The sequence below is a fragment of the Nitrospirota bacterium genome (genome assembly GCA_016207905.1).
GTDB lineage: Bacteria > Nitrospirota > Thermodesulfovibrionia > Thermodesulfovibrionales > JdFR-86 > JACQZC01.
The window spans coordinates 1-47,161 of record JACQZC010000057.1 but is presented as its reverse complement, the minus strand read 5'-3'; the positions used below and the strand labels follow the sequence as shown (position 1 = coordinate 47,161).

The 47,161-nt window shown below is 43.3% G+C and carries 49 protein-coding genes; 19 read left to right on the top strand and 30 right to left on the bottom strand.

Translation table 11 applies throughout. From position 1 onward, the window contains the following. From HY805_07450 to HY805_07430, 5 genes are all read right to left on the bottom strand, one after another. Positions 1 to 114: helix-turn-helix domain-containing protein (locus tag HY805_07450; protein MBI4824046.1), on the bottom strand; the 114-nt coding region annotated here is incomplete at its 3' end. A gap of 67 nt (positions 115 to 181) precedes the next feature. After that, positions 182 to 637, bottom strand: coding sequence for a hypothetical protein (locus tag HY805_07445; protein MBI4824045.1), 456 nt, complete (start codon positions 635 to 637; stop codon positions 182 to 184). A gap of 81 nt (positions 638 to 718) precedes the next feature. Then, the gene (locus tag HY805_07440; protein ID MBI4824044.1) at positions 719 to 1,768 is read right to left on the bottom strand and encodes a 3-methyl-2-oxobutanoate dehydrogenase subunit VorB; all 1,050 of its coding nucleotides are present in this window, start codon (positions 1,766 to 1,768) and stop codon (positions 719 to 721) included. Then, a complete protein-coding gene (locus tag HY805_07435) occupies positions 1,765 to 2,757 on the bottom strand; it encodes a hypothetical protein (GenBank protein ID MBI4824043.1) in 993 nt (330 codons plus the stop codon). The genes HY805_07440 and HY805_07435 overlap by 4 nt, the downstream gene beginning before the upstream one ends. Positions 2,758 to 2,825: 68 nt before the next feature. After that, positions 2,826 to 3,845 carry an aspartate-semialdehyde dehydrogenase gene (locus HY805_07430; protein MBI4824042.1) on the bottom strand — a complete coding sequence of 340 codons (1,020 nt, stop codon included), beginning with the start codon at positions 3,843 to 3,845 and terminating at the stop codon, positions 2,826 to 2,828. Between the two features lie 298 nt (positions 3,846 to 4,143). On the opposite strand from HY805_07430, the gene HY805_07425 reads away from it, so the two are divergent. Continuing rightward, positions 4,144 to 5,355 (top strand): 4Fe-4S binding protein, encoded by a 1,212-nt coding sequence (locus HY805_07425; protein ID MBI4824041.1) that lies wholly within the window; start codon positions 4,144 to 4,146, stop codon positions 5,353 to 5,355. 1 nt (position 5,356) lies between these two features. On the opposite strand, the gene HY805_07420 is transcribed toward HY805_07425, so the two are convergent. From HY805_07420 to HY805_07400, 5 genes are all read right to left on the bottom strand, one after another. After that, positions 5,357 to 8,086, bottom strand: coding sequence for an MMPL family transporter (locus HY805_07420; GenBank protein MBI4824040.1), 2,730 nt, complete (start codon positions 8,084 to 8,086; stop codon positions 5,357 to 5,359). Between the two features lie 73 nt (positions 8,087 to 8,159). Further along, positions 8,160 to 8,963, bottom strand: a complete 804-nt coding sequence (locus tag HY805_07415) for an outer membrane lipoprotein-sorting protein (GenBank protein ID MBI4824039.1) — start codon at positions 8,961 to 8,963, stop codon at positions 8,160 to 8,162. 45 nt (positions 8,964 to 9,008) lie between these two features. Continuing rightward, positions 9,009 to 10,118: a hypothetical protein gene (locus tag HY805_07410; protein MBI4824038.1), complete on the bottom strand. Its 1,110-nt coding sequence runs from the start codon at positions 10,116 to 10,118 to the stop codon at positions 9,009 to 9,011. Positions 10,119 to 10,234: 116 nt separating this feature from the next. Beyond that, on the bottom strand, positions 10,235 to 11,011 hold the full coding sequence (locus HY805_07405) for a metallophosphoesterase (GenBank protein ID MBI4824037.1): 777 nt from the start codon (positions 11,009 to 11,011) through the stop codon (positions 10,235 to 10,237). 21 nt (positions 11,012 to 11,032) lie between these two features. Continuing rightward, positions 11,033 to 11,443 (bottom strand): cyclic nucleotide-binding domain-containing protein, encoded by a 411-nt coding sequence (locus HY805_07400; GenBank protein ID MBI4824036.1) that lies wholly within the window; start codon positions 11,441 to 11,443, stop codon positions 11,033 to 11,035. A gap of 210 nt (positions 11,444 to 11,653) precedes the next feature. On the opposite strand from HY805_07400, the gene hisI reads away from it, so the two are divergent. Further along, positions 11,654 to 11,977, top strand: coding sequence for a phosphoribosyl-AMP cyclohydrolase (hisI, locus tag HY805_07395; protein ID MBI4824035.1), 324 nt, complete (start codon positions 11,654 to 11,656; stop codon positions 11,975 to 11,977). Between the two features lie 3 nt (positions 11,978 to 11,980). Here the strand turns inward: hisI and HY805_07390 are convergent, their stop codons facing one another. Beyond that, a complete protein-coding gene (locus HY805_07390) occupies positions 11,981 to 12,475 on the bottom strand; it encodes a hypothetical protein (GenBank protein ID MBI4824034.1) in 495 nt (164 codons plus the stop codon). Between the two features lie 23 nt (positions 12,476 to 12,498). Here HY805_07390 and rlmN point away from each other — a divergent pair, with 23 nt between their 5' ends. Continuing rightward, positions 12,499 to 13,539: a 23S rRNA (adenine(2503)-C(2))-methyltransferase RlmN gene (gene rlmN, locus HY805_07385; protein ID MBI4824033.1), complete on the top strand. Its 1,041-nt coding sequence runs from the start codon at positions 12,499 to 12,501 to the stop codon at positions 13,537 to 13,539. On the opposite strand, the gene HY805_07380 is transcribed toward rlmN, so the two are convergent. The 9 genes from HY805_07380 to mutS form a co-directional block, all read right to left on the bottom strand. Further along, on the bottom strand, positions 13,540 to 15,714 hold the full coding sequence (locus HY805_07380; GenBank protein ID MBI4824032.1) for a hypothetical protein: 2,175 nt from the start codon (positions 15,712 to 15,714) through the stop codon (positions 13,540 to 13,542). Continuing rightward, entirely contained in the window at positions 15,704 to 16,030 is a 327-nt protein-coding gene (locus tag HY805_07375) for a septum formation initiator family protein (GenBank protein MBI4824031.1), read from the bottom strand. Before HY805_07375 ends, HY805_07380 begins: the two co-directional genes overlap by 11 nt. 2 nt (positions 16,031 to 16,032) lie before the next feature. Next, a complete protein-coding gene (eno, locus tag HY805_07370) occupies positions 16,033 to 17,301 on the bottom strand; it encodes a phosphopyruvate hydratase (protein MBI4824030.1) in 1,269 nt (422 codons plus the stop codon). Positions 17,302 to 17,801: 500 nt separating this feature from the next. Continuing rightward, positions 17,802 to 18,068 carry a DUF2442 domain-containing protein gene (locus tag HY805_07365; protein MBI4824029.1) on the bottom strand — a complete coding sequence of 89 codons (267 nt, stop codon included), beginning with the start codon at positions 18,066 to 18,068 and terminating at the stop codon, positions 17,802 to 17,804. Next, complete coding sequence (locus HY805_07360) at positions 18,049 to 18,285, bottom strand: DUF4160 domain-containing protein (GenBank protein MBI4824028.1); 237 nt, start codon at positions 18,283 to 18,285, stop codon at positions 18,049 to 18,051. The genes HY805_07365 and HY805_07360 overlap by 20 nt, the downstream gene beginning before the upstream one ends. A gap of 222 nt (positions 18,286 to 18,507) precedes the next feature. Further along, on the bottom strand, positions 18,508 to 19,884 hold the full coding sequence (locus HY805_07355; GenBank protein ID MBI4824027.1) for a hypothetical protein: 1,377 nt from the start codon (positions 19,882 to 19,884) through the stop codon (positions 18,508 to 18,510). 2 nt (positions 19,885 to 19,886) lie between these two features. After that, positions 19,887 to 21,272 carry a dihydrolipoyl dehydrogenase gene (gene lpdA / locus HY805_07350; protein ID MBI4824026.1) on the bottom strand — a complete coding sequence of 462 codons (1,386 nt, stop codon included), beginning with the start codon at positions 21,270 to 21,272 and terminating at the stop codon, positions 19,887 to 19,889. Then, on the bottom strand, positions 21,269 to 21,655 hold the full coding sequence (gene gcvH, locus HY805_07345) for a glycine cleavage system protein GcvH (protein MBI4824025.1): 387 nt from the start codon (positions 21,653 to 21,655) through the stop codon (positions 21,269 to 21,271). Before gcvH ends, lpdA begins: the two co-directional genes overlap by 4 nt. Before the next feature lie 98 nt (positions 21,656 to 21,753). After that, positions 21,754 to 24,333: a DNA mismatch repair protein MutS gene (mutS, locus tag HY805_07340; protein ID MBI4824024.1), complete on the bottom strand. Its 2,580-nt coding sequence runs from the start codon at positions 24,331 to 24,333 to the stop codon at positions 21,754 to 21,756. Positions 24,334 to 24,687: 354 nt separating this feature from the next. Here mutS and HY805_07335 point away from each other — a divergent pair, with 354 nt between their 5' ends. The 4 genes from HY805_07335 to HY805_07320 are packed head-to-tail and all read left to right on the top strand — an operon-like array spanning position 24,688 to position 28,810. Then, positions 24,688 to 25,725 carry an AAA family ATPase gene (locus HY805_07335; protein ID MBI4824023.1) on the top strand — a complete coding sequence of 346 codons (1,038 nt, stop codon included), beginning with the start codon at positions 24,688 to 24,690 and terminating at the stop codon, positions 25,723 to 25,725. After that, entirely contained in the window at positions 25,718 to 26,383 is a 666-nt protein-coding gene (locus HY805_07330) for a hypothetical protein (protein ID MBI4824022.1), read from the top strand. The genes HY805_07335 and HY805_07330 overlap by 8 nt, the downstream gene beginning before the upstream one ends. Positions 26,384 to 26,399: 16 nt before the next feature. Continuing rightward, on the top strand, positions 26,400 to 27,977 hold the full coding sequence (gene metG / locus HY805_07325; GenBank protein MBI4824021.1) for a methionine--tRNA ligase: 1,578 nt from the start codon (positions 26,400 to 26,402) through the stop codon (positions 27,975 to 27,977). Beyond that, complete coding sequence (locus HY805_07320; protein MBI4824020.1) at positions 27,974 to 28,810, top strand: site-2 protease family protein; 837 nt, start codon at positions 27,974 to 27,976, stop codon at positions 28,808 to 28,810. The genes metG and HY805_07320 overlap by 4 nt, the downstream gene beginning before the upstream one ends. A gap of 10 nt (positions 28,811 to 28,820) precedes the next feature. On the opposite strand, the gene gyrB is transcribed toward HY805_07320, so the two are convergent. From gyrB to prfB, 6 genes are all read right to left on the bottom strand, one after another. After that, positions 28,821 to 31,223 (bottom strand): DNA topoisomerase (ATP-hydrolyzing) subunit B, encoded by a 2,403-nt coding sequence (gene gyrB / locus HY805_07315; GenBank protein MBI4824019.1) that lies wholly within the window; start codon positions 31,221 to 31,223, stop codon positions 28,821 to 28,823. A gap of 75 nt (positions 31,224 to 31,298) precedes the next feature. Then, positions 31,299 to 31,556 (bottom strand): type II toxin-antitoxin system RelE/ParE family toxin, encoded by a 258-nt coding sequence (locus HY805_07310; GenBank protein ID MBI4824018.1) that lies wholly within the window; start codon positions 31,554 to 31,556, stop codon positions 31,299 to 31,301. Positions 31,557 to 31,559: 3 nt separating this feature from the next. Next, positions 31,560 to 31,775 (bottom strand): hypothetical protein, encoded by a 216-nt coding sequence (locus tag HY805_07305; GenBank protein ID MBI4824017.1) that lies wholly within the window; start codon positions 31,773 to 31,775, stop codon positions 31,560 to 31,562. 48 nt (positions 31,776 to 31,823) lie between these two features. Next, entirely contained in the window at positions 31,824 to 32,918 is a 1,095-nt protein-coding gene (gene dnaN, locus HY805_07300; GenBank protein MBI4824016.1) for a DNA polymerase III subunit beta, read from the bottom strand. Positions 32,919 to 32,926: 8 nt separating this feature from the next. Next, positions 32,927 to 34,258, bottom strand: coding sequence for a chromosomal replication initiator protein DnaA (gene dnaA, locus HY805_07295; protein ID MBI4824015.1), 1,332 nt, complete (start codon positions 34,256 to 34,258; stop codon positions 32,927 to 32,929). A gap of 257 nt (positions 34,259 to 34,515) precedes the next feature. Beyond that, positions 34,516 to 35,638, bottom strand: a protein-coding gene (gene prfB / locus HY805_07290) for a peptide chain release factor 2 (GenBank protein ID MBI4824014.1) whose coding sequence is annotated in 2 segments (ribosomal slippage) — positions 34,516 to 35,577 and positions 35,579 to 35,638 — 1,122 coding nt in all. Because the reading frame shifts where the segments join, the coding sequence is not laid out codon by codon here. 171 nt (positions 35,639 to 35,809) lie between these two features. Here prfB and HY805_07285 point away from each other — a divergent pair. The 3 genes from HY805_07285 to HY805_07275 are packed head-to-tail and all read left to right on the top strand — an operon-like array spanning position 35,810 to position 40,448. Further along, the gene (locus tag HY805_07285; GenBank protein ID MBI4824013.1) at positions 35,810 to 37,867 is read left to right on the top strand and encodes an SLBB domain-containing protein; all 2,058 of its coding nucleotides are present in this window, start codon (positions 35,810 to 35,812) and stop codon (positions 37,865 to 37,867) included. Then, positions 37,854 to 39,290: a capsule assembly Wzi family protein gene (locus tag HY805_07280; protein ID MBI4824012.1), complete on the top strand. Its 1,437-nt coding sequence runs from the start codon at positions 37,854 to 37,856 to the stop codon at positions 39,288 to 39,290. The genes HY805_07285 and HY805_07280 overlap by 14 nt, the downstream gene beginning before the upstream one ends. Positions 39,291 to 39,308: 18 nt before the next feature. Beyond that, on the top strand, positions 39,309 to 40,448 hold the full coding sequence (locus HY805_07275) for a hypothetical protein (GenBank protein MBI4824011.1): 1,140 nt from the start codon (positions 39,309 to 39,311) through the stop codon (positions 40,446 to 40,448). Here the strand turns inward: HY805_07275 and HY805_07270 are convergent. The 3 genes from HY805_07270 to HY805_07260 form a co-directional block, all read right to left on the bottom strand. After that, positions 40,430 to 40,903, bottom strand: a complete 474-nt coding sequence (locus HY805_07270) for a methylated-DNA--[protein]-cysteine S-methyltransferase (GenBank protein ID MBI4824010.1) — start codon at positions 40,901 to 40,903, stop codon at positions 40,430 to 40,432. The two genes, HY805_07275 and HY805_07270, sit on opposite strands and share 19 nt — an antisense overlap. A 5-nt stretch (positions 40,904 to 40,908) precedes the next feature. Further along, a complete protein-coding gene (locus HY805_07265; GenBank protein ID MBI4824009.1) occupies positions 40,909 to 41,079 on the bottom strand; it encodes a hypothetical protein in 171 nt (56 codons plus the stop codon). 95 nt (positions 41,080 to 41,174) lie between these two features. Continuing rightward, the gene (locus HY805_07260; protein MBI4824008.1) at positions 41,175 to 42,050 is read right to left on the bottom strand and encodes a 4-hydroxy-tetrahydrodipicolinate synthase; all 876 of its coding nucleotides are present in this window, start codon (positions 42,048 to 42,050) and stop codon (positions 41,175 to 41,177) included. Between the two features lie 268 nt (positions 42,051 to 42,318). Between HY805_07260 and rpsF the strand changes: the two genes are divergently transcribed. The 6 genes from rpsF to HY805_07230 all read left to right on the top strand — a co-directional run bounded on the left by rpsF (position 42,319) and on the right by HY805_07230 (position 44,311). Next, a complete protein-coding gene (gene rpsF, locus HY805_07255; protein MBI4824007.1) occupies positions 42,319 to 42,678 on the top strand; it encodes a 30S ribosomal protein S6 in 360 nt (119 codons plus the stop codon). Between the two features lie 5 nt (positions 42,679 to 42,683). Next, complete coding sequence (gene ssb / locus HY805_07250) at positions 42,684 to 43,073, top strand: single-stranded DNA-binding protein (GenBank protein MBI4824006.1); 390 nt, start codon at positions 42,684 to 42,686, stop codon at positions 43,071 to 43,073. A 9-nt stretch (positions 43,074 to 43,082) separates the two neighbouring features. Continuing rightward, positions 43,083 to 43,310: a 30S ribosomal protein S18 gene (locus tag HY805_07245; protein MBI4824005.1), complete on the top strand. Its 228-nt coding sequence runs from the start codon at positions 43,083 to 43,085 to the stop codon at positions 43,308 to 43,310. Beyond that, positions 43,311 to 43,592 (top strand): DUF507 family protein, encoded by a 282-nt coding sequence (locus HY805_07240; protein ID MBI4824004.1) that lies wholly within the window; start codon positions 43,311 to 43,313, stop codon positions 43,590 to 43,592. Beyond that, a complete protein-coding gene (locus HY805_07235) occupies positions 43,592 to 43,864 on the top strand; it encodes a DUF507 family protein (GenBank protein MBI4824003.1) in 273 nt (90 codons plus the stop codon). The genes HY805_07240 and HY805_07235 overlap by 1 nt, the downstream gene beginning before the upstream one ends. Before the next feature lie 69 nt (positions 43,865 to 43,933). Then, the gene (locus HY805_07230) at positions 43,934 to 44,311 is read left to right on the top strand and encodes a DUF5618 family protein (protein MBI4824002.1); all 378 of its coding nucleotides are present in this window, start codon (positions 43,934 to 43,936) and stop codon (positions 44,309 to 44,311) included. 135 nt (positions 44,312 to 44,446) lie between these two features. Here HY805_07230 and HY805_07225 read toward each other — a convergent pair whose 3' ends face one another. Next, a complete protein-coding gene (locus tag HY805_07225) occupies positions 44,447 to 45,097 on the bottom strand; it encodes a porin family protein (protein ID MBI4824001.1) in 651 nt (216 codons plus the stop codon). A gap of 255 nt (positions 45,098 to 45,352) precedes the next feature. Between HY805_07225 and HY805_07220 the strand changes: the two genes are divergently transcribed. From HY805_07220 to HY805_07210, 3 genes are all read left to right on the top strand, one after another. Continuing rightward, the gene (locus tag HY805_07220) at positions 45,353 to 45,706 is read left to right on the top strand and encodes a helix-turn-helix transcriptional regulator (GenBank protein MBI4824000.1); all 354 of its coding nucleotides are present in this window, start codon (positions 45,353 to 45,355) and stop codon (positions 45,704 to 45,706) included. Between the two features lie 117 nt (positions 45,707 to 45,823). After that, positions 45,824 to 46,129 (top strand): HNH endonuclease, encoded by a 306-nt coding sequence (locus tag HY805_07215; GenBank protein MBI4823999.1) that lies wholly within the window; start codon positions 45,824 to 45,826, stop codon positions 46,127 to 46,129. 51 nt (positions 46,130 to 46,180) lie between these two features. Then, positions 46,181 to 46,873 (top strand): response regulator, encoded by a 693-nt coding sequence (locus HY805_07210; protein ID MBI4823998.1) that lies wholly within the window; start codon positions 46,181 to 46,183, stop codon positions 46,871 to 46,873. The last annotated feature ends 288 nt before the right edge of the window (positions 46,874 to 47,161 follow it).

Sequence of the window (47,161 nt, the reverse complement as noted above, 5' to 3'; positions counted from 1 at the left end):
ATCAGTGTCATACCGGTTGATCCACTTATAGACCGTCTTGCGGCTGACACCGTAAGTAACCGAAAGCTCTGTGATTGTGAAACAACCTTTAAGCCAGTCCGAAATCAAACTCACTCTCTCGTCCATAGGTCTCACCTCTCTTCATGACATCGCAATACCTCCTTGCTCTGCCATTATACTGTTACCCATGTCCGTAGGTTAATCTGTTACCTATGTTAGCAGGTTGCACCCCCTCTTTTCCCCCTTTATTAAAGGGGGATGAAGGGGGATTACTTAGATAAGGAGTTCTGAAAGTCAATGCTACAAGAAAATACACAAGCATGGCATTAAGGATATGAATTGATATATTGAATACATGATAGCCAGTGACATCGAGTCCATGCAGTTTGTAATTTAGTGCAAATGTGAGGTAGCCAATGAATCTGCCTTTGAAGGCACCATAGTATTCAAATCCCTTTGCCTTTGATGGCTCAAGGAAATAGGAAAGGTCTTTAACGATAGGGTTTTTCGCTATAAAACTTTTCTCATCCCATTGAAAAGGTGAATTAAATGTATTTGAGTATGAAAGAATGCCAATGAGGGCTATGAGGCACAGGTGAATGATAGGCTTGCTAACCAAAACAGAAATCCTACTCATAGATTAATTTAACATTTTTGTATCACGGTTGAGAGGATTTCTATCGGCAATTTTAAACTGTTTTTATTTTTCCAAAGCGGTTTAAGAGGTTATTTCTTTTAGCTTCTCGTATACCTCTTCGGCAGTCACTATGGAGCCTCCAGGCCTTCCATAAAGCACTACCTCTGCCTTTCCACAAACATATTGCCTCACATCCTCAACCATCTGTCCTGCATTCAACTCTACTACTACGAACCTCTTGACCCTTTTTGCAAGACTGCTTATCTGTTTCTCTGGAAATGGGAAAAGCGTTATTGGTCTGAAAAGCCCAATTTTAATGCCCTCTTTTCTGAGTTTTCTTTGTGCAGGCAGGGCAAGTCTTGCAGACACTCCAAAGGCAACCACAATAATGTCCGCATCGTCTGTTTGCAGTTCCTCGAACAAGACCTCGTTTTCTTTTATTTTTTTATATTTAGCTTGCCTTGCCATGTTTTTTTCCTCAAGCTCTCCTTCTGCCATATAAAGGGTTTTTATGACATTTGGTGCCCTGCCTTTTGCACCCCTTAATGCCCATGTTTTTTCAGGTAGTGAAGGCTTCTCATAAGGGGTTTGAAACAGGGGCTCCATTGTCTGTCCCATGATTCCGTCTGAAAGGATTATGACGGGGTTTCTATAGAGGTCTGCCCTGTCAAAGGCAAGCATTGTAAGGTCCCAGAGTTCCTGAACGCTGTAAGGTGCATAAACGAGGCACTTGTAATCTCCATGCCCTCCGCCTTTTACAGCCTGAAAGTAATCTGCCTGACTGCCTGATATATTTCCAAGCCCTGGGCCGCCTCTTTGCATGTTCACGATGACCGCAGGTAGTTCGGCAGAAGCAAGAAAGGAGATTCCTTCTTGCTTGAGGCTTATACCCGGACTGCTTGAGGAGGTCATTGCCCTTTGCCCTGCCGATGATGCACCGTAAACCATGTTTATTGCCGAAATCTCGCTTTCTGCCTGAATAAATGTACCTCCTACATCCTGCATACGCCATGACATGTATTCTGGAATCTCGTTCTGGGGGGTTATTGGATAACCTGCGTAAAAACGACAGCCTGCCTGAATTGCCGACTCTGCCACTGCCTCGTTGCCCTTCATCAGAACCTTTTTCATTGAAGGTTCATGACATTGGGCCGAATGTCCTGTGCACCGTATATGTTGCTTTTTAAGTTCTCTGTTGCAGTTAGTATATCTATTGTGCCATCAGGCTTAAGCAGGCTAACTGCCAGATGGCCGTTTAATTCCTTTGGAGATATATCGGACAGTTCAGGAACCATATACAATGAATCTGTGCCGTATGTCTCCGAAAAATCCACATAAAAGTCCTCAAGGCACCTGCCTACATAGCCACCGCCTATAAGAACCTTTTTTGCATTGATTGCCGCAAGGAATTCTACCAGTTTGATAGTATCGTCTTCCTTCAGATAGCCTCTCGTTGAGGTCCTTGAATCCAGATAAAAGACGGACTCGGATTCATTAGTTACTTCGTTCAGGTAACGGGTATACTCATCAGGGCCGCTTTTATAGATATAACCCGAGTACTTCTGGTAGTTTCGGGGCAGAATAATGATAATCAGCTTTTCCTCTGTGGATTTATATTCAAGGAAATCCCTCATGCGTCTTTCCTGAGCCTGAAGCACAGAGAAGATTAGATTCTGGGCAGGGATTGAAAGGAGCCTCTCAACTACATTTCCCTTCGAGAACTCCCCATCCTCATCCGCAAACTTCTTATGCTGAAAGAATGGATAATAGGCAGGATGAACTATGATATAAACAGTGCCGTTATCTAGATATTTCTTATACTCGGAATACTCCTTTTCTGCAATAGTGCGAAGACTTCTAATATTGAGACCTGTATAGGAGTTTTTAATCCACGATGGGTCGTCCTCTATTGTCCTGTTTCTTTCCTCGATTGCCTTTAGTATGGATACGGATTTTTCATCCTCTGATACCTGTAAGGGATGCCTTATTACCTCGATGTCTTTCTGAATAACAACCGGGATTTTTGTGGCACAGGCACAAATAAAACAGAGTGCTATCACACACAATAGTGTCTTTCCGCGCAGAAAAAAAGCTACCTTCTTTCGGGTTAAAAGTCTCATAATACCTATGTTATATAACAATGTTATATATTAATATTATATAGAACCATTTATTTAAATAGCAAGAATTAAGCCAATTCAATGAGTTTTTCTGCGATCTGAACTGCATTAAGTGCAGCACCTTTTCTTAGGTTATCCGCAACTATCCACATGTTTATGCCATTAGGTATGGAGTCGTCCTGCCGAATTCTTCCTACATAGGTTTCGTCTTTACCTGCAACATCAACAGGAATGGGGTAAATATTTTTTTCGGGCGCATCATAAACCACAACACCAGATGCCCTTGAAAGAATTGCCCTCACCTCATCCGGGGTGAGCTTCTTTTGGGTCTCTATGTTTAAGCTCTCCGAATGACATCTAAACACAGGCACCCTTACAGTGGTTGCAGTCACCTTTATAGTTTCGTCGCCCATTATCTTTCTTGTCTCATTGACCATCTTCATCTCTTCTTTTGTATAGCCATTAGGAAGGAACTTGTCTATGTGAGGCAGGATGTTGAATGCAATCTGATGGGGATAGACATTGCACCTGACAGGCTTAAAGCCGAGGATGTCTTTTGTCTGCTCGAGGAGCTCATCCATTGCCTTTTTGCCAGTGCCCGAGACAGACTGAAATGTCGTGACCACAACCCTTTTTATCCTTCCTGCATCGTGTATGGGCTTAAGCACAACGACCATCTGTATGGTGGAGCAGTTGGGGTTTGCAATTATGCCCTTATGCCACTTGAGGTCATGGCTGTTGACCTCAGGGACAACAAGCGGAACATTTGGGTCCATCCTCCACTGGCTTGAATTGTCAATGACAACACAGCCTGAGTTAGCGGCGATAGGAGCCCAGAGCTTAGAGCGCTCCCCGCCTGCTGAAAAAAGCGCAATATCTATGCCCTTGAAAGAGTCCTCATTAATGGTCTCTACAGGGATTTCGTGCCCACGAAAATTAATCTTTAAGCCCTCTGAGCGCTCCGAGGCAAAAAGCAGAAGCCTTTCAATCGGAAATTTCCTGGACTCAAGACAAGTTATCATCTCGTTTCCAACTGCACCTGTTGCACCAACAACGGAAACTATATAACTTGCTTTGTGCTTGAGCATAAATCCTTCTCCTTAAGAAATTTTATTTTAATATAACATAAACCCTCTACATCCTGTAAATCAGCCCTTCTTACCTTTTAATCCTATATTCAGCCTCCTGTCATCTATGAAAAAGGGGGAATGACAAAGCTGTATAAACCATAGTTCTTTTTTCCTTGACAAAAGGGATTTAAGCGGAATAAAGAGGTAGTCAGAAACCACTAAATAACAAAATAGGACATTTGTATTTTGGCTTGACAAGCTGAATTTTGCCCTTGTCTGTAGAAATAGCAATCCAAAGGAGGTTATAATCTTCCCTATGAAAGGGAGAAGGCTCACGCTCCTTATAGTATTTCTCCTATCCCTCTTTTCTGGGTATGCGATTAAGAAAATCTCGCCCGAGCAGAAGGTGGATGAATCTCTTTACCTGAAAGAGGTTTCGCCTGATACAGAGTTCCTCAAAAAGGAAGATACTTATTATCCTTCAAGGGAAGGCATTATCGCATTCAACACATACGATGTCATGCCATCCATAAGAGGCTATGCAGGACCTATAAAGGTTCTCGTTTCACTTAGCCCCGAAGGGAAGATTTACGGCATAAAGCTCCTTGAGCATAAAGAGACCCCTAATTATGTGCATAGCATGGAGACACCTGAGTTCTTAGGGCAATTCTTAGGAAAGGACATAAACGACCCGTTTGAGGAAGACAAAGACATCATGGGCATAAGCAGGGCAACTGTAAGCGTCTCTGCCCTCCTTAGTGCTGTAAGGAAATCATCGAGGGCTATTGCCTCCTCTGTCATGGGCATAGAGGTCATAGAAGAGGTGAAGCCTAAGGGCACCAACATAAAATGGATTATATACCTTGTGCTTTTCCTCCTTTCCCTCGGCTCATATTTCATCACAAGACTCTCTAATAGGCTTCTTAGGCTGAGGGATTTAAGCCTTATCCTAAGCATTGTAGTCATAGGGATATATCTTTCGAGTCCCTTTTCTATCTTGCATGTATTTAACCTTCTCCTTTTAAGGACATCTACTGATACCCTCTGGTATGCAATAGTTATAAGCAGTCTGTTTTCTATATTGATTGCAGGCAGGTTTTATTGCGGATGGCTCTGCCCATTCGGTGCAATATCGGAGTTTATAGGCAGATTGCCTTTAAGAAAATGGGAAATACCTCCTAAGATAGATGACAGATGGAGGAATACCAAATATCTTCTTCTATGGCTTATTATTGTTTCGGTTTTTGTAACTGGCAGGCCTGAGTTTGGAAACTATGAGACATATGTCACGCTTTTTTCCTTTCATGGAAATATCCTTACATGGTCTCTGGTCGGAATAAGCCTTCTTCTAAGCCTTCGTGTAAAGAGGCTCTGGTGCAGGTATCTCTGCCCTGTCTCTGCACTTACAGGAGTTCTTTCAAGGAAAGATAAAGGCTACATAAGCACAAAGGACTGCCCTATGGCAAATAAGCCAAACCCCCTCATCTCGGAGTGTATAAGGTGTAACAGATGCTACAGATTGGATTAACCTAACCTGTCCCTAAAACATTCTGTGCCCTCAACCTGTCGCTAAGGATATGTGAGATGTTCATAAAGAGCTTTGCAGCTATCTTAGGGAATCTTTTTCTTACCCTTTCGAGGGACTTATAGTCAATCTTTAAAAGCTCTGTTTCGTCAAGCGAAATGATATTGGCAGAGCGTGTGCCACCACCTACGAATGCCATTTCTCCTACAATATCTCCTTCCTTGAGTGTTCCAAGCTCTTTGCCTTTGCCTTCGGCCTCGACAGTTGCCTTAACAGAGCCTGTTATAATCATATACATCTCTGTGCCTGCCTCTCCCTGACGGATAATGTATTCCCCATTGGATGCAGAGCGGATGCTTCCAAGAAGGATAACCTTTTTAGCCTCGGACTTACTTAGATTTACAAATATCGGGCTAATCTTTGTGATGTCTTTTTTAAGCTTCACGCGGAGGAAATCCCAGAGCGTTACAAGCTGGACCGACTCAAGAAGAAGCGGGGTAATGAGCATCTCCGATACATATCCGATAAGCATTACCACTGCTGAAAGAAGCCCGAACTGAATCGTTGGATTAAACTCCGAAAGCCCTAAGATTGCAAAGCCTGCTGCAAGTGCTATTGAGGACAAAAGAACAGGCTCTCCTTCGCCTCTTAAGGAATCAAGTATTGCCTGTTTCTGGTCATTCGTTTTTTTCAGCTCTCCGTAATACCGTGCCATGAAATGGGTTGTATCATCGACCGCAATGCCCAATGCAATTGCGGCTACCATGCATGTGCCTGTATTAAGGGGAATCCCGAACCAGCCCATAATTCCAAAATTAAGTATTATAGGCACCATATTGGGAATCATAGAGATTACCCCTGCCCTTATTGACATGAACAGGAATGCCATGATTGCAAAGATAGTTAAGAGCGAAGAGATGAGAGATGTCGCCTGACCTTTTGCCATATAGTCTGCCGCATTGTTAATCAAAACCCCTTCTCCTGTAAACCTCACCGACAGGTCCTTAGAGAAGTTCTTTGCAATGTACCCTTGAATCTCATCTATATACTTTGTAAGTTCCGCAGAGCTTGTGATATTGTGCCTGACAAGAATATTTGCAGTCGAATAATCCGAATCCACATAGCTTTTTGTATCTTCCTCTGCCATAAGGAGCAGGTACTGGGCAATAAGGTTTTTTGAATCAGGGATGACCTGCATCTCCTTTTTCCCGGCATTCATCTCCTTGTTCATCACCCTTATGTAGTCTGACAAAGAAATGCTTTTGTCGAATTTTCCCATGCCATCCATATACTCCTGAAGCCCGGCAATCTGCTTAAGGACAGATGGGTCTTTGACTGCATCTTCTTTTCCTGTCTCCACAACGATGTTAAAGCTCAATGCCCCTGAGAGGTCATTATGGATGCTATCAACCCGCTGTCTTATTAAAGAGCCCTCCTTAAAATAGCTGATAAAATCCGTATTAACCTTAAGCCTGAACCAGCCTGCTACGGCAACGGCAACTATTGCCAAAATCCCGACAACGATAAGGCGCCTGTGTTTCGTATTAAGCCTGATGAACCAGTCTGTAAATGCATCTATATACCTTCTTGATTTCTTAGGTTTTTCTTTCTTAAATACCTTGGGCACAGGCATAAACTGAAGAAAACTCGGGATCACAATAATGGAGATAATGAAGTTAATCGAAAGTCCAAACGAGGCAACGATTCCAAACTGCTTGAGAATCGTAATCTTGTTGAATGCCAGAGAGCTAAATCCTAAAACAGTCGTAGCAGAGGTAAGAAGTATTGGAAGCCCGCACTTCGTTGCCATGTATATGATTGCATCCTTTTTGTTTTTTCCTTCCCTTAAGCCTGTAAAGTACTCCGATATCATGTGAATGTCCTCTGTACAGCCTATTGCTATAAGGAGCGCTGGGACAATGGCAGTGATTACATTTATCGGATACCCTATGAGGGTCATAAACCCCAATGTGGCAAGGATGCTCAATCCGCCCGTAATGATTGGAAGCATTGCCGCAGTCGAGCTCCTGAGGGTTATAAGTAAAAGAAATATAAGGAATGCTACTGACCACGGGATGAGTGTCTGCTGGTCTTTCTGTATATTGGAGCTGAAAGAGACCTTTGTCATGGGGTTTCCTATCTGATAGACCCTGTAGTCTCCTTTGTGCTTGGAAATAAGCCTATCAAGCTCTGCAGAGAATCTCTCATTGAACTTTTTGTCATCAGGCTTTCTCTCGGTAAATATATTGATGCCTGTAATCTTTGAGTCTTTCGATATAAGGTTTTTAAGGAATACATCGTTTCTTTGGGCATCTTCCTTGATTTGACGGAGTCCCTCGGGGTCAGAGGGAATCTCTTCGATTAATTTATCTGTATTGAGGAAATCTCCTTCGCCTTTAATCTTATTGACTGTTGTCAGGCTCTGGATGTTCGTTACGCCGTCTATTTCTACTACCTTATCGGTAAGGGTTTCAACGAGGCTCAGGGTCTCTTGTTCAAAGACATCCTTGCCGTTTTTCCCTTCTACCACGATTACTGTAAGTGTGTCAGAGCCGAACTTTTCCTTAACGCTTTCGTAATAAAGTCTTTCTGGGTCTCCCTCTGCCATAAGGCCCTCTGCAGAGGAATCTATCTCGATAGTCAGAATCTTCACTGAAAGAACTGCAAGGACTATGAAAAGGACAACTACCGATATGATTGGATGCCTGACTACCCAGTTCATGAATTTTGTCATAAGGACTCCTCCTTAGAGGGGCATTGCCCCTGCATTCATTGTTGAGTTAAATAAAATCCGCTATAGCCTCTACCTATTGCGACATCAGTTGTCTTAGGCTGAAGAAGTCTTCCTTCAGTCCTTTGTTTACTTCCCTTGACTGGACAGCTAATGTAGTCTTGTGGTTTTCCTCATGGTCTTCCATTACTATCTCATCGCTTCTCCAGACAGAGCCACTGACATTCTTCGGGTTTTTGTTTTCCTGTGTCTTTATATGTTTTCCTTTTTTGTCATAATATTCTACCTTTACCGTAAAGAAGATGTCCTTTCTGATCCAGAACTTTCGCTTTGAGTATCCGCTTTCCTTTTCTTCCTTCCCTATTGGGATAGCCTCTATTACATAGCAGTCCTTTCCTTCGATTGTCTCGCTTGCAGTAAGGTTATACTCATGTGTCGAGAGGTTTTCGGGACGGAGGTCCTCGAAGGCAAAGTCAGTGCCCATAAACTTGTTCTTTTTACCTCCAGAGGCAATGCGTTTTTCCTTTCCAAGCTCTGGAAGGTAAAGCCACTGGTCATCATCTCTGCCTTTTTGCTCCCATGTAAGAAGCCCTGTGCCTTTGATGTCAGAGGGCTTGTTGAATATCATCATTATCTTGTTGACTGTAGAGGCAGTCTTCATGGAATATCTGACAACCTCTCTTTCCTTTACATTGCCTTTTTTGTCTATGAGCTTCATGGAAAGGACCTCTTTTTCGTCGTTTGCCTGCTGGATCTGTTTCTGCTTTTCCATAATCTCTTTTCCAGTCATTGCGGAAGAAACTGTAGGTGCTAAGACAATGGCTAAAGAAAAGGCAAATATCCATAAACCCATGAACAGACTTCCTGATGGCTTTTTCATACAAACCCCCTCATTGGAAATTCTAAAGATTATATATCAACAGTCTTAAAAATGCCATATAAGATGCGCAAAGAAGCGGTCGTTTTTCCTCCACTTGCCCCAGAATGTCTCCCTGTCGCCCCTGAGGATGTCAAAGCCAGCCTTCAACTTAAGCTTGTCTGAAAACTTGTAAGTTGCCTTTGGCTGTATGTAGTAGTCATCGTCGGAGATGTTATATGAGCCTCCGAGCTGAAACTCGGCATCCTCATTAAATTTAAAGACCAGACTTCCAAGCACAGAGTTTTTGAATGGCCTGCTGTAGGAGGATGAGCTATGCCGATTTGGATTTCTCTTTCCAAGTGTTATCCCTTCGCCTGCGTACTCGAAATAAAGGCTCAGTTTCTCGATAAGCTCTCCAAGCTCATCCCAGCTATAACTTCCACCTGCTATATAGGCAATGAAATCGTCGTCGTTTCCGTGAAGTGTGTCCCTGTGGGATACCTCTGCATGAAGCTCTAACTTGTCAAATGTCGTGGCAGTTGCAAAGCCGTACTCGTTTATGGGGTTGAATTTGGGGGTATAGTATGTTGTCCCTGCTATGACCTCTTCTTCTGCCGCAGGTATGCTGTCCATGCCATGGTAGATGCTCAATGCAAAGTCCCAGCCTGAAATGGTTGTCTTAAGCCTTCCTGCCATCTGAGTGTTTTCGAGGGTGTTGGCTGGAACCTCCCTTCCCCTCAAATCTGCCTGAGGAAGCTGGGACACTGTTGTGATGGTCACCTGGTCTTCTACATTGCCTGCCCACCTGTTGTTTTGCTCAGGCAGTCGTGACGGAGTGAAAAGAGGTATCAGCACAACCTCGACAGTGGACTCTCCAATGGCATATTCAACCGAGGCTGAGAAGACTCCAAGCTTTTCCCTGTCAAGAAAATCCATAAAGTCATAAGGGTTTATGTTGTCAGTGGGATTAAAGCCCTCTGCCTTGCCCCAGGAGTAAAGCCTTTTGCCTAAATAAAAATCTGCCTGCTCACCACGAAATGCTATATATGCCTCTTTGAAATTCACATAATATCTTCGCTCATCTGCTTCCTTTGCCGTGTCAACCACGCCCTGTGTAAAGTGCCTGTTGTCTCCTCTGAATAAAGGCTTTAAAACAATGCTTTTCCCCTTGCCCAAAGGGTATTTCAGGTCTAAATTGAGGAGCAACTCATGGAGATATTGTTTTTTGTCCTGTCTGACCTTATGGAATTGCCCAAAGAATTTGTATTCGGCAGTGCCTTTTATATTTTCCTTTAAGAAGTCTTTAATGCCTTTTTTCTGCGTGCCTTCTTGGGTATTTTCTCCTGATTGAGGTTGCTATCAATCTCTACATAATGGCCTATCTTGCCAATCCAGCTTCCTGTATTGAAGTACTTTCTATTTTGTCCTGAATCGTATATGCCAAACCTGTGGGTATGACCAAAGACAACCACATCAAAGCCTCTTTTGAGAATATCCTCTGCGGCCTCGATAGAGGAGCGCCTGTCAAACAAGCCAACATCCTGCTTTTTTGCTAAAATGGAGGAAAAGGCAAGAAGTGCCTTATCCCAGACACGGAAAAGCCCTGGTGCTGCCCTTAAAAGGAGTCCGAAAAACTTCGTCAGCTGTATGTAAATCTCTGGATGATAAAGAAAGAAGCGGTCATAGAGGTGTCCATGCTCTATATGGATGCGCCTTTTACCTGAGACAACATCGAGGAATGGCACTACATTAAAAATCCCGGAGTCCTCGAGAAATCCCTCGAGGTATATGTCGTGGTTTCCAACTATGTAGTAGATTTTGTTACTGCCTGAGTTTAAAAAGCCCCGTAGTGCCTCCAGAACATCAGGGAAAACGAGCATTAATTTCGGAAACGATATCTGAAGAAGGTCAAGCCCATCTCCGTTGATGCAGAGGTTTACATCCTTACCTGAGATGTGCTTGAGGAAAGAGCTAAATCCTCCTCCCTGAATAAAAGAGGGATTCCCTAAATGAAGGTCCGAGATGATATAAAGATGCTCTTCCTCTACTAAGGTATTAAATCTGCCCATCTGCACCCCGAAAATAATTTTTTATTTTAAATACTCTGCCATTTCCACTGTCTTTGCTGATTCGGCATCCTTCTGTGCTGAGAGTTTTTCATTGAGAACCCTGATTCTATTACTCATCCTCTGCATTAAGCTAAAGGCAAATGTTGGGTCTTTCCTTATCTTTACAAGGAAATTCCCTGCATTCAGCACCAGAAGGCTTGTTTCCTCTCGTGCTATGACAGTGGCAGACCTTCTGACATTCTCAAGTATGGACATCTCCCCAAAGAAATCACCCCTTTGAAGTGTGGCAAGATGAATTCTACCTTCCCCTTCTCCCTTAAAAACATCAACAGAGCCAGACTGGATTATGAACATCTCCCTACCTGGGTCGCCTTCCCCGATGATAGTGTCGCCTTTCTTAAAAGCCCTTACTATGTCCTTTTCCCGCCACATAGGAAATACTATATTCGTTTTCATGTAATTTTTCAACAGGAGGCTATCTTTTACTTGACAAAAGCTTTAAAGGATGGACTCGCAATGACAAGAAAAGGTGGAAAAGGAGATGGCAACGATTTTTTATACGATAGGACATTTCTACTTTGGCTTGATAGAGAAGATTCTAAAAAATGGATTAAAAGGGGTATTTTATGTAAAATAATTAAAATGCTGCCTGAGCTTAAATATGACGAAAAAGGTCTTATCCCTGCTGTAATACAGGAGGTAAATACAGGCGAGGTCCTGATGGTCGCCTATATGGACAGAACCGCCCTCGAGATGACTCTTAAAACAGGGTACACACACTTCTGGTCACGCTCAAGAAAGAAATACTGGAAAAAGGGCGAGACCTCAGGCAATTTGCAAGAGGTAAAAGAGGTCCTTTATGACTGTGATGAGGACACACTCCTCGTAAAGGTCATCCAGAATGGCTCAGGTGCATGTCATACAGGCAATAGGACCTGCTTTTTTAGAAAGATTGAGGATAAGTAATATCTATTGGACAGGATAGTAGATTATCTTTATATAGACACCTTCTTTTAATTTCTCAATCTGGCTTTTCAGTTTCTCGTTTACTTCCTTTTCCTCAAGATAAACCTCAATCTTTTCTCTAACATCCTTAAGTTTTAGCCCCTTAAATTCTGCCTTGTTTTTATTAAAAAAATCCTCTATCTCATTCTCGGATATGTTTACGAATGCCCTGACCTTGAGGTCGATATACTGCTCTATAACAGCCTCATCGCTTTCTGCCTCAAGCCTAAGCCTCCTTGCATCCATGAGAATCAGTGACCTGTTAATCAAGGTGTTTAAGACCTCCTCATAGCTTATATCGGGTTTTAGTTTTACTGTCTTTCGGTAAGCATCCTCGAGCTCGCTCAAGGTTATTGCCTCATCGTCTATAAATGCAGAGACCCTTTCGATGACCTCTGCCTGAAGAGGCAGAGTCACAAATAGCATTGCTAAAACTAAGATACCTTTTATCTTAAGCATCCTTTGAAAAGTTATAATAAAACATGGATAAAGTCAATCTAAGGGCATTAAGCTCAAACGAGATAAAGGAATTTGTAAGTGAGCTTGGACTGCCTGATTACAGGGCAGGTCAGATACTCAGGTGGATTTATGTAAAATCGGCAAGTAGGATTGATGAGATGACAGACCTTTCCAAAGACCTAAGGCTAAGGCTCGATGAGCTCTCATATCTAAGCAGTCTTGAGCTTATCGAAACAAGGGTATCTCGGGACGGCACAAAGAAATTTCTCTTTGGATTAGAAGATGGAAATAAGGTTGAAAGCGTTTTAATTCCCGATGAGGACCGCCTTACGCTCTGCATCTCATCACAGGTAGGCTGTGCCCTGGCATGCAGGTTCTGTCTGACAGGAAGGATGGGGCTAAAGAGAAATCTAAGGGCATTTGAAATAATAGAGCAGGTTATATCGGCAAGAAGGCTTTCTCCTGAAAGCCAAATAACCAATATTGTGCTTATGGGAATGGGAGAACCTCTTATGAACTTTACCGAGGTGATAGAGGCACTTTTCAGGCTAACCGAGCTTATGCATTTCCCTACAAGAAAGATAACCCTTTCAACCGCAGGCATAGTTCCAAAAATACTAAAACTCTCAGAGACGGCTCCTCATGTAAACCTTGCGGTGTCCCTTAATGCAACTACCGATAAGGTCAGGGATTTTATAATGCCTGTTAATAGAAAATACCCGATTAAAGCCTTGATTGGTGCATGCAGGAGCTATTCCCTTCAAAAAAGAAGAAGGATTACATTTGAATATGTTCTTTTAGATGGAATAAACAATAAAGAGGACGATGCAAAAAGGCTCGTAAGACTGATTAAGGGAATTCCATCGAAGGTCAATCTCATACCATTTAATGAGTACGATGGGTGCGAGTTTAAAAGACCATCAGATGAATCTACCCTCAAGTTTCAGGATATCCTGATTAGCTCAGGGCTTACAGCACTCATAAGAAAAAGCAAAGGCAAAGACATAATGGCAGCATGTGGCCAGCTAAGCGTAATAGGCTCCAAAAATTCAGGTATCATCTAATTAATACCACATTATAGCCTCAAAGTCAGCAGTAGGTGCAATCAGGCTTATATAGCCCCTCCATGGGCATCTTTCTATCTCATCTCCTTCCTTATTCACAGAGATAGAGAGGGCTACCTCATCTGAGGGCTTTACATCTAGAGATGAAAAGGGTATTCCTATCTCGAAAATCTCATCTATTGCTACATCCGCTATATCTATCTTTTTCTGCCATATCTCGCCTGATTTCTCAAAAAGCCCTGCTTCTAATTTATCCGTGAGTGTGACATCTACTTTAAACCCATCTGGTTTTAAGAAAAATATACTTAGGGTCGAGCCTTCGGGGAACTCCCTGAATGGAAGCTTTGGGTCTAATCTGAGGAAGAGGTTATCGAGGTTAAAGCCATAGTGTATCTCTGAAAGAAGGCTTTCTGCCTTATGCATGCTTCCGCCTGATTTTCCTACATCCATAGATGCAGACTGATACCATTCGAAATAGCTTGTAACTATTCCATCCATTTTAGGGCTGATAAAGCCCCTAATGGTCTTTTTTGGCAAAACAGCCCTATCTGCCTTGAGGATTGGTATATAGAGGTGTGAGGGTGGCTCTTTCCCGATTTCCCTATAAACCTTAATGAGGTTTGCCCTATAAAGCTCATCGAATTCCTTTTGGGTTTCAGAGAGATGCTCATCTCCATACCACCAGTTCCAGTCGCTTCCTTCTGCAATGTATATAGCTCTCCATGCCTTAGAGAGGTTTTCTGAGGGGTGCTGGCTTTGAAACTCAGAAAGGCTATCCCTTGTCTCCAATAGGTAATCCCACGAAAGGTTGTCCTCCTCATGTCCTATCCATGTCTTGAAGTTTGCATAAATCCATGAGCCAGAATGGAGTCTTTCGAGGGGCTCTGAATCCGGATGCTCCATGAGATACTCTGAGACAGTAACTGTCCTTAGCCTTTCTTCTTTCTCTATGCCTTCATATAGATAAAGAAGGAAGTCCCTTCCATCGTTTCTGTAGTATTCCCATGCGTTTTCTCCATCTAAGATTATTGGGACGATATACCTACTGCTTTCTCTAAGGGTTTTTTGGATGCCAATGAGATTTTTAATCAAGTCCTTTGCGGCATCCCTTGGGTTCCAACTCGAATACACAAACCCTATGAGGTCAGATAAGCCATGGTCCCTGAATATGATATTTACATCTGAAAATCTATATGCCTTATAAAGGATATTCGGCTCTGCTATATGCCCTGCCTTGTCCCTCATGGGCTTTGAAATAGATATTCCAAGCACCTCCTCGTCAGTTGCAGTCCAGTTGATGCCTTCATTCCTCATTGCCTTTAAGACGGACTCTGAGACAGAGCCTTCTGGGGGCCACATGCCAAAGGGCTTTTTGCCAAATACCCTTTGAAAGTAATCCATTGCATTTTTAATCTGCCATACTGCATCTTCTGGATGCATAAACCTTCTTTTCGGAAGTCTTATGTCAGGAGTTGATTTTTTTGCCTCGTCAGTGTCCTGAAGAAGAGGCAGTATGGGATGATAATATGCTGATGTCGAAAGCTCTATCTGTCCTGCATCCCATAGCTCCTTGTATCTGGGCAGTATCTTTCCGATTATCTCAAACTGCTTTCCAAGAACAACTGCCTTGTCATTGCCAGTGTAACCACTGCCTTTATCTACAATCTCAGATAGTTCCTTGTCCGTCTGCCTAAAAAGCGGGTCTATCCATGCAAGGTTAAACAGCACCTGAAGGTCGAGAAAGTCCTTTTTATCGAAATACCTGAGTGTGCTTTTCGCCTCTCCTTTTGAAAACCTGAGACCTCTCATCCTCAGAAGCTCATGGTATCTCGGAAATGGCTTTATCATTGTCTTCCAGTTTGCATAGAAAAAATTCTCTAACATGAATGCCTTGTCCTCATTGGTAAGGGAATCTGCCTCTTTTCCTGCTATATCGAGATATGTCTCCACAACATTACCCTCCGAGTAATCCTTAATCTGCTCGAGGAGGGAGGGAACGAGGTTGAATGTCTGCTTTATCGAGGGGAATCCGCTTAGGATTTCAACCATGTCCAGATAGTCTTTAACTGCATGAAGTCTTACCCAGGGAAGTATGTATGAACCTGTAAAAGGGTCTTTGTAGTAAGGCTGGTGCATGTGCCAGAGGAAGGCAACATTTAATGGGTCATTTGTCATAAACGAAAATGTATTCGTCGGGTTTTGAAAGGCTAAAGTCTTCTCTTGCGTGCTTTTCCATGTAAAAGTCGTTTTCCTTGTAGGAGTCGATAGATGCCTTTAGGTTTGCATTCTGCCTTTTAATATCCTCTACCTCTGTTTGAAGTGCAGTTTCCTTCTGCTTTAGATTCATGAATCTAAGGATGCCTGTTTCGCCAAAGATAAAGCTTACCGCTATATAGAGCAAAAACAGAAGTGCGGCTGTATAAAACACATATCTTCTTTTCCTGAGCTCCTGCCTTACCTGCCTTTTAAGAAGATTAGCCGAGTTCGTCATTTCTACATTATATTATAAAACGCAGACATTTTTTTATATATAGCCCTTTCTGACAGTTCTTCCTCTATTCTGAGAAGCCTGTTATATTTAGCCACCCTCTCGCCTCTGGCAAGAGAGCCTGTTTTTATAAAGCCTGTGTTACATGCAACCGAAAGGTCTGAAATCGTAGTGTCCTCTGTCTCGCCTGAGCGGTGGGATATGACTGCTGTGTAGGAGGCTGTCTTTGTCATCTCTATGGCATCCAATGTCTCTGTGAGTGTGCCTATCTGGTTAAGCTTTATGAGCACCGAGTTTGCAATCCCCTCCTTGATTGCCTTTGAGATAATGTTTGTGTTTGTGACAAAGACATCGTCGCCAACAATCTGTGTCTTTTTGCCTAATGCACTTCCAATGAGTCTCCATCCATCCCAGTCATCCTCTGACATACCATCTTCTATGGATAATATGGGGTATTTCTCGATGAGGCTCTGATAGTATGAGACTAATTCCCTGCTTGAGAGCTTTTTGCCTTCGAAACTGTATTTTCCGTTTTCGTAAAACTCCGATGCCGCAACATCCAGCGCCATGTAGATATCTTTTTCATATCCTGCTTCCGAGATTGCCTTAAGAATCAGGGATAATGCCTCTTCGTTGTTTTTTAAATCAGGAGAGAATCCGCCCTCATCTCCAACTGAGGTGGAATAGCCGTATTTTTCGAGAATCCTCTTAAGTGTATGAAAGACCTCTACTCCTGCCCTGAGTGCCTCGCTAAAGCTTTTGAAATTTACAGGCATTATCATGAATTCCTGAATGTCTAAGTTATTTGCCGCATGAACGCCTCCATTAAGGATATTCATCATAGGAACTGGAAGCACCCTCGCATTTACGCCTCCTATATATCTATAAAGCGGGAGTCCTGTCTCCATAGCAGATGCCCTGCACACTGCCATAGAGACCCCTAAGATTGCATTTGCTCCAAGCCTCTGCTTGTTTTCCGTGCCATCTAACTCTATGAGGAGATTGTCTATCAAAGGCTGGTCAGTGGATTCTCTTCCCCTTAATCTCGGCTCTATCTCATCGATAACATTTTTGACTGCAAGCCTTACGCCTTTCCCGTGGTATCTTTTGTCTTTGTCCCTAAGCTCAAGTGCTTCTTTTTTTCCTACTGAGGCACCTGATGGCACACCTGCTCGGGCTGTGGCTCCACTGTCCAGCATAACCTCTACCTCAACAGTCGGATTTCCCCTTGAGTCCAATATCTCTCTTGCATGTATTCCTATAATCTCTCCCATAACGCCTCCTCCTTTACCCGGGTCCCCAAAAAATCACAGATTTTTTGGGGTTCAAAATATAATCTCAAATCTTATTATCAAGCCAATTTAGAAATGTCCTATCAGACCTCCTTGCTTTAATTTAATAGGGGAGGGGTGGTGGTATGCTAAGTCCTTGATTTTTAATGATTCCTGCTTTAATTTTGCTTTAATAATTAACATTAATCCCCGTCATTCTGCACCCCTTCCATCATCCTGGCTTGTCCAGCTTGTCATTCTGGCTTGTCCAGAATCCTTCTTAAAGAACGATTCCCGACAAGCGGGAATGACCTGTCTTTCCCAGTTTCTTATAAACTATAGTCATATAGTATAGGATTTAACCCCTTTTGTCAAGTAAAAAATGAACTATGGTTTTAAATCCCGCTTCTGTGGGAGAGGGCAAGGGTTAAGACATTTGAGATTCCGAGACAAGCTTGGAATGACATAAGCGAAAAAAATCTTTTTCATAAAACCCTCCTCCTTTATGGTAATTGAAAATTACCAGTAACAATTCCTGGCACTGTAATATCCTCATCCAGAGACTCCCACCTTAATGCATAGCCGTTTAACCGTATCTTTACTTCTTTTAGCTGTTCATCGGTTGCGTTTTTAAGAATCTTGAATCGGTCAGCAGGAAAACCAATTATTCTGCCATCTGTAAGCTCTACAAAAACCATTCTGCCTTCTGCCCATGCCCTTATAGCAGTAGGTTCAACAATTGTTTCTTTTTCAGCGCTTATGGTAGTCATAATATTTCTCCTTTAAAAAAGTTTGATGTTCAAAGACTAATTTTTCAATCTCCCGAATTATACGAGGAGTAACACCTTTGTTTCTTGCAAGTCTAATAGGCTCTAACCAGAATTTGCATTCGCCCTCAGGGGTTTCTATATGAATGTGTGGAGGCTCTCTAAGCTCATCAGAATAGAAATGGAATCTGTAAGAACCTATCCTTAAAACAGTAGGCATACTTTTACCACTTGAGCCTTTTGAGAATTATACCACATCTTGAGCTATTACTAAAGAGAGATGTCTCACCTATTAAAATTAATGCAAATAGCCTTTTCATAAAACCCCTCCTAAAATTGTCATCATACACCATATCTGTCATGCTGAACTTGTTTCAGCATCTCAGTTTAGCATCTCTTAGACCCTGAAATAAATTCAGGGTGACAAAATCCAAAACCTTTCTTATACATACTGGCTTAACAGCATCCCTGACTTCTTTACATCCAATGGCTTTCCCAGAAGCTCTGCCCTGTTTTCTATATGCCTGAGGGTCGTCTCAAGAAATATCCTAAAGTGCCTGCATATCTCCAATGCTCGCTCAAACTCCTCGGCAGTTATAGTGTCAGACATGAATTTCTGTATCTCCTCGAAAAAAGATAAAAACTCTTCATAGTCGTCATGCCTGAGAAGTCTGAATGTAAAGCTCTCGAAATATGACATGAAGCTTCTGAGGGATTTAAGTATGGCAGTTCCTTTTTTAAGCTCCTGTTTTTCTTTTTCGAGCCTGCTCAGGATTTGGTCAAACACATATATATCTTCTCTTAACTTAAGGGATTGCTCTATTTTTGTGGTAAAGCTCGAAAATATCTCCTCGCCTTTTATCAGGGGACTGAAGACCTGTGCAATCTGGATGATAGCCTGCTCCGAGAGGTTTTTTAATATTCCGTGGCTGTTTTCAATCTTACCTCTAAGCTGTTTTGGGGCTTTCTTTTCGAATATATCCTTTAGCTCCTGAAGATAGACCCTTTTTGTCTCCATCGAGAACTGATAGGAAAGAGACTGAAGGGTTTCCTTCAGTCTTTCGTCTTCGAGCTTATTGCCAATCCTTTCTATGTAATTCCTGAATGCCTCGATCTCAAACCTAAGGAGGATTGTTATGAGTAGGGATGAGTGAAGTGCCGTATATCTTGGGGTAGTTATGTCCACATGTCCTAAGTGTCTAAGGAACCTGAAAAGCTGAACGAATATCAGGGACACTGCCTTTTTAACATTCCTGTCATTTATGTTTCTGACGATTTCGGAAATCCTATGGTTTTCTATTGTATCGAATTCGGGATTTATGTCTTTTATAAATGGGTTAAAGAATGCATTGTCCCTTATGCTCTTGACAATGACCTCGCCTATGTTTGTAAAGCCTACATATGTTATGTTTTCGTTTCTGAGGAGGTCGGTAATAATGCCCTTCAAGTTTATGAAGGAGTCATAAAGAAGGTAGAGGCCCTTTTCAGGGGTGTCCTGTTTGTATATCTCTACGGTGAAGAAATCCCTTTTCATGTCGTCAAAGAGTTTAGCCTCTGCGAACTTCTGAAACCCGTATGCATTTTTTTTGTTCTCTGGGATTACAACCTCCAATACACCTAATATTCTGAGTGTGGTGTCACGGGCTACGGTGAGCTCGTTGCGAAAGTTTTTACCTGCGGTTACATCCTTTGAAAACGACTTATTGGACTGCCTGAAGAATCTATCCAAAGCCCTTAGAAGCACATCCAATTCAGAGAACAGGTATCTGTAGGTTTGCCTTGAAACCGTAACCCAATTGGATTCTTTCTTTGCGATCACATTTATTTTTTCGGCAGATGAATTGCAGTTCCATGGACATCCTCTGCCGCCTCCATAACTCCTTCCGAGAGTGTTGGGTGTGCATGGATTGTGTCTGAAATGTCCTTAATCTTTAGCCCTGCCCTTATGGCAAGTGCTATTTCATGTATGAGGTCAGCGGCATGAGGGCCTATGATATGCCCTCCAAGAACCCTGTCTGAGGCTTCCTCTGCAATCAGCTTTATAAGCCCAGTAATCTCTCCCATTGCATGTGCCTTCCCTAATGCCCTGAACTGGAAGTGGCCTGTTACTGTCTTAATGCCTTTTTCTACTGCCTGAAATTCCCTGAGCCCTACGGATGCTATCTCTGGAGATGTGAATATAGCGGCAGGTATAACAGAGTAGTCCATGAATGCCTCCATCTCGCAGGCATTTATTGCAGAGACAATGCCTCCTTTGGATGCCACATGGGCAAGGAGCACCCTGCCTGTTACATCTCCGATTGCGTATATCCCGCTGATATTGGTCTCCATTTTTTCATTGACCGTTATCTCGCCTTTAGGTCCTTTCTTTATACCTACTGCCTCTATGCCGAGCCTTTCTGTGTTTAATGCCCTGCCTATGGAGACTAATATTTTTTCGGCAGAAACGGATGTGCCGTTTGAGAGCGTGGCATGGATACCGTCTTCCTTTCCTACGACATTCTCTACGCTGACATTAGTCATGAGCCTTATCTTTTTTTTCTTAAGTTCTCTTTCGAAAAGCTCTGAGATTTCTATGTCCTCTGTCGAGACGGCACGCGGAAGCATTTCTATCATTGTTACCTCTACGCCGAGTGCGCTGAATATACAGGCAAATTCGCATCCTATGGCACCTGCACCAACGATTATAAGGCTCTTTGGGAGGTCGGTCAGGTTCAGGGCATCGTCGCTTGAAAGGATTCTTTTTCCGTCAAATGGAAAAAGAGGAAGCTTTGCAGGTCTTGAGCCCGTAGCAATAATAATCTTATCTGCCTCTACTACGAGGGTTGAGCCGTCTTTCTTTTGGACATCTACCACATCAGGGCTTTTGAGCATCCCCTTACCCTCGATAAGGTTTATGCCATAGCTTTTAAAAAGTCCTCTTATGCCTTTTACCTGAGTGCTTACGACCTTGTTTTTTCTTTCTATTATTTTTTTTATGTCAGGCACAAGCTCGCCCTTAAGCTCTATGCCAAAGTCTTGTATACCCCTTGCCTTCTGATATGCCTCGGTAGAGGCAAGAAGTGCCTTTGTTGGAATGCACCCTCGGTTCAGACATGTTCCACCGACCTCTGTGTCCTCTATTATGGTAACACTTGCACCTAACTGTGCTGACTTAATAGCCGAGACATATCCGCCTGGGCCTGCTCCGATTATGACAAGCCTCACTTTGCCTCCTCTTCTATGAACTTCTCGTATTCTCCTGAATCCATAAGGTCATCCACCTCCGAGTCCGAGGACATCTCGATAACCGCAATCCAGCCTTTTCCATAAGGGTCCTCGTTTATTATCTCTGGGGACTCAGAGAGGTCCTCATTGACCTCTATGACCGTTCCTGATACAGGGGATATAACAGAGGATGTTGCCTTTGTGGATTCTATCTCAGAGACCTCTGTGTTTTGCTCGACTGTGGAGTCTGTCTCAGGCAGGTCTATATAGACTATATCGCCCAACGCCTCCTGAGCATAATTGGTTATGCCTATGGTCGCCTTTTTACCGGAGACCTTAACCCATGTGTGCTCTCTGTGGTACCTTAGATTCTCAGGGTTCATTTTTATCTCACCTCCTGTTAAATTTTATCCTGCTTTAGAGCAAGCATTAGTTATTTAGCTAAGCTGTTTGAATTTCATATCATAGGTTTTTATTTTTGTCAAGGAATAAGACCTGCCTTTTCCTTCAGCTCCTTGAGCTTTCGAACTGCATCCTCAGGGAGGATGCCTTCGATATCCATGTTTTTTAGGTCCAAGACGAGGACATCTTGTGCCCCAATGAAGAGGTTGAGCTGTCCTTGTGCCTTCCCTTTGCCCCTTTGAAGTCTTGGCATGCCTGTAGTTGCTAAGGTTTCTTGCTCGAGGCTCATCAGGACATCCTTTGCCCTGTGCACAATCTCCTCAGGCATGCCTGCGAGCCTTGCAACATGGATGCCATAGCTTTTATCAGCCGGGCCTTCTTCTATCTTTCTTAGAAATATAATCTCTTCGCCCCATTCCTTGACTGCGACATTGAGGTTTTTAACTGCATCCACTGAAAGGGGAAGCTCTGTAAGCTCGTTATAATGGGTCGCAAAAAGCGTTCTTGCCATTATATGCCTAACGATATATTCTGCAGTTGCCCATGCAATGCTTATGCCGTCAAATGTGCTTGTCCCTCTTCCTATCTCGTCAAGAAGGATAAGGCTTCGCTCGGTTGCATTGTTTAAGATGTTTGCGGTCTCTATCATCTCCACCATAAATGTGCTCTGTCCCTTTATAAGGAAATCCGATGCACCGATTCTCGTAAAGACTCTGTCCACAACTCCGATGTCTGCCTCATCCGCAGGAACAAAACTGCCTATTTGCGACATAAGGGCTATGAGTGCTATCTGCCTTATGTATGTGGATTTCCCTGCCATATTTGGCCCCGTTATTATGAGCAGTCTCTGGGTCTTACTGTCCAGATAAACGCTGTTCGATATAAACCTTTCTTTCGTTGGAAGCCTCTCTAAGACAGGATGCCTTCCCTCTAAAATCTTTATGCCTGTGCCTTCATCCACATGAGGCATTACATAGTTATGCCTTTTTGCAACTACAGCCAAAGAAAGAAGGAAATCCACTATAGAAAGACTTCTGGCAGAGCTTAAGATACGCTCCGAATGCTCCCTAATACTCTCGAGAATCTCTCCAAATACATGGTATTCGAGTGCCTTTAGTTTTTCCTCTGCTCCTATGACCTTTGATTCGAACTCCTTAACCTCCGGGGTGATGAACCTTTCTCCGCTAACGAGAGTCTGCTTTCTTATGTATCTTTCAGGCACCTGCTCGAGGTTTGCATTTGTGACTTCTATGTAGTAGCCAAATATCCTGTTATAGCCGACCTTGAGTGAGGATATGCCTGTTTTTTGCCTTTCTTCTGCCTCTAAAGAGGCAATATAGTTTTTTCCGCTTCTGGAGGCTGCCCTAAGCTCATCGACCTCTTTACTGAATCCGTCTTTTATAATTCCACCTTCTTTGAGACCAAGTGGCGGGTGCTCTACGATGCCTTTCTGGATGAGATCTATGACCTCTGGCAGTTCCGAGATACCCTCTGATAGCTCCCTTAGATAATCGTCTGCCGAAGATAAAGTGGCTTTTTTGATATGCGGAAGATGCGAAATGGAGGTTTTAAGGGCAATCAGGTCTCTGGGGTTTGCAGTTGACATAGAGACCTTTCTTTCGAGCCTTTCTATGTCCTGAACCTTTCTCAGGCTGTTTCTCAGTGTCTCGGCAAGCGAGTAGTCCTCCACAAGATGCCTGACTGCATTCAGCCTTTTCCTTATCAGCCTGACATCTGTAAGGGGGTTAAGTAAGGCGGCTCTTAGAAACCTTCCGCCCATTGGCGTAAGTGTCTCATCCAGTGCCCAGAGAAGACTGCCTTCTGCCTTCTCACCCTTCAGGTTCCTTAGGAGTTCGAGATTCCTCTGTGTGGAGGCATCGAGAAACATCGTGGAGCTTTCGCTTCTCAGGGAAATCCTCTTGAGGTTCGAACTGACCTTCTCTATCTCCTCTATGTAGCTTAAAAGTGCACCTGCCGATGAGATGCACCCTGTCATGCCCTCACACCCATATCCTTCCAACGATGCTACCTTGAAGTATCTGAGGAGACATCTATATGCCTCCTCGTAATCGAATCTCCAATCCTCTATGGGGGTGCTAAAGTGCTCTTTCAGGGTCTCCGAGTAATGGAGATTATCCTTCAGACTTTCAGGGTAAATTATCTCTTTTGGCTCAACCCTCGCAATCTCATCCTCGATGGGCTTAAGGGTTTCGTATATTATAAACTCTCCTGTTGAGACATCCACAAGGGCTATGCAGTGTTTTTTAGCCTCGGGCATGAAGCTCATGATATAGTTATTTTCTTTTGGGCTTTCAGGTGTATGTGTGCCTGGGGTTATGACCCTGACCACCTCTCTTTGAACTATGCCCTTTGCATCTTTAGGGTCTTCTACCTGCTCGCATACTGCAACCTTATGCCCTGCTTTTATGAGCTTTGTTATATAGGAGTCTGCGGCAAAATAAGGAACGCCACACATTGGCATAGGCTCCTCCTTACCCTTTTCCCTCGTTGTCAGGGCTATCTGGAGAACCTTTGAGGCAGTCCTTGCATCCTCTCCGAACATCTCATAGAAATCCCCAAGCCTGAAAAGTAAGATGGCATCGGCATATTTTTTCTTGATGTCCTGATATTGCTTCATTAAAGGGGTAAGTTCTGACATAAAAATACTAAAACATTATTGAGTGAGATTTTTCAAGCCTTCCTAAAAAGAGATTTAATATTAGGCTATGAATAAGTTCAGATACATATGAGACTGAATGCGTCAATTAAATCACCCTCCCCTAACCCCTCCCATCAAGGGAGGGGATAAACAGGGTCTGTCATTCTGAACTTGTTTCAGAATCTCAGTTTACCCCCCCTTCCCCTTTTTACCCACCCCTTTCCCAAATCTCCCCTTCTATTCCCTCTCCCCTTGCGGGAGAGGGTTAGGGTGAGGGGGATATAACTTGTCTCATATGTCCTGAACCCATACACCTACCTTGTAAAGAATCCTCCCTGATGGTTATAATTCAGTATGGCATTGAAGGATGTTAAAGGTCATGAAAGACAGATTGATATGCTCAGGCATGCATTGAAAACAGGCAGGGTCTCATCTTCATATCTTTTTGCAGGAGAAGAAGGCATCGGGAAAAAGCTCATAGCAGTGAACTTTGCAAAAGCACTTAATTGTAAGAATGCCTATCATGACTCATTGGATGCATGCGATAAGTGCTCCTCGTGTAGAAAGATAGATTCCAATATACATCCTGATTTCTCTATTATTGGCCCTGAGCAAGGTGAAACAGAAGACTGGGCAGGAGTGGAAAAAGAAGTGCAAGGCTCCTCTCAGAAGAGGTCATATGAGATAAAGGTTTCCGAGATAAGGCGAATCGAAGAAGAGGTTCTTTCTCTTAAATCGTTTGAGGCAAAAACAAAGGTTGTTATCGTTGACGATGCCCATGCAATGAATCTATCTGCCTCAAACGCATTCCTTAAGAGCCTTGAGGAGCCACCTCTTGATAGCGTTATCATACTGATTACATCGAGCCCCAATAGTCTTCTTGAGACCATAAGGTCACGGTGTATGCGCATAAATTTCAAGCCCCTTAGCCCTGAGAACTCAAGAGATGTCATAAGGACCGGAAGAAAGAGCCGTTCTTCGGAGGTGGTTGACCAACTGGTCAGGCTTTCTATGGGAAGACCCGGATTAGCTGTCTCGGATGACCTGATAAAAGGCAGAGACAGGTTTATGGAACTGTTAAAGGCAATCCTTACACCTCAAAGCAAGGCTCTCTGGAAAGACAGGGCAGATATCGAGCAGTGGCTTGACACTGCATTGACGGTTCTCAGGGATATGGCGGTATTTAAAATAACAGCCTCCGTAGATGCCCTCATAAACAGGGATATGGCAGAGGCTATAAAAAACCTGTGCAGTAAGACTGACACTGTGGTTATAATAGAGTGTTACAGGAAACTTCTTGGTGTAAGAGGCTATGTCAGATTCAACCTGAATAAGGCGATAACATGGAACTATGTGGGTTCGGTTTTAAGGGGGTCAAAGGTAAATGCCTGATGTTGTTAGTGTAAGATTTCATAAATGCGGTAAGACATACGATTTTGAAGCTAATGGGATTGAGCTCCAAAAGGCTGACCTCGTTGTCGTTGACTCAGACTTAGGGGTAAGCATCGGAAGGGTTGTCTATAAAGGGCATAAGGATGAGCCGATACAGAAACCCCTTAAGCCTGTAGTAAGAAAGGCAACAGAGGAGGACATGGCTCAGGAAAGAGAAAACGCCTCTCTAAAGGAGGAGGCAAGGCTTTTTTACCTCGAAAGGGTTATGGCAAGAGGGCTTCCTATGAAGCTTGTGTGCACTGATGTTACATTGGATAAAAAACGCATCATATTTTATTTTGTAGCAGACTCAAGAATAGACTTCAGGGAGCTCGTAAAAGACCTTGCCGCAAAGTTCAAGGCAAGGATAGAGCTAAGACAAATTGGCGTTAGAGATGAGGCAAGGCTCATAGGAAACTTAGGCATCTGTGGCAGAGAGCTTTGCTGTAGAAGCTTTCTTACCTCTTTTGAGCCAATCTCGATAAAGATGGCAAAACAGCAGGAGCTTGTCTTGAACACAGCCAAGCTCTCGGGTGCATGCGGAAGACTCATGTGCTGTCTTGGCTATGAGTTGGAAACCGGAGAGGGCAAGGCAGAACCTGCTCAAAAGACTTCCTGAAAGACTTCAAACACATATGAAATCCTTTATTACCACTCCGATTTACTATGTGAATGACCTGCCCCACATAGGACATGCCTATAGCACAATTGCAGGAGATATACTTGCCCGCTACCAAAGACTCAGAGGAAGAAAAGTCTTTTTCCTTACAGGTGTGGATGAGCACGGACAGAAGGTGGAGATTGCCGCAAAGGAAAAACAAAGAACCCCAAAAGGGCATGCAGACATTATGGTTGAAAATTTTAAAGTCCTCTGGAGAAGGTGTAACATATCGAATTCTGCTTTTATAAGGACGACCGACCCTGAGCATAAAAAGGTCGTTCGGGAGGTGCTCCAAAGGCTATATGATAAGGGTGAGATAGTTAAAAGGGCTTATTCGGGCTGGTATTGCACGCCTGATGAGAGGTTCTGGACAGACAAAGACCTAATTGACGGAAAATGCCCTGACTGCTTTCGGGCAGTCGAGCACATAGAAGAGGAAAACTATTTCTTCCTCATGTCTAAGTATCGGGAAAAACTGATAGAACATATAAAAGAAAACCCCTCATACATAATGCCTGAGACAAGAAGAAACGAGGTTCTGGGGTTTCTGAAAAGCCAGTCCCTTGGAGACCTCTGTATCTCAAGGCCAATCAGCAGGCTTTCGTGGGGAATACCTCTTCCATTCGATAAGAGCTATGTAACCTATGTCTGGTTCGATGCACTTCTTAATTATTATTCCGCAGGAACATACCTTCTGCCCAATGACCTAAAGGATGGAGATTTCTGGGAAGACTCAAACACCATACACATTATTGGAAAAGATATACTCACAACCCATGCTGTTTACTGGTCAACGATGCTCATGGCACTTGAGTTTTCCCTTCCAAAAACCATATTTAGCCATGGCTGGTGGACTGTTAAAGGTAGGAAAATGTCAAAATCCATTGGAAATGTCATAGACCCTAATGAGATGATAGATAAATATGGTGCTGACAGCCTTAGATATTTTCTATTTAGGGAGGTTCCGTTTGGCTTAGATGGAGACTTCTCTGAAGATGCACTCATAAAAAGAATAAACACTGACTTAGCAAATGACTTAGGAAACCTTTTAAGTAGAACACTTACTATGATTGAAAAATACAGGGAGGGTGTAATCCCTCCACCTACAAATAGTAAAGATAGACCCGACCTTGAAGGGTATCTTCAGCCGAGGTTTCGTGACCCTCATTCAACAGGGAGTCTTCATACCTTTGAATATAATAATGACCTGTTTTTTAAAGGGCTTGATTTCCATAATGCTCTTATATATCTTTGGACTTTTATCAACGATGTAAACAAATACATAGAGGACTCTTCGCCATGGAAGGAAAAAGACGAAGGAACCCTTTCTAACATACTTTATCACTTAGCCGAATCCTTAAGGCTTATAGCCATTTATCTTTATCCATTTATGCCTGAAACAGGAGATGAGATATGGAGACAGTTGGGAATCGAAGATGCCATTGAAAAGACCGTATCTGAAAACCCCAATGGAATCTTAAAGTGGGGAGCATTTCTACTGAGCAAAAAAAGGGTTCAGAAAGGCAGACATCTATTTCCGAGGATAATATGAAAAGGATTCCATATCTACATGTTTTGCTTTTCCTTCTGACATTTCTTACTACCACATTAGCAGGTGCTCTGCAAAAGGGTGTAAACCCCCTTAAAGAGCCGTGGAGGATTTCTGAGGGTATCCCGTTTTCATTTACCCTGATGGCAATACTTTTGAGCCATGAGCTAAGCCATTATTTTGCAGGAAGGATGCACCGCATAAAGGCAACCCTTCCTTATTTCATACCCTTTCCGTTTTCTCCGATAGGGACATTTGGGGCATTCATAAAGATGCGTTCCCCTATAGAAACAAGACAAGCACTTATAGATATAGGTGCATCGGGCCCAGTAGTAGGGTTTGTCGTGTCAGTGGTTGCAAGCATTATTGGACTTCATAGCTCGGAAGTGATTATGAGACCAATGGATGTCACATTAAGCCTTGGGGATTCAATGCTGTTTAAGGCACTGTCTAATGCAGTTGTTGGTGTGCCGGCTGAAGGGTATGAGATACTTTTACATCCAGTTGCCTTTGCAGGCTGGATTGGGCTTTTTGTAACTTCCTTAAACCTTATTCCAATTGGTCAGCTCGATGGGGGACATATTGCCTTTGCATTTCTTGGCAGGTTTCACAGGCATCTTTCAGTGAGCCTTGTGCTTGTCCTTGCAGTCTTAGGCTTCTTTTCTTGGGAAGGCTGGAGCATCTGGGCAGTCTTAATGGTCATATTGGGCTTAAGGCATCCTGCTGTAATGCATTGGGAGCAGAGGCTTGACCCTAAAAGGAGATTCCTTGGATGGCTTTCGCTTTTTATATTCGTCGTAACATTCATCCCTTCGCCTTTCAAGGTAACTATGTAGGGGATTTCTTTTAGACATCCAGATACCTTACCTCTAAGGCATGTTTTGTAATGAACTCTTTTCTTGGCTCGACCTGGTCTCCCATAAGAATTGTAAAGATATTGTCTGCCTGAACCGAGTCTTCTGTGGCAACCTGAAGGAGGGTTCTTTTTTCGGGGTCCATCGTGGTCTCCCAGAGCTGTTCTGGGTTCATCTCTCCAAGTCCTTTATATCTTGTGATGCTTAAGCCTTTCTTTGCAGCGGCAAGTATATGCTCAAAGAGGCTACTGGTCGTCTCAACCTCTATTAAGCCATTGTCCTTTGTTCTTATGGCGTAAGGAGGGCCCATCTCCCTTATGCCCTGATAGAGTTTTTCGAGCTCCCTGAATTCAGGCAAGGAGAGAAATTCGGCATCAAGGCTGACCTTATAGTTCTGCCTTTTAATCTCAACTGCATAGCTGGCGTGTTCCTCGTCAAAGGTTGTCTCGCTGATACGGCTGTCTGGAAGCAGTTCTTTGACATCCTCGAGAAACCCATGAAACCTCTCTTTGTCTTTAAGCACATCCTTATTTATGCCTTTTGAAAGCATCATGCGTAGTAAGTCGGGGTCCCTGCGCCTTCTCACAAACCACTCGTTGAGTCTGTCGAATTTCATAATCAGTCTGAGTGTTGGTATAAGAGCTTTGCCTTTTCTCAGCTGTCCTTTTACTGAAAGCTCTACCTCTTCCGAGGCAAGCTCAAAGAGCATATTTGTAAGCTCTGTGTCGTTCTGAATGTATTTTTCTACTCTTCCCTTTTTGACCTTATAGAGAGGTGGCTGTGCGATGTAGAGATAGCCCCTCTCTATGAGCTCTGGCATCTGTCTAAAGAAAAATGTCAGAAGCAGTGTTCTGATATGTGCACCATCTATGTCTGCATCGGTCATGAGTATGACTCTGTGGTATCTTGCCTTTGAGATGTCAAAGTCCTCTGTGCCGATGCCTGTGCCCAGGGCAGATATGAGGATTCTAATCTCCTCTGATGTAAGCATCTTGTCAAATCTTGCTTTTTCCACATTGAGAATCTTTCCCCTGAGAGGAAGGATTGCCTGTATGCGTCTGTCCCTGCCCATCTTGGCAGAGCCTCCTGCAGAGTCTCCTTCTACGATGAATATCTCGCTCAGGGCAGGGTCTTTTTCCGAGCAGTCAGCTAATTTTCCGGGAAGGTTTGTGCCCTCGAGTATGCCTTTTCTTCTTGTAAGCTCCCTTGCCTTTCTTGCGGCTTCTCTTGCCCTCGATGCCTGAATTGCCTTGTCAATAATCTTTCTTGCGATAGAGGGGTTTTCCTCGAAAAATGCACCGAGGGTATCGTTTACGATAGACTCTACGGTGCCCTTTACCTCTGTGTTTCCAAGCTTCATTTTTGTCTGACCCTCGAACTGCGGGCTCGGAAGCTTAACGCTTATCACTGCAGTCAAGCCTTCTCTTATGTCCTCGCCACTTAGTGTCTCCTTTACTGTCTTAAATGCAGTTGCGGATGTGGCATAGGCATTTGCAGTCCTTGTAAGGGCTGATTTAAAGCCTATGAGGTGGGTTCCGCCTTCTTTTGTGTTTATGTTATTTGCAAATGTGTAGATTATCTCTGTATAGCTATCGTTATACTGAAGTGCGACCTCTACGGAAATGCCTTCTTTTTCGCCTGATATATAAACAGGCTTTGGGTGCACAGGTGTTTTGTTTTTATTCAGGTGCTCGACAAAGGAGACGATTCCGCCCTTATAAAGGAACTCGTTCTTTTTATCAGCCCTTTCATCATGCAGGGAGATTCTAAGTCCCCTGTTAAGGAATGCAAGCTCACGGAGCCTTTGTGAAAGGATATCATAGCCGAACTCCTCGACTCCGAAAATCTCTGTGTCAGGCTTGAAGGTAATCTTTGTGCCTCTTTTTTTTGTCTTTCCGACAGTAGAAAGCTTTCCTACAGGCACACCTCTTTCGAATCGCTGTTGATAGACCTGTCCTTCCTGCTTTATCTCCATCTCAAGCCACTCTGAAAGGGCATTGACAACAGAGACTCCGACTCCATGAAGCCCGCCTGAGATTTTGTATGCCTTTGACTCGAACTTTCCGCCTGCATGTAGCTCTGTAAGGGCAATCTCAGCCGCAGACCTGCCTTCAGGGTCTCCTGGGTGTAGTCCTGTGGGTATGCCCCTTCCATCGTCTATGACAGTGCATGAGCCATCGTGATGGAGTATCACATTTATGTCAGTGCAGAACCCGGCAAGTGCCTCATCAACGGAGTTATCGACTACCTCGTAGACAAGATGATGAAGCCCCTCTGGACCTGTCGAGCCTATGTACATGGCAGGCCTTTTTCTAACGGCATCTAAGCCCTTCAGAATCTTTATATCCTCTGCCCCGTATGTCTCTATGCCGTTATTTACTGTTTTTTCTTCCATATAATTATTATAACTTAAATGACTACTTCTTTGTGGCAGGACTTTTCATTAGAAGGGCATTGTAGCTAAGAGACGCTATCTATAAATCTCTCTCCTATGCCCTGTTTTGTGAACTGTAATAACCTTTTCCTTATGGCTGATTTCATAGATGACCCGATAGTCGCCAATTTTGAGTTTATAAAAGCCGGAAAAAGTTCCTGCAAGCGGTAGGAGATTGATAGCCTCAATGTTTTCTTGAAGCCATGTAAGTTTATCTGAAACTCTCTGGGCTACGGCTTTGTCAAGTTTAGATAGGTCTTTTAGGGCAATAGGCAGGATGATTACACGATACATGAATCACTTAAGCCCTAATTGCTTTTTAACTTTCTCAAGGGGGATTCCCTCGCCCCGCTCTTTCTGCCTTATTGACTCCTTTAGTTCCTCAATGATTTCAGGTCTTAGCTCAAGCCCATAATCAGGGTCAAGTGTTTCAAGGACAGCATCTTTTATAAGTGCCTTAAGCTCTTTGACAGTCATATCGCTTACCTTTTTATCTTCTGTGACTGTAGGCATGATTTTGCCTCCTTTTATGGTTTCTTAAAAGAATTCTAGCACAGCTTCCTATAGCCTCATAGGCATGACAACGCACTTATATGCCTCGGAGCCCTCTTCCTTTAATAGGGTTGGGCTTAGCTGGTCATGAAGCTCAAAGACAGCCTTATCGGTCGAGATAGCAGACAAAGCATCGAGCAGGTATCTTGCATTAAACCCGATGGTCAAGTCCTCGCCCTTATAGTCAATATTGACCTCATCGGATGCCTCGCCTAAGTCTGGATTGGAGGTTGTAAGGGTCAGCATGCCTTTTGAGATGTCCGCCTTTACGGCAGAGCTTCTTTCCCTGCTCATTATTGCAACCCTTCTTAGTGCCTTTATAACAGCCTCTTTATCGATTAGGAGCTTCTTTTCGTTTTCAGTCGGGACGACCTTGGTATAGTTTGGATAAGTGCCCTCTATCAGGCGTGCAAGGAAGGTAATCTCTCCTACTTTAAAAAGGACATGGTTCTTCCCAATGGTGACTGACACAGCTCCGTCTTTGTCAAGGAACTTTCTTAGTTCACCTGCGGCTTTTCTGGGCACTATGGCATTTTTCTCCTCTTTAACCGGGGTTGTTTCTTTACTGAGCACAGCCATCCTGTGTCCATCCGTGCCTACAGCCGTAAATGTGCCTTCGTGGATGTGAAATAGGATGCCATTGAGGGTATATCGGGTGTCCGATTCGCCTGCCGCATATATGGTCTTTTCTATCATCTCGGAAAGCATCTTTGCCTCTATTTGAAGCTCCTCTCCTGATTCCATCTTTGGCCATTCGGGGAAATCCTCAGGAGGAAGGCATGCGAGACGGAAGTTTGAAGTTCCTGCCTTGACCCTTATCCAGTTGCCATCCTCTGACTCTATGGAGATGTCTCCGTCGACCTCCCTTACGATTTCAAAGAGCTTTCTTGCTGGTATAGAGAGCCTGCCTTCTTTTTCGACGCTTAGGGCAATTGGCTCTTTTATGGCAGTCTCTAAGTCGGTTGCCATGATATAAGAGCCTTTTGTCTTTTTTGCCTCTAAAAGAAAATGGCTCAGGATTGGCATTGTATTTCGCTTTTCCACTACATTCTGAATATCCGAGAGTTTTTCGAGAAGCTCTTGTTTTGGAACCGTTAGTTTCATATTCCCTCCTATGGCTTTAGTTTATTTATAAAGTTTTCGATCAGCCTGTTAAAGTTCTCATCCACAGTTTTTCTGCCTTCGATCTGCTTGCACGCATAAATAACGGTTGCATGGTCTTTTCCGCCAAAGCCCTTGCCTATCTCGCTTAGGGAGGCATCCGTGAGCTCTCTGCTCAGGTACATGGCTACCTGTCTTGGCGATGCAATGTCCTTTGTCCTTTTCTTCGCCTTCATATCGTTTGGCTTAAGACCGAAATACTCAGCCACTGTCTTAAGGACGGTCTCCACGGTGAGTGCCCTTTCATCCTCTGCAATGACATCCCTAAGGAGCGTCTTTGTAGTTGCCATGTCTATGGGTTTTCCTGTAAGTGCGGAGTGGGCGCCGAGCCTGATAAGGCATCCCTCTATGTCCCTGATGTTGGACTTTATCTTTGTGGCAAGGAAATGCGCAACATCCCCTGGCAGGGTCAGCTTGTCTGCCTCTGCTTTTTTGTGGATTATTGCAATCTTTGTCTCGAGCTCAGGGGGCTGGATGTCTGCAATAAGCCCCATGCCGAATCTTGAGCGCAGTCTGTCTGTCATGGATTTTATCTCCTTTGGAGGTCTGTCGCTTGAAAGCACAATCTGTTTCTGTCTTTCATAAAGCACATTCAGGGTGTGAAAAAGCTCTTCCTGCGTTGCGGTCTTATTCTCCATTAGCTGGACATCGTCCATTAGGAAAAGGTCAAGGCTTCTGTATTTACTCTTTAGGTCTTCTGTTTTTCCCACCCTGAAGGCAGAGACGACCTCGCTTATGAACTGGTCTGTGGAGACATAAAGGATATTGAAGTCCTGTTTTCTGTCTACAACGAAGTTTCCGATTGCACTCAAAAGATGGGTCTTTCCTTGACCAACGCCTCCATAAATAAAAAGCGGATTATACACTGTCCCGGGGGACTCAGAGACGGCCTTTGCAGCGGCTCCGGCAAACTGATTAGATGGTCCTACGACAAAGTTATCAAAGGTGTATTTAGGGTTTAAATAGATTCCCTTACTTGCAAGTCTTGTCCTTCTGCTTTCGAGCCTTGCATCGAGCCTCTTTATCTCGCTCACCTGTTTTTCGGCAACCTTGTATTTTACAGTCACCTGTTTGCCGAGAATCCCTGTCAGTGTCTCGGCTATTACCGAAGGATGATAGTCCTCTATCCACTCCTTAAAAAATCTGTTTGGAACCTCAACCGTGACCTGTCCTTCCTTGAGTTGTGTAAGTTTTGAGGATTTAAACCAGAGCTCAAATATGCTCCCGCCAACCTTACTTTCTATTTCCGAAAGACTTTTTTCCCAGAGCTTTTCGATTTCCATTTATAAAATTACCAACAATTTCCCAACAGATGTTGGGATTTCCCCTTATAGTAAATTTTTCCCTACTGCTTATTATAAGTAAATGCGGTTGTTTTTGTCAGTATCTTTTTAATATTCTACTTTTGGTCCTTCTATGTTCATTACTCGATTAAGAGTAAACACATTTACAAACATGGCAATACTGTATCTTTTATAGTAAATCTGCATTTTTTCACATTATCAACTATTACTACTACTTCTAACACTTTTTATATATATTAAAGAGTTAGTAGAGAGACTTTATCCTTACGAATTTTAAGTGCTTCATTTATAAATATATCAATTTTTCCATCTAACACGGCATCCACATTGCCTATTTCCATTCCTGTTTTATGGTCCTTAACGAGTCTATAAGGCTGGATCACATAGGAGCGAATCTGACTGCCCCATGCAATGCCTTTCTTATTACCCATTGTCTCATCAAGTTTTCTCTCCTTCTCCTTAAGTCCCATATCATAAAGTCTTGCCCTAAGAATTTTCAAGGCAACCTCTTTGTTTCTATGCTGTGAGCGCTCGTTCTGACAAGAGACGACTATACCTGTAGGGATGTGAGTGATTCTTACGGCAGAAGAGGTCTTATTTACATGTTGTCCTCCAGCACCAGATGCCCTGAATGTGTCAATCTTCAGGTCGTCTTCTTTTATACCAACCTGTATTTCGTCTTCGATTTCAGGGTAGATAAGAACTGCGGAAAAGGAAGTATGTCTTCTTTTATTTGCATCAAAAGGAGATATTCTGACTAATCTATGCACACCTTTTTCACCTTTCAGATATCCATAGGCATAGGTGCCTTTAACAGTCATGGTAACGCTTTTAATTCCTGCTTCCTCCCCAGGCAGGAGGTCAATGATAGTAGTCTCATAACCATGCATTTCTGCCCATCTGAGATACATGCGCATAAGCATTTGTGCCCAGTCCTGACTCTCGGTGCCACCTGCACCTGGGTGAATCGTGATAATGGCATTGTTTCTGTCAAACTCTCCTTGAAGCAGGTGACGGAGCTCAAGGTCCTCTACAGAGCGGCTGAGCCCTAAAACCCCCCTTTCTATTTCCTCGAGGAACACCTCGCCGCCTTCTTCCTCAAGCACATCTAAGGTAGAGGAAAGGTAGGAAAACCTCTCTGTCAGAGCGAAAAATGGCAGTAAAATGTCCTCTTTGGATGCCTTTTGTGTTTTAAGTCTGCGTAGCTTTTCAAGGCTTGACCAGGAGCTTTCTTTAGAAAGCTCTTTATCTATAGAGGCTATCTCCTCTTTGAGCTTCTCGACATCAAAGATAACCTCTCAGGGACCCTATCCTTTGTCCAAGCAAAAAGAGGGCTTCTTTTATTTCTCCTTTAAGCATCGTACCTCCGACTGAAAAGCAGTTAAAGATATTTATTATGATAACATAAAAACCAGTTATTTTCCAGTTGACACGCCTTCAAGTTGTGGTATAATCACTAACAAAACCAAAAGTTGCTATATGGGACGGACAACCTTCATAATTAGTCTTTTACTTCTAACAGGGTTATTTATGCCTGCTTTTTCAGAGGTCAAGACGATTTCCATTAGTTCGGGGCTACAAAACACAGTAATGCCAGAGGAGAAAACAACCTTAGAGCCTGAAAGTAAAGCCCTGAGGCAGGAAGAAGGTCCTGAGGTGGTAGAGTTAGAAGAAGAGCTATCTCAATTCGAGCAATATATCTCAGGCGTCAAGAACGCATCGACAATCTCAACTGACCTCAGACAATTTGGCTATAAGCTTTTTGCCAAGCCCCCTTCCTCGTTTGCACCAGTTGAGACCGTACCTGTTGGCCCTAATTATGTTTTAGGTATCGGGGACGAGATAAAGATAGCTGTTTGGGGTAATGTTGAGGGGCTATGGAGTGTCTTTGTGGACAGGGACGGCAATATTACCCTGCCAAGGATTGGCACATTCGGTGTTACTGGGCTTACATTTAATGAGCTAAAAGAGCTTATCTATAAGGAGTTTTCAAAATACTACACAGGGTTTCAAATGAATGTAAGCATGGGCTCTCTAAGGACCATAAGGGTCTATGTTATGGGCAATGCCCGAATGCCAGGGGCTTACACTGTTTCAGCCCTTTCAACCCTTGTGAATGCACTTTTTGAGGCAGGAGGCCCTTCAAAAACAGGCACTATGAGAAGGATAGAGCTTAAAAGAGGAGGAAAAACCATTTCTGAGTTTGACATGTATGAGTTTCTTCTAAATGGAGATAAGACAAAAGATGTAAGGCTCCTGCCAGAGGATGTAATCTTTATCCCTGTGGTCGGACAATTAGTTGCAGTCTCGGGAAATGTCAGAAACCCTGCGATATACGAGATAAAGACAGAGAGCAGACTTTCTGATGTGCTTGAGATGGCAGGAGGACTTATATGTGTTGCATTTAATGGAAGGGTGCAGGTTCAAAGGATCAAAGACCATCAATTCAAAACCATCCTCGAAGGAGACCTGATTGGGTTAGAAGCTCACCCTGAGAAAAACCTTATCCTTAAGGACGGGGATTTGATAAAGGTGTTTTCCGTTACAGAGGCAAAAGACACTGTCTTTGTCACAGGTGCAGTGGCAAATGAGGGAGAATATGGGATTATTCCGGGTGTAACGAGGTTAAGCAATGTAATCTCCCTAACAGGCGGACTGCTTTATTATGCCTCAGAGCAGGCAGAGCTTACAAGGCTCAATGTCACCCCTAATGGACCTCAAATAGAGGTGTTTGTCATTGACCTTCTAAGGGCACTTAAGGGCGACACGGAGCATGATCTATCCCTTGAGATGAACGACTATATTTTTATCCGAGCTGTCCCTGGATGGGGGCTTTATAAGACAGTAAGCATAGCAGGCGAGGTCAGGTTTCCGGGTGAATATACAATCAGGAAAGGCGAGAGGCTTTCTTCCATTATAAAGAGGGCAGGCGGATTTACCGAGAAGGCATATCTTAAAGGCACTGAGTTTATAAGGCAGAGCGTTAAGCAGTTTCAGCAAGAAAGGCTTAATGAGATAGCAGAAAGGCTCGAAAGGGAGCTTTTGTCTGTTGAGACCTCTCAGGTTGCAACCGCATTTTCTGCTGATGAGGCTAAAATACTACAGAGCGAGGCAGAGCAGAAAATGCGGTTTATCTCAGCCCTGAGGACAATAAAGGCAAAAGGCAGGATTGCCCTTAAAGTATCAGAGCCTGATGTGCTAATGCAAACCCCTTACGATATAGAGCTCGAAGAAGATGACTCCATCTATGTTCCAAGAGACCCGTTGACTGTTCAGGTTGTGGGCGCGGTTTATAACCAGAGCGCATTTATCTATGACAAAGGCAAAGACTACAGGTATTATATCAGCCTTGCAGGCGGGTATACAAAGAATGCAGAAAAAAGCAGTATATATATTCTAAAGGCAGATGGAACTGCCACAAGACCAGGCGGCGGGTTCTTTGGTATCTTCGAAGACATAGAGGCAGGAGATACGATAGTTATCCCGGAAAGACTCCAGAGGATTGCATGGATGAGAAATATAAGGGACATAACACAGATTCTTTATCAGATTGCAGTGTCAGCAGGAGTACTGATTGTCGTATTTTAGGCAAGGGCTGATTGTCATATCCTTATTGGGATTCATTACGGATGCATACGGAACTAATGTCTCTCAAGACGAGGATACATATGATTTGCTATTAATCTTAGAGGCAGAGGGGATTATTAAGAGCGGGCTTCTTACAACAAAGCCTATGACAAAAAAAGAGGTGGCAAGGCTTATAAAGGAGGCAGAGAAATCAGAGGCTAAGAAAAGCCCATTTATATCAGCCGTGATTAGCTCCCTTAAGAAGAAATTTAAGGCAGAGGTCGGGTCTCGGAAATATCTAAAGCCTATTGACACAGCATATGGAAGGCTCATTTACTCAGACAGAGATGCCCAAGAACTGAGCTATAACAACGATGGAGACTCTTATAGAAATGGCACGAATGTGAGGCTTGGGCTTTCGGGAATGGCAGAGTATGGTCGGCTTTCTGTGTTTGCCAACCCCGAGATAAGATATTCCTCGGAGAAGGCAGGCATTAAGCTTAGGAGGGGATATGTAACTTTCGGGTTCTTGGGGCTTGAACTTGAGATTGGAAAGGACTCTGAGTGGTGGGGGCCTGGATACCATGGAGCCTTACTCCTTTCTACGAATGCCGAGCCAGTGAAGATGCTCAAGCTTACAAACCCCAAACCAGCTCGTCTGCCATTCATACATGGACCATTCAGATTTACAGTGTTTGTATCGAGACTTGAAAAGGAAAGGGACTTTCCAGAGCCTTACTTATGGGGGCTCAGGTTTAATTTTAAGCCCATCCAGTATCTTGAGCTTGGGCTTCAAAGGACAGCCATTCTTGGAGGTGAAGGCAGGTCAGAGTCCCCTAAGACATGGCTTAATAGCTTTATAGGTAGGGGAGAAAACAATGCAGGCAGAGAGGCAGGCGACCAGAAGGCAGGTGGAGATGTAAAACTTATCTTACCATTTAGATGGCAACCTATGCAGATATATCTCGAGGCAGCTGGCGAGGATGAGGCAAACGGACTGCCCTCTAAATGGGCATACCTCGGGGGCATTTACTTACCAAGAATTCTCAGCATAGAAAATATAGATTTCAGGGCAGAATATGCCACTACCCATGTCAAGGGCTCTCCAAATGTCTGGTATAGCCACCATGTTTACACTTCAGGCTATACATATGAAGGAAGAACGATTGGTCATCACATGGGAGGAGACTCAGAAGATATATTCTTCGAGCTGAATTATCGTATGCCTGAGACAATGAGCAGGTTTTATGTCTCATATGACAGGGAAAGACACAATCTTTCAGACAGCCTCGATGCATCAAAGCATGAGGCATCGTTGGGAGTCAGGCTCATCGAGGGCAATATGGACATAGAGGCAGGACTGAGGACAGCATGGCTAAAAAGCACGAATGGAAACAAGGAAAACATAAGCATGGTTGTCTTAGGGATGAACTATCATTTTTAGGCATTTTTAGAGGGATATGTGCAGGCAGGAGACGAGATAAGCCTAATTGACTATCTAACAGTAGCTTTGAAGCAAAAAAAGCTTATTATCAGTATGACACTCATAGCCAGCCTACTTTCTGCCCTCATCAGCCTTCTCATGCCAAAGGTATATAAGGCAGAGGCAAAGCTCCTCCTGCCTTCGGGCCAGACAAGCCCTAATACTGCCTCGCAGGTTTTAAGTCAGTTAAGCAGTGTTCCGGGCATTGCCATTGGGGGCTTAAACATAAAGACAACAAATGACCTCTATACTGCCCTTCTTAAAAGCAGACCTGTCCTCGACAAAATAATAGAAAGGTTCGATCTCCATAGCAATAAGACAACGAGCCTTCAGTCCACAAGGGATTCCCTTCTTATGGCACTGAAGACTTATGACGATAAAAAAAGCGGAATATTGACTATTGGCGTAGAGCACAAAGACCCAAAGATGTCTGCCTCTCTTACGAATGCATTCGTAGAGGAGCTAAAAAGCCTAATACTTAATCTTGCTGTAACAGAGGCAGGCGAAAGAAGACTTTTCTTCGAGGAGCAGTTAAAGTCCGCAAAGGAAAGCCTTATAAAGGCAGAGGAGTCCCTCAGAGGGTTTCAGGAAAAAACAGGTGCAATCAGGATGGATGAGCAGGCAACCGCAGTGATAGGCAGTGTTTCGGAGCTTAGGGCACGGATTTCAGGAAAAGAAGTAGAGCTTAAGGTAATGAGAACTTATGCAACCCAGTATAATCCCGACATACAGATGATTGAAGAAGAGATAAGGGGTCTTAAGGCAGAATTAAACAAGCTTGAAACCAAAGGCAGTGGTCATAACCCGGAATCCCTCATGCCAGCAGGAAAGATACCTGCTATTGGCACAGAGTATATAAGAAGGCTGAGGGAATTTAAATACAGCGAGGCGATTTACGAGATTCTCCTCAAACAATACGAAGTCGCAAGGCTCGATGAGGCAAGAGACTCTGCAGTAATACAGGTGATAGAAGAGGCAATACCTCCTGAAAACAGGCTAAGGCCCAAAAGGACATCCATGGTTATAACAGGAACACTTATAGGCTTTATCCTTTCGGTCCTCACTGCATTTCTTATGCACTATATTCAGGGAAAAAAAGCTTATATATCCTCTGAATAGTAATACTCCAGTTCAAGCAATCTTCTTTTAATGTCAATGCCTGATGAGTAGCCTCCGATATGCCCGTCTGAGTCGATAATCCTGTGGCAGGGAAGCACTATGGATATTGGGTTTTTAGAAAGTGCCTGACCAACTGCCCTATGGGCTTTGGGCTTGCCTATTTTTTCCGAAAGCCACTTATATGTTCTCGTTTGTCCATAAGGCACATCCTTAAGCGTAAGCCAGACTTTTTTTTCGAAATCGGTTCCGCTAAGGAAAACCATCTCCTGATGAAACTCCCTTGACCTTCCTTCGAAATAAGCCATGAGTTCCTCTTTAAATGAGCCCGGGACTTCTCCAGCCTTTATGCCCTTTGGTTTTTCCAATGCGAGCTTAACTAAGTGTTTTCCAGAAAAAACTACATAGAGAAAACCGATTGGACTTGAAATCCGCTCAAATACTAACGAGCCTTTCATTGTCTTTAAAGGTTAAGCAGGTCTTTTCCTGCAAATATTAAGCCCATATATCGACAGCAAAGGGTGTTTTCAAGGTCGTTAAGAAAAGACCTTTCGATGCCGTCTTCAAATATGACCCTCACAATGCATGTGCCTCCATCGAGGCTTGAGTGCATCTCCTCTATTACCTCTCCCATGCCCCAGGTTTTATATCTCTTGTGCTTCACCCTGTCGCCAACTCTTAGGTATAACTGCATGAATTATTATGTCCAATTGCAGGTTGAAATGTAAACTAAATCAGTCCATAGTCCTTTAGAACTTTTTTAAGTTTTTCCTTGTTTGCATCCGAGATTTTGCAAAGCGGAAGCCTGAATTCCTCCCTGATTTTACCCATAAGAGAAAGCCCGGTCTTTACAGGTATGGGGTTTGTCTCTATGAACATCGAGGTGTTCAGGGGCTCCATCTTATAATGAAGCCTTCTTGCCTCAGAGATATCTCCTTTCTGCCATGCATCCCACATCAGAGCCGAATCCCGTGGGGCTATGTTTGCAGACACGGATATCGAGCCTTTTCCACCAAGTGCATACATCGGAAATGTAGTAAAGTCATCTCCTGATAGCACTGTGATTCTGCCCTGAGTGAGTCTCATTAGCTCGCTTACCTGTTTCATATCCCCTGTTGCCTCCTTTATGGCAACTATGTTTTTAATCTCTGCAAGCCTTGCCACTGTCTGTGGCAGTATATTTACAGCAGTTCTTCCAGGGACATTATAAAGGACAATAGGAAAGCCTTTTACCGAGTCCGCAACAGCCTTATAGTGCAGGTAGAGTCCCTCCTGAGTGGGCTTGTTATAGTAAGGAGACACAAGCAGTGCACCATCTGCCCCAAGGTTTCTTGCCTTCTTTGTTATGGTTATTGCCTCGTCAGTTGAGTTTGCTCCTGTGCCTGCAATAACAGGGATTCTTCCTGCCACTGTCTTAACCGTTATCTCTATGACCCTGTAGTGCTCGTCGTAATCCAATGTCGCAGACTCCCCTGTTGTACCACATGGTATTATGGCATCCGTGCCCTCCTTAATGTGCCATTCTATGAGTCTCTCTAATGCCTTCTCATCGAGTTTACCATTCTTAAAAGGCGTTACTATTGCAACCATAGAGCCCTGAAACATGTTTACCTCCTTTTCCCCTGAATCTGCCACCATTATAATAGTTTGAAACCAGGATGGTCAATATGCTGAACCCTAAAAGTGTCATTCTGAAGGACATTATCACTTTGGCAGGACAGTTTTAGAATCTTCTTGATTTTAACGATTCAAATGTGTTATAAAATCTAACTCCTTGCTCTCCTGTCTTGTCCCGAATTCGGGATAAGATAGAAGGGCTTTTCGCCAAATGGCAGGGTCCAAGAGACCCGGAGAAAATCCATGAGGAGGTTAGATGAATATCTACGAAAATATCATCATATTAGATGCATCCCTTACCGAGGAAGCCATCTCAGAGTCGGTCTCTAAAATAAAAGACCTTATAGAAGGCTCTGGTGGAGAGATACTAAAGACAGACCTCTTGGGAAGAAGAAAGCTCGCATACGAGGTAAACAAGCACAGCAAAGGCTTTTATGTCCTTGTTTTATTCAAGTCACCGCCATCTCTTATCAAGAAATTAGAGGACTACTACAAGGTCTTTGACCCAGTTATAAAGTTCATGGTTATAAGGCTGGAGAAAAAGCAGGCAGATGCCGCACTTTCAGGTCTTAAGGAAAAAGAAACAGCACCTGTGACACCAGAAGGAGGGCAATAACACCGGTGTATAATAGAATCATCCTTATAGGGAATCTCACAAAGGACCCTGAGCTGAGATACACGCCACAAGGCACGCCTGTTTCATCATTCAGAATAGCAGTAAACAGAAAATACAAACAGTCAGATACCATGAAGGACGAGACGCTTTTTATAGATGTAGTGGTGTTTGGCAAGCAGGCAGAGTCTGTAAGCCAATACCTCTCCAAGGGTAGTTCTGTGCTCGTGGAAGGAAGGCTTCAGGAGCGCAGATGGGAATCCGAAGGACAGCAAAAAAGCAAATTCGAGGTTGTTGCCCAGACAGTAAGATTTCTTTCAAAAAGGTCTTCAGCCGAGACAACAGCCCAGCCGGATATGACTCCTCCAGAGGAGATTACGGATATAGAGCCATTTTAGGAGGTATGATTGAGGCAAAGAAAATTTCTGCAAAAAAGAAGGTTTTGCAGGTTCTGCTCCGAAAAAGTAGAGTTTATCGACTACAAGGATATAAAAACCCTGAGAAGCTTTCTTACCGAAAGAGGTAAGATACTTCCCAGGCGAATGACAGGTGTGTGCGCAAAACATCAGCGTGCCCTTACAGAAGCAATTAAAAGGGCAAGAAGCGCAGTCTTACTGTCACCTGTAGAGAGGTAAATGAGAATCCCAAAGACATGGGTAAAAACCATGTCAAAAAAGATTGTCCTACACCTAATGGATGTTGACCTCATTGAGCCCCGTGCCTCGGAGGAAACCCTTATCTCAGAGACAGAGGCGATTATAATGAATGAGCTTATGGTAGAAGATAGGCTCAACGAAGAAGTTAGAGAGCTACTTAAAAAGCACGAGGCACAGATAGACAGGGGAAGGCTCGACTATAAAAGGCTCTTTGAGCTTACCAAGCAAAAGCTCGTTAAAGAAAGGGACATTGTGCTTTGATGCTCAAAGCCGAGAAAGTCACCCACCTCTCGCATGTCCTACTGAAAGGACTCCTCGATAAAAACCTTATAACCCTTAAAGACGAAGAAGGCAATGTAAGAAGGGCAATAAAGCATGTAATAGCCTCTGAGCTAAAAATAGGCGAGGATATGGATAAGTTAGTGAGGCGAAAACTTGAGTCCTTCTCTCGAAAGCTCCCTGAGGGCTCTCCTGAATGGGAGGTGCTTTATAAAAAATTCATGAGGGAAGAGGAGATAAAAAAGGGAAGGTAATGCAGAGAAATAATGCAGAGGCTCGTAGATTAGGTTTTAAAAATCCATGCAGATGAGGTAAAATAAAATATGAAAGAGGCCATGAGATATTTAAATAATGCAAGGGGGATCCTTAAATCAGCGAACATTGAGGATAATGCCTACACCGATGTCAAGTATGTGCAGGAAGCATGCGGGACCGCATATCTCGCTATATTGAAAGCAATTGATGAATATCTAATCAATAGAGGCGTAGACCAAAAGGACTTGCCACAATCGGTTGAGGGATACAGGGGGATGATAAAAAAATATTTAACTGTGCGTAATGGCAAGCTCGCAAAAGAATTTGAGAAACTATATAAGGAATTGCATATAGCAGGTTATTATAGAGGATTGCTGGAAGATGTAGACATGATAAAAGCTGCCCTCAAATCAGCAAGAGTCTTTATAGAGAAGATAGAAAAATAGACTTTCGTTCTACCTTACACCAATCCATAAATCACTGTGAAGTGGAGAGTTATTCTAAGCGGTGGGCGGGCATATGCCCGCCCACCTTCAGTCTTTCTTCACCAGTTGAAGGAGGGTTAGAAAGACATCCTCTTACTAAAACCTATACTTTAAGGCAAGATTTGTGATTACACCTCCACCTTCAACTTTTCCTATATCCAGAGAACTGCCGCCAGCGGATACTACTGTGCCATAATCAGGCTTTACTGAAAACCATTTTACCTCAAAGCCCAAGGCAATTGTTTTGGTAATATTGTAGTCAGCACCACCTACAACATGGTAGCCAAAAGCACCTTTACTCTTTGAGACACTATCATTGAAAACAGGGTTTGGGGGATAAACATATTCCGCTTCAACTTTAGTAAAGTAGTAGCCAAGTCCTGCACCTGCAAAAAGCTCAACCTTATCACCTGCTAATGGAAGTATGCCTTTTGCAGTTAGGGTGATGGGTATTGCAGAGGCAGTGTCTTCTTCCTTCTCACCTGTTGTTGGGTCATATATAAACTCGGCGGTTGTCCTAATGTAACCTATCCCTATCTCACCTGCAAGGTTTTTGTTAAACTTATAACCAAGGTCAGCCTCAATATTAGGTCCTATATCAAAGTCCTTTAAGCCATCCTCTTTCTGATTTGGGTAGAAGGCACCTAACTTTAAGTCAACATAACTCTTTGCATCTTGTGCATATACAGATGTAGCAACAAGCATCGCCATAAAAATCGTAATAACAGCCATAATAACCTTTTTCATCTTTCCCTCCTGATTTAGGATTTAAACGCATAATGTAAGTGTTTCCACGAAGTTATACCCCTTAAATCACTTAACCATCTACCTCCCCCTTTTCTCTCACCTCCCTCCTGGCTGTAATGTTGTTCAAATCTACAGAAGTATAAATAATCGAACCTATTAAGTCAAGAAAAATACAAAAATCGTATTGTCAGTTTCTCTTAATTAACCACCTCTACCTTCTATAATTCGGTATGACTAAGGTAATAGGAGGTGGGCATGGAAGGCCTCACCAATCAGTTAGGCAAAAGGGTAAAGCATATCAGGAAGGCGTTGAAACTTACGCAAGGAAAGATTGCTGAAAAGACAGGCTTAAGCGTGGAGTATATAAGCAGGATAGAGCGAGGCGTTGGACAGCCTTCTTTCAGAACCCTTGAGTCGCTGGCAAATGTTCTTCATGTAGATGTCAAAGATTTCTTTGATTTTAAGGCTCATATTATATTCAAGGATAAGAAACAAATCGCTAAACAGAAGAAAGAATATCTTGAGGCTATCTCATCCGAGCTGAGGAGTATGGAGATTCACGAATTGGCAGTAATTTATAATGTTATCAAGGGATTAGTAAGCAGATAGAGGCTTTTCACGGTTTTTTCGTATGAGGGGGGTGCATTTAAAAATGTCATGCTGAACTTATTCAGATTTGTATTCTTGGTTTCTACGTAGTATCATTTTCTGTTATCATAGGATTATATGAGAGGGTTCATCTCAGAAGTCAGCACTGAAGACATAAGGCGTGAAAAGGAGTCTGCCCGTCGGCTCAGGGCGTCTCAGTGGTGGAAGAGGAAACGCTCATCAGGTGTATGCTATTTCTGTAGGGTGACATTTAAGCCCACAGAGCTTACGATGGAGCACATTGTCCCACTCATCCGAGGTGGAAGGTCTATCAGGAGCAATATAGTGCCTGCATGCAAGGGGTGTAATAACAAAAAGAAATACATGCTCCCAATAGAGTGGCAAGAGTATATGGATAAACTATCACAGACTATCCCTGCCTAAATAATCTCCATTTTTTTGACAAAAGAACGGGTTTCTAATAAAATTGTCTATATGAAAAAGAAAATCCTCATAGTAGATGACCTAAGACCATTTATAGAGCAAGAGAAAAACATCCTCTCGAGGGCTGATTTTCAGCTCTTCACTGCAAGTAGTGGCAGGGAGGCATTAGAAATCCATAAAACCGAAAAGGTGGACATCATCATAGCTGACCTCGATATGCCTGAGGTGCCAGGGGATGAGCTTTCAAGGGCAATAAGAGAGGATAAGACACTTAAGAAGGTCTCAATCATAATTGTGTGCACCAAAAAAGCATCTGATATAGAAAGATGCGCAAGATGTGGTGCAAATACATATATCACAAGACCTCTCAAAGGAGAAGAGCTTCTCGAAAAGGTTCATAACCTTCTCGATGTCCCTTTAAGAAAAGACATAAGGGTGCTTATCAAGGTCGCAATCAAGGGAAGATTCGGAAGCGAGCCTTTTTTCTGCACATCTCAGGATATAAGTAAATCAGGTATCCTCATTGAGACAGACAAGACCCTCGCAAAAGGAGATATTGTCATATGCTCGTTCTTTATGCCTTATGAGGAGCGCATAGTGGCTGACTGCGAGGTAGTGAGGGTAATGAAAACAGGCAGTAGCTTATACTGTTATGGAGCAAGATTCATTAACTTAAATCCTGAATACGAATCTGTCATAGAAAGATATGTGAAAAAGCAGGGTAGTGTCAATCATTTTGTGTAAATTCCTTTAAGGGGTACTTCCCTTTGGGGCTTTGCCCCAAACCCCACTTCTTTTCTTTAGCCTCCTTCGCTTCACTGAAATTTTCTAAAGGGGTAAAGGGATTGAAAAATCTGAAGGTGTCATTCCCGCTTGTCGGGAATCGTTCTTTAAGAAGGATTCTGGACAAGCCAGAATGATACCATGAAAAAGAAAATGCACCTCCCATATTACAGAGCGATAGCTTAAGCTATCCTTCTACGGGTTTTAAACCCAGAGCCTTTTAAGGCTAAAGGAGGTGCACATATGAAG

Excerpts from the sequence above, each read along its gene's own strand:
- HY805_07445 (MBI4824045.1), bottom strand. The coding sequence starts at position 637 with ATGAGTAGGATTTCTGTTTTGGTTAGCAAGCCTATCATTCACCTGTGC.
- HY805_07440 (MBI4824044.1), bottom strand. The coding sequence starts at position 1,768 with ATGAAAAAGGTTCTGATGAAGGGCAACGAGGCAGTGGCAGAGTCGGCA.
- HY805_07435 (MBI4824043.1), bottom strand. The coding sequence starts at position 2,757 with ATGAGACTTTTAACCCGAAAGAAGGTAGCTTTTTTTCTGCGCGGAAAG.
- HY805_07430 (MBI4824042.1), bottom strand. The coding sequence starts at position 3,845 with ATGCTCAAGCACAAAGCAAGTTATATAGTTTCCGTTGTTGGTGCAACA.
- HY805_07425 (MBI4824041.1), top strand. The coding sequence starts at position 4,144 with ATGAAAGGGAGAAGGCTCACGCTCCTTATAGTATTTCTCCTATCCCTC.
- HY805_07420 (MBI4824040.1), bottom strand. The coding sequence starts at position 8,086 with ATGACAAAATTCATGAACTGGGTAGTCAGGCATCCAATCATATCGGTA.
- HY805_07415 (MBI4824039.1), bottom strand. The coding sequence starts at position 8,963 with ATGAAAAAGCCATCAGGAAGTCTGTTCATGGGTTTATGGATATTTGCC.
- HY805_07405 (MBI4824037.1), bottom strand. The coding sequence starts at position 11,011 with ATGGGCAGATTTAATACCTTAGTAGAGGAAGAGCATCTTTATATCATC.
- HY805_07400 (MBI4824036.1), bottom strand. The coding sequence starts at position 11,443 with ATGTGGCGGGAAAAGGACATAGTAAGGGCTTTTAAGAAAGGCGACACT.
- hisI (MBI4824035.1), top strand. The coding sequence starts at position 11,654 with ATGCTGCCTGAGCTTAAATATGACGAAAAAGGTCTTATCCCTGCTGTA.
- HY805_07390 (MBI4824034.1), bottom strand. The coding sequence starts at position 12,475 with ATGCTTAAGATAAAAGGTATCTTAGTTTTAGCAATGCTATTTGTGACT.
- rlmN (MBI4824033.1), top strand. The coding sequence starts at position 12,499 with ATGGATAAAGTCAATCTAAGGGCATTAAGCTCAAACGAGATAAAGGAA.
- HY805_07380 (MBI4824032.1), bottom strand. The coding sequence starts at position 15,714 with ATGACAAATGACCCATTAAATGTTGCCTTCCTCTGGCACATGCACCAG.
- HY805_07375 (MBI4824031.1), bottom strand. The coding sequence starts at position 16,030 with ATGACGAACTCGGCTAATCTTCTTAAAAGGCAGGTAAGGCAGGAGCTC.
- eno (MBI4824030.1), bottom strand. The coding sequence starts at position 17,301 with ATGGGAGAGATTATAGGAATACATGCAAGAGAGATATTGGACTCAAGG.
- HY805_07365 (MBI4824029.1), bottom strand. The coding sequence starts at position 18,068 with ATGACTACCATAAGCGCTGAAAAAGAAACAATTGTTGAACCTACTGCT.
- HY805_07360 (MBI4824028.1), bottom strand. The coding sequence starts at position 18,285 with ATGCCTACTGTTTTAAGGATAGGTTCTTACAGATTCCATTTCTATTCT.
- gcvH (MBI4824025.1), bottom strand. The coding sequence starts at position 21,655 with ATGAACCCTGAGAATCTAAGGTACCACAGAGAGCACACATGGGTTAAG.
- mutS (MBI4824024.1), bottom strand. The coding sequence starts at position 24,333 with ATGTCAGAACTTACCCCTTTAATGAAGCAATATCAGGACATCAAGAAA.
- HY805_07335 (MBI4824023.1), top strand. The coding sequence starts at position 24,688 with ATGGCATTGAAGGATGTTAAAGGTCATGAAAGACAGATTGATATGCTC.
- HY805_07330 (MBI4824022.1), top strand. The coding sequence starts at position 25,718 with ATGCCTGATGTTGTTAGTGTAAGATTTCATAAATGCGGTAAGACATAC.
- metG (MBI4824021.1), top strand. The coding sequence starts at position 26,400 with ATGAAATCCTTTATTACCACTCCGATTTACTATGTGAATGACCTGCCC.
- HY805_07320 (MBI4824020.1), top strand. The coding sequence starts at position 27,974 with ATGAAAAGGATTCCATATCTACATGTTTTGCTTTTCCTTCTGACATTT.
- gyrB (MBI4824019.1), bottom strand. The coding sequence starts at position 31,223 with ATGGAAGAAAAAACAGTAAATAACGGCATAGAGACATACGGGGCAGAG.
- HY805_07310 (MBI4824018.1), bottom strand. The coding sequence starts at position 31,556 with ATGTATCGTGTAATCATCCTGCCTATTGCCCTAAAAGACCTATCTAAA.
- HY805_07305 (MBI4824017.1), bottom strand. The coding sequence starts at position 31,775 with ATGCCTACAGTCACAGAAGATAAAAAGGTAAGCGATATGACTGTCAAA.
- dnaN (MBI4824016.1), bottom strand. The coding sequence starts at position 32,918 with ATGAAACTAACGGTTCCAAAACAAGAGCTTCTCGAAAAACTCTCGGAT.
- dnaA (MBI4824015.1), bottom strand. The coding sequence starts at position 34,258 with ATGGAAATCGAAAAGCTCTGGGAAAAAAGTCTTTCGGAAATAGAAAGT.
- HY805_07285 (MBI4824013.1), top strand. The coding sequence starts at position 35,810 with ATGCCTGCTTTTTCAGAGGTCAAGACGATTTCCATTAGTTCGGGGCTA.
- HY805_07270 (MBI4824010.1), bottom strand. The coding sequence starts at position 40,903 with ATGAAAGGCTCGTTAGTATTTGAGCGGATTTCAAGTCCAATCGGTTTT.
- HY805_07265 (MBI4824009.1), bottom strand. The coding sequence starts at position 41,079 with ATGGGAGAGGTAATAGAGGAGATGCACTCAAGCCTCGATGGAGGCACA.
- HY805_07260 (MBI4824008.1), bottom strand. The coding sequence starts at position 42,050 with ATGTTTCAGGGCTCTATGGTTGCAATAGTAACGCCTTTTAAGAATGGT.
- rpsF (MBI4824007.1), top strand. The coding sequence starts at position 42,319 with ATGAATATCTACGAAAATATCATCATATTAGATGCATCCCTTACCGAG.
- HY805_07240 (MBI4824004.1), top strand. The coding sequence starts at position 43,311 with ATGAGAATCCCAAAGACATGGGTAAAAACCATGTCAAAAAAGATTGTC.
- HY805_07235 (MBI4824003.1), top strand. The coding sequence starts at position 43,592 with ATGCTCAAAGCCGAGAAAGTCACCCACCTCTCGCATGTCCTACTGAAA.
- HY805_07230 (MBI4824002.1), top strand. The coding sequence starts at position 43,934 with ATGAAAGAGGCCATGAGATATTTAAATAATGCAAGGGGGATCCTTAAA.
- HY805_07225 (MBI4824001.1), bottom strand. The coding sequence starts at position 45,097 with ATGAAAAAGGTTATTATGGCTGTTATTACGATTTTTATGGCGATGCTT.
- HY805_07220 (MBI4824000.1), top strand. The coding sequence starts at position 45,353 with ATGGAAGGCCTCACCAATCAGTTAGGCAAAAGGGTAAAGCATATCAGG.
- HY805_07215 (MBI4823999.1), top strand. The coding sequence starts at position 45,824 with ATGAGAGGGTTCATCTCAGAAGTCAGCACTGAAGACATAAGGCGTGAA.
- HY805_07210 (MBI4823998.1), top strand. The coding sequence starts at position 46,181 with ATGAAAAAGAAAATCCTCATAGTAGATGACCTAAGACCATTTATAGAG.